The sequence below is a fragment of the Rothia sp. HMSC062H08 genome (assembly GCF_001810775.1).
Lineage (GTDB): Bacteria > Actinomycetota > Actinomycetes > Actinomycetales > Micrococcaceae > Rothia.
Genome location: NZ_KV802651.1, coordinates 76,149 through 126,435 on the forward strand (window position 1 = coordinate 76,149; position 50,287 = coordinate 126,435).

Annotated in this window: 41 protein-coding genes and 1 tRNA gene; 21 read left to right on the forward strand and 21 right to left on the reverse strand. The window is 60.4% G+C overall.

Translation table 11 applies throughout. The features are described from left to right. Nucleotides 1-283: 283 nt before the first annotated feature. Nucleotides 284-1,693, reverse strand: a complete 1,410-nt coding sequence (locus tag HMPREF2765_RS00660; RefSeq protein WP_070604040.1) for a chloride channel protein — start codon at nt 1,691-1,693, stop codon at nt 284-286. A gap of 351 nt (nt 1,694-2,044) precedes the next feature. On the opposite strand from HMPREF2765_RS00660, the gene proC reads away from it, so the two are divergent. After that, on the forward strand, nt 2,045-2,890 hold the full coding sequence (proC, locus tag HMPREF2765_RS00665; protein WP_049327496.1) for a pyrroline-5-carboxylate reductase: 846 nt from the start codon (nt 2,045-2,047) through the stop codon (nt 2,888-2,890). A 228-nt stretch (nt 2,891-3,118) separates the two neighbouring features. Here the strand turns inward: proC and HMPREF2765_RS00670 are convergent, their stop codons facing one another. Then, nucleotides 3,119-3,781, reverse strand: coding sequence for a potassium channel family protein (locus tag HMPREF2765_RS00670; protein WP_005504725.1), 663 nt, complete (start codon nt 3,779-3,781; stop codon nt 3,119-3,121). Further along, on the reverse strand, nt 3,774-5,393 hold the full coding sequence (locus tag HMPREF2765_RS00675) for a TrkH family potassium uptake protein (protein WP_049351891.1): 1,620 nt from the start codon (nt 5,391-5,393) through the stop codon (nt 3,774-3,776). Before HMPREF2765_RS00675 ends, HMPREF2765_RS00670 begins: the two co-directional genes overlap by 8 nt. A gap of 422 nt (nt 5,394-5,815) precedes the next feature. Here HMPREF2765_RS00675 and HMPREF2765_RS00680 point away from each other — a divergent pair, with 422 nt between their 5' ends. The 4 genes from HMPREF2765_RS00680 to HMPREF2765_RS00690 all read left to right on the forward strand — a co-directional run bounded on the left by HMPREF2765_RS00680 (nt 5,816) and on the right by HMPREF2765_RS00690 (nt 10,359). Further along, nucleotides 5,816-7,030 (forward strand): metalloregulator ArsR/SmtB family transcription factor, encoded by a 1,215-nt coding sequence (locus tag HMPREF2765_RS00680; RefSeq protein ID WP_049349139.1) that lies wholly within the window; start codon nt 5,816-5,818, stop codon nt 7,028-7,030. Between the two features lie 90 nt (nt 7,031-7,120). After that, nucleotides 7,121-9,163, forward strand: coding sequence for a FadR/GntR family transcriptional regulator (locus tag HMPREF2765_RS00685; RefSeq protein ID WP_070604041.1), 2,043 nt, complete (start codon nt 7,121-7,123; stop codon nt 9,161-9,163). A gap of 263 nt (nt 9,164-9,426) precedes the next feature. Then, complete coding sequence (locus HMPREF2765_RS09015) at nt 9,427-9,525, forward strand: 30S ribosomal protein bS22 (protein WP_005504750.1); 99 nt, start codon at nt 9,427-9,429, stop codon at nt 9,523-9,525. A 144-nt stretch (nt 9,526-9,669) separates the two neighbouring features. Beyond that, nucleotides 9,670-10,359: a histidine phosphatase family protein gene (locus tag HMPREF2765_RS00690; protein ID WP_070604042.1), complete on the forward strand. Its 690-nt coding sequence runs from the start codon at nt 9,670-9,672 to the stop codon at nt 10,357-10,359. A 133-nt stretch (nt 10,360-10,492) separates the two neighbouring features. Here HMPREF2765_RS00690 and HMPREF2765_RS00695 read toward each other — a convergent pair whose 3' ends face one another. From HMPREF2765_RS00695 to gluQRS, 6 genes are all read right to left on the reverse strand, one after another. Next, nucleotides 10,493-10,906 (reverse strand): PLD nuclease N-terminal domain-containing protein, encoded by a 414-nt coding sequence (locus tag HMPREF2765_RS00695; RefSeq protein ID WP_049341032.1) that lies wholly within the window; start codon nt 10,904-10,906, stop codon nt 10,493-10,495. A gap of 102 nt (nt 10,907-11,008) precedes the next feature. Beyond that, nucleotides 11,009-11,923, reverse strand: coding sequence for a 1,4-dihydroxy-2-naphthoate polyprenyltransferase (locus HMPREF2765_RS00700; protein WP_070604043.1), 915 nt, complete (start codon nt 11,921-11,923; stop codon nt 11,009-11,011). Nucleotides 11,924-12,049: 126 nt separating this feature from the next. Beyond that, the gene (locus HMPREF2765_RS00705; RefSeq protein ID WP_070598960.1) at nt 12,050-13,414 is read right to left on the reverse strand and encodes an AMP-binding protein; all 1,365 of its coding nucleotides are present in this window, start codon (nt 13,412-13,414) and stop codon (nt 12,050-12,052) included. A 170-nt stretch (nt 13,415-13,584) separates the two neighbouring features. Beyond that, nucleotides 13,585-14,538 carry a 1,4-dihydroxy-2-naphthoyl-CoA synthase gene (locus HMPREF2765_RS00710; protein WP_049341035.1) on the reverse strand — a complete coding sequence of 318 codons (954 nt, stop codon included), beginning with the start codon at nt 14,536-14,538 and terminating at the stop codon, nt 13,585-13,587. A gap of 206 nt (nt 14,539-14,744) precedes the next feature. Next, nucleotides 14,745-16,232 (reverse strand): sodium/proline symporter PutP, encoded by a 1,488-nt coding sequence (gene putP, locus HMPREF2765_RS00715; RefSeq protein WP_049341036.1) that lies wholly within the window; start codon nt 16,230-16,232, stop codon nt 14,745-14,747. Between the two features lie 381 nt (nt 16,233-16,613). Beyond that, nucleotides 16,614-17,642 carry a tRNA glutamyl-Q(34) synthetase GluQRS gene (gene gluQRS / locus HMPREF2765_RS00720; protein ID WP_070604044.1) on the reverse strand — a complete coding sequence of 343 codons (1,029 nt, stop codon included), beginning with the start codon at nt 17,640-17,642 and terminating at the stop codon, nt 16,614-16,616. Nucleotides 17,643-17,930: 288 nt separating this feature from the next. Between gluQRS and HMPREF2765_RS00725 the strand changes: the two genes are divergently transcribed. Further along, complete coding sequence (locus HMPREF2765_RS00725; protein ID WP_070604045.1) at nt 17,931-18,839, forward strand: MBL fold metallo-hydrolase; 909 nt, start codon at nt 17,931-17,933, stop codon at nt 18,837-18,839. Nucleotides 18,840-18,958: 119 nt separating this feature from the next. Here HMPREF2765_RS00725 and HMPREF2765_RS00730 read toward each other — a convergent pair whose 3' ends face one another. The 3 genes from HMPREF2765_RS00730 to HMPREF2765_RS00740 all read right to left on the reverse strand — a co-directional run bounded on the left by HMPREF2765_RS00730 (nt 18,959) and on the right by HMPREF2765_RS00740 (nt 23,206). Next, complete coding sequence (locus tag HMPREF2765_RS00730; RefSeq protein ID WP_044150155.1) at nt 18,959-19,978, reverse strand: glycosyltransferase; 1,020 nt, start codon at nt 19,976-19,978, stop codon at nt 18,959-18,961. 277 nt (nt 19,979-20,255) lie between these two features. Next, nucleotides 20,256-22,085, reverse strand: coding sequence for a 2-succinyl-5-enolpyruvyl-6-hydroxy-3-cyclohexene-1-carboxylic-acid synthase (menD, locus tag HMPREF2765_RS00735; protein WP_070604046.1), 1,830 nt, complete (start codon nt 22,083-22,085; stop codon nt 20,256-20,258). A 77-nt stretch (nt 22,086-22,162) separates the two neighbouring features. After that, nucleotides 22,163-23,206, reverse strand: coding sequence for an o-succinylbenzoate synthase (locus HMPREF2765_RS00740; RefSeq protein ID WP_070604047.1), 1,044 nt, complete (start codon nt 23,204-23,206; stop codon nt 22,163-22,165). Between the two features lie 293 nt (nt 23,207-23,499). Here HMPREF2765_RS00740 and HMPREF2765_RS00745 point away from each other — a divergent pair, with 293 nt between their 5' ends. From HMPREF2765_RS00745 to HMPREF2765_RS00755, 3 genes are all read left to right on the forward strand, one after another. Beyond that, the gene (locus HMPREF2765_RS00745) at nt 23,500-25,179 is read left to right on the forward strand and encodes a phosphatase PAP2 family protein (protein WP_070604048.1); all 1,680 of its coding nucleotides are present in this window, start codon (nt 23,500-23,502) and stop codon (nt 25,177-25,179) included. A gap of 167 nt (nt 25,180-25,346) precedes the next feature. Beyond that, a complete protein-coding gene (locus tag HMPREF2765_RS00750; protein ID WP_005504776.1) occupies nt 25,347-25,724 on the forward strand; it encodes a cupin domain-containing protein in 378 nt (125 codons plus the stop codon). Between the two features lie 250 nt (nt 25,725-25,974). Further along, on the forward strand, nt 25,975-26,808 hold the full coding sequence (locus HMPREF2765_RS00755) for an oxidoreductase (protein WP_070604049.1): 834 nt from the start codon (nt 25,975-25,977) through the stop codon (nt 26,806-26,808). A 101-nt stretch (nt 26,809-26,909) separates the two neighbouring features. Here HMPREF2765_RS00755 and HMPREF2765_RS00760 read toward each other — a convergent pair whose 3' ends face one another. The 3 genes from HMPREF2765_RS00760 to HMPREF2765_RS00770 all read right to left on the reverse strand — a co-directional run bounded on the left by HMPREF2765_RS00760 (nt 26,910) and on the right by HMPREF2765_RS00770 (nt 29,513). Then, the gene (locus HMPREF2765_RS00760) at nt 26,910-27,689 is read right to left on the reverse strand and encodes an amino acid ABC transporter ATP-binding protein (protein ID WP_070507027.1); all 780 of its coding nucleotides are present in this window, start codon (nt 27,687-27,689) and stop codon (nt 26,910-26,912) included. Between the two features lie 33 nt (nt 27,690-27,722). Beyond that, complete coding sequence (locus HMPREF2765_RS00765; RefSeq protein WP_005504788.1) at nt 27,723-28,526, reverse strand: amino acid ABC transporter permease; 804 nt, start codon at nt 28,524-28,526, stop codon at nt 27,723-27,725. Nucleotides 28,527-28,673: 147 nt separating this feature from the next. Continuing rightward, on the reverse strand, nt 28,674-29,513 hold the full coding sequence (locus HMPREF2765_RS00770; protein WP_005508313.1) for an ABC transporter substrate-binding protein: 840 nt from the start codon (nt 29,511-29,513) through the stop codon (nt 28,674-28,676). Between the two features lie 278 nt (nt 29,514-29,791). Between HMPREF2765_RS00770 and HMPREF2765_RS00775 the strand changes: the two genes are divergently transcribed. From HMPREF2765_RS00775 to HMPREF2765_RS09020, 4 genes are all read left to right on the forward strand, one after another. Further along, a complete protein-coding gene (locus HMPREF2765_RS00775) occupies nt 29,792-30,523 on the forward strand; it encodes a demethylmenaquinone methyltransferase (RefSeq protein WP_049363297.1) in 732 nt (243 codons plus the stop codon). 72 nt (nt 30,524-30,595) lie between these two features. Continuing rightward, nucleotides 30,596-31,657 (forward strand): polyprenyl synthetase family protein, encoded by a 1,062-nt coding sequence (locus HMPREF2765_RS00780; RefSeq protein ID WP_070604050.1) that lies wholly within the window; start codon nt 30,596-30,598, stop codon nt 31,655-31,657. A gap of 377 nt (nt 31,658-32,034) precedes the next feature. Then, complete coding sequence (locus HMPREF2765_RS00785) at nt 32,035-33,618, forward strand: sodium-dependent transporter (protein WP_070604051.1); 1,584 nt, start codon at nt 32,035-32,037, stop codon at nt 33,616-33,618. Nucleotides 33,619-33,626: 8 nt separating this feature from the next. Beyond that, on the forward strand, nt 33,627-33,767 hold the full coding sequence (locus HMPREF2765_RS09020) for a methionine/alanine import family NSS transporter small subunit (RefSeq protein WP_083303469.1): 141 nt from the start codon (nt 33,627-33,629) through the stop codon (nt 33,765-33,767). Nucleotides 33,768-33,864: 97 nt separating this feature from the next. On the opposite strand, the gene rarD is transcribed toward HMPREF2765_RS09020, so the two are convergent. Both rarD and HMPREF2765_RS00795 read right to left on the reverse strand, forming a co-directional pair. Beyond that, complete coding sequence (gene rarD / locus HMPREF2765_RS00790) at nt 33,865-34,836, reverse strand: EamA family transporter RarD (RefSeq protein WP_070604052.1); 972 nt, start codon at nt 34,834-34,836, stop codon at nt 33,865-33,867. 188 nt (nt 34,837-35,024) lie between these two features. After that, nucleotides 35,025-36,362, reverse strand: coding sequence for a DUF6882 domain-containing protein (locus HMPREF2765_RS00795; protein WP_070604053.1), 1,338 nt, complete (start codon nt 36,360-36,362; stop codon nt 35,025-35,027). Between the two features lie 280 nt (nt 36,363-36,642). On the opposite strand from HMPREF2765_RS00795, the gene HMPREF2765_RS00800 reads away from it, so the two are divergent. Further along, nucleotides 36,643-37,959, forward strand: a complete 1,317-nt coding sequence (locus HMPREF2765_RS00800) for an SseB family protein (RefSeq protein WP_070604054.1) — start codon at nt 36,643-36,645, stop codon at nt 37,957-37,959. A gap of 264 nt (nt 37,960-38,223) precedes the next feature. On the opposite strand, the gene HMPREF2765_RS00805 is transcribed toward HMPREF2765_RS00800, so the two are convergent. After that, nucleotides 38,224-39,714, reverse strand: coding sequence for a catalase (locus tag HMPREF2765_RS00805; protein ID WP_049356300.1), 1,491 nt, complete (start codon nt 39,712-39,714; stop codon nt 38,224-38,226). Between the two features lie 129 nt (nt 39,715-39,843). Then, nucleotides 39,844-40,431, reverse strand: a complete 588-nt coding sequence (locus HMPREF2765_RS00810; RefSeq protein ID WP_070604055.1) for a Fur family transcriptional regulator — start codon at nt 40,429-40,431, stop codon at nt 39,844-39,846. A gap of 194 nt (nt 40,432-40,625) precedes the next feature. Between HMPREF2765_RS00810 and HMPREF2765_RS00815 the strand changes: the two genes are divergently transcribed. Both HMPREF2765_RS00815 and htpX read left to right on the forward strand, forming a co-directional pair. Continuing rightward, the gene (locus HMPREF2765_RS00815; RefSeq protein WP_005504804.1) at nt 40,626-40,889 is read left to right on the forward strand and encodes a hypothetical protein; all 264 of its coding nucleotides are present in this window, start codon (nt 40,626-40,628) and stop codon (nt 40,887-40,889) included. Between the two features lie 139 nt (nt 40,890-41,028). Further along, nucleotides 41,029-41,913 (forward strand): zinc metalloprotease HtpX, encoded by an 885-nt coding sequence (gene htpX, locus HMPREF2765_RS00820; protein ID WP_070604056.1) that lies wholly within the window; start codon nt 41,029-41,031, stop codon nt 41,911-41,913. Between the two features lie 201 nt (nt 41,914-42,114). Here the strand turns inward: htpX and HMPREF2765_RS00825 are convergent, their stop codons facing one another. Next, nucleotides 42,115-42,606 carry a YajQ family cyclic di-GMP-binding protein gene (locus HMPREF2765_RS00825; RefSeq protein WP_049341065.1) on the reverse strand — a complete coding sequence of 164 codons (492 nt, stop codon included), beginning with the start codon at nt 42,604-42,606 and terminating at the stop codon, nt 42,115-42,117. 141 nt (nt 42,607-42,747) lie between these two features. On the opposite strand from HMPREF2765_RS00825, the gene HMPREF2765_RS00830 reads away from it, so the two are divergent. The 3 genes from HMPREF2765_RS00830 (at nt 42,748) to trxA (ending at nt 44,243) form a co-directional block, all read left to right on the forward strand. Beyond that, complete coding sequence (locus HMPREF2765_RS00830) at nt 42,748-43,134, forward strand: hypothetical protein (protein ID WP_012902988.1); 387 nt, start codon at nt 42,748-42,750, stop codon at nt 43,132-43,134. 237 nt (nt 43,135-43,371) lie between these two features. Then, a tRNA-Tyr gene (locus HMPREF2765_RS00835) sits at nt 43,372-43,453 on the forward strand. 412 nt (nt 43,454-43,865) lie between these two features. Next, entirely contained in the window at nt 43,866-44,243 is a 378-nt protein-coding gene (gene trxA, locus HMPREF2765_RS00840) for a thioredoxin (RefSeq protein ID WP_012902990.1), read from the forward strand. A gap of 96 nt (nt 44,244-44,339) precedes the next feature. Here trxA and HMPREF2765_RS00845 read toward each other — a convergent pair whose 3' ends face one another. After that, nucleotides 44,340-45,617 carry a DNA-3-methyladenine glycosylase family protein gene (locus HMPREF2765_RS00845; RefSeq protein WP_231840287.1) on the reverse strand — a complete coding sequence of 426 codons (1,278 nt, stop codon included), beginning with the start codon at nt 45,615-45,617 and terminating at the stop codon, nt 44,340-44,342. Between the two features lie 224 nt (nt 45,618-45,841). Here HMPREF2765_RS00845 and HMPREF2765_RS00850 point away from each other — a divergent pair, with 224 nt between their 5' ends. Beyond that, nucleotides 45,842-47,686 (forward strand): DUF2079 domain-containing protein, encoded by a 1,845-nt coding sequence (locus HMPREF2765_RS00850; RefSeq protein ID WP_070604057.1) that lies wholly within the window; start codon nt 45,842-45,844, stop codon nt 47,684-47,686. A gap of 647 nt (nt 47,687-48,333) precedes the next feature. Then, nucleotides 48,334-50,287, forward strand: a 1,954-nt coding sequence (locus tag HMPREF2765_RS00855) for a DEAD/DEAH box helicase (protein ID WP_246824903.1), incomplete at its 3' end; no start/stop codon positions are given.

Sequence of the window (50,287 nt, forward strand, 5' to 3'; positions counted from 1 at the left end):
AGAATTTGTGCCATGGTTTAGCGTCTTCTGACATGGTTTTTAACTACGACCAAAGACACTAGCCTATGGCACAAATCCGTAACCCATGACCGAATCTCCGGCTGCGCCAGGTAGGCGGGAGCTGATTATGGGTTATGACTTAGCCTTTTCATCGATAGGTTAGTGTCTTCACTGCGGGTTAAAGACCCACGGCGAAGGCACTAACCTATCGAAAACCTCGGTCTAAAAAACAGGGCGGCCCCGGACGCACACATGCATCCGGGGCCGCCCCTATTTCTGAAAGCTACTTCTTAGCGCCGAACACCCGCGTCCACGCCCAGCGGGTCAGCACCGCCGTACCCACCGCAACCGCCATTGGCAGCCACGCACTCGCACCCTGACCCGTAAAACCAATCAACAACGTCAACGCAGACAGCGGCGCATTCATCGAAATACCCAAAAACGCCGCCGTACCCGTCAACGCCGCAGCATACAACACCATCGACGCACCACCCGGCACCCCGCCCAAACCCGGGAACGCCCACAGCACCAGCGCCGCCACACAAAACGCAACCGCCGCACCCAACGCCAAACCCGGCGTCAACGTACCGCCATAAGAACCGAAACGCAGACTCAACACCACCACGGCAGCCTTCGCAACAGCCAACGCCAACACATACACTGCCGCCGATGCGGTCAAACCGCCCGCCGCCGCATCCAGCGACACATTAAACGTGTGCTGAGTCAGCAGACGACCATTACCCAGAATCTCCGGAAGCCACAGCGAAACCACCGCGACCAGCGCAAACGCTACAGGAATACGCCACAGAAGAGAACGATCCTTCGCCTTCAACTTCTCCGCACGCTGCGACAACGCCCTAAAACCCAACGCCAACGGAGTCAACACCACACCCGTCAGCGCCGCCACTGTCAGCGTCGTCGCATCCAACGGAAGCTGCGGCACCGGGTATGTCGGCTCATTGACAATCACCAGATTCGCCGTGACCGTCGCCGTCCACACCGTCACCGCACCCACATACAGCGACCGCAGGCTCAGACCAACAGCCATCGCCTCCACAAGGTACACCAGGCCACCAATCGGCACCTGATACACCGCCGCCAAACCAGACGCCGCACCCGCCGCCACCAGCAGACTGCGCTCACGAACACCCAACAGCGGGGCACCATCAGCGCCCACAAAACCAAGACGCTCCAGCAGATTCGAGGTACGGCCAGCCGCCAAAGCACCCAGCTCACGAGGAGCGACCTCCTTACCCACAGGAGAGCCCGCACCCACCGCAACAATCTGAATCAGCGAATGCGAAATCTGCCGCCACAGCGACGGGGTACGGTCCTCCTCGGTAGCACCGGCAATCTGCGACTTCACGCCAACCACACGCCGCCCACCGGACTGCAGGTAGTACCACACCAGCGCCACAAACGGGCCCAGCGCCGCCAAAACCAGGGCACGACGCGCCGGATCGGCACCGTCAGTGACCATCGGGTGGTGGCCCTCAGAATGGCCGAAAGTTAGCTCCTGCATAAAGTCCAGAACATAATGCAGAGCAATCGCACCCAAGCCGCTGAACACGCCCGTGACCAGCGCGGCAAGGGTCAGCCCCAGCAGGAGGCGAAACGAAAAAGAACGGAAACCCGCAGGGCTCTGCGGGCTATTCGGGGAAGAACTCGAGGAAGAACCAGTATGAGAAGACATAGAAAAAGGGGTTTGTGTGTTGCGTGCTGTGTGGTGTTGGAGGCTTCATGCCCGGCACAAACTGCCGCGGGTGAAGCTGTTTTCATTCTACGCCCGCAGAATTACGCCCTCCCCGGCATGCCAGAACGTGAGAAGCGGAGCCCCGCCCATTGGGTCGCGGAGCATGAGGTGAAGCCGCCGCCCAGAAAACGCGGAAGAAACAGAGCCAGGTCACATGCCCGTAGCCACACCCGCTATGCTGGAAGGGTACGCCTCCACGCGCCCGCCGCGCACCGAACAGTAGCCCCCGGAACACACCGGCGGCACGCCTGCCGGCACCCGGCGCAGGCACCCCATTAGGAAGGATCAACGATGACCGCAACTATTGCTTTTCTCGGCACCGGCTCCATGAACGGCTCCATCGCCGCAGGTCTGCTCGCTGCAGGCCACGACCCCGCCCACATTCGCGCCACCGTGCGTAGCGAAGAATCTCGCGCCGCCCTCGCCCAGCGCCTCGGCGACAAGGTAGAAATCATCACCACCGGCGGCGAAGCTGACGGTAACCACAAAGCAACCGCCCACGCGGACGTTGTGCTGCTCGGCGTGAAGCCCTACGGCATTGTCGAGCTCGCCCGTGATATCGCACCCGCCCTTGCCCCGAACGCTGTTGTGGTGTCCGTTGCTGCTGGCGTGACCCTCGAAACCCTCGCCGAGTGCCTTCCCGCAGGTCAGCCCATTGTTCGCTGCATGCCGAACACCCCCTCCTCCGTGGGCAAGGGCGTGCTCGCCATCTCCACCACCGACACCGTGAAGGACGAGCAGAAGAAGCTCGTCGAAGAGGTCCTGGGCACCGTCGGCTTGGTCGTTGAAGTACGCGAAGACCAGATGGATGCAGTCACCGCCGTCTCCGGTTCCGGCCCGGCATACGCGTTCCTGCTTGCGGAGGCGATGGCAGCCGCCGGTGAGAAGCTCGGCCTGGACGCAGACACCGCCCTCAAGCTTGCCAGCGCAACCGTTGCCGGTGCGGGCTTCCTGCTCGACACCAACCCGGATGCGCCCGCCCTGCGCCGCGCCGTGACCAGCCCGAACGGCACCACCGAGCGTGCGCTGAACACCTTCGTGGACGGTGGCCTCTTCCAGCTGACCGAGGATGCGATGCGCGCCTGTGCGGCACGTTCGGCGGAAATGAGCCAGCTGTACACCGCTGACGAGGACTAATCGGCGGGGACTAATCAGTGGGGACTAGCCAGCGGGGGCTAATACCGTCCGGTAGCATCCCCCTGACTAGCTGAAACTATAGAAAAACAGCCTCCTCCCGGCAGAACGGGAAGAGGCTGTTTTTGCTATGTCTAATCGCGGGCTGCTCAAACGCGGGTTGCTCAAACGCGGGCTCCTCAAAACCAGCAGAGCTGGGAAAGATAACCGCCGCAGCGCGGAAAAACGCGCTTAGGGCCGCGCCGCAAAACGCTCAATCAGGTCCACCTGACCGGACACAATCAGAATGTCACGTGAATGAATGCGGGTGGTTGCATCCGCGTAGGTGAAGTCCTCACCGGGCGACTTAATACCGACCACAGACACACCGTACTTGGAGCGGATATCCGACTCAGCAAGGGTGAAGCCGTGGGTTTCCTTCGGCGGGCGCATCTTCGCAATCGCGAAGTCGTCATCAAACTCAATGTAGTCCAGCAGTCGACCCGAGACCAGGTGCGCAGCGCGGCGACCAGCGTCCGCCTCCGGGTAGACCACGTGGTGCGCACCGATACGCTCCAGAATCTTGCCGTGTGCGGGGGTGATAGCCTTCGCCCAGATGCGCTCCACTCCAATGTCTACGAGGTTCGCGGTAATCAGCACGGACGCCTCCACGGAGGTGCCCACGCCCACCACGGCGGAACCGAAATCGTCCGCACCCAACTGATGCAGGGTGTCGATATCGGTCGCATCGGCGGAGACCACGTGGGTCAGCACGCCGGACCATTTCTGCACCAGCTCGGGGTCCTTCTCGATGGCGAGAACCTCTTTATTCTGCAGGCGCAACTGGGCAGCCACAGCCGAACCGAAGCGTCCCAGGCCGATGACGAGGACGGGGGCGTTATGTGCACTAGCCAATGGTGGGCCTTTCTTCGGGGAACTTGTAGAGGCGGCGGTGTGAACGCATCGCCAGGCCGGTTGCGGCGGTTGTTGTACCCACACGACCAATGAGCATGAGCACACTGAGCACGTACACGCCTGCCGGAGGTAGGCTCGCGGAGAGGCCGTTTGAGAGGCCGCAGGTCGCGAAGGCAGAGATGACCTCGAAGATGACTTCTTTGAGATCTGCGCCGCTAATGATGAGAATCGATGCGGTGCCAACACCTACCACGGTAGCACCCATAACGATCACAGAGATGGCAATGCGCAGAGAGGATTCGGGGATGGTGCGATTGAACGCTACGACCTTCTGGTCACCTCGCGCCTCGGCAAGAATCGATAGGGCAATCACGGCGATGGTGGTGACCTTCACGCCGCCTGCGGTCGAGCCGGAGCCGCCACCAATGAACATGAGCGTATCCGTCAGCAGCGTGGAGACGGGGGTGATGGCGTCCATGTCAACCAGGTTGAACCCGCCCGAACGCATCATGACGGAGGCAAAGATGGCGTTGAGGATTTTATCGCCGGGAGAGTAGGAACCGATGGTTGCGGGGTTATTCCACTCGAAAGCACCCCAGAAGAAGGCACCGAAACCGAAGAAGAAGAGGGTGGTGACTATGGTCAGTTTTGCGGTGAGCTGCCAGTGCGATGGGCGGAAAGGGTTGCGCTGAATCGCAATGAACACGGGGAAGCCGAGCGAGCCGAGGAACACCGCGATGCAGATGGGTACGAGCAGGAAGAGATCGTGGCCGTAGGGTACGATGCCGTCCGAGTGCGGGGTGAATCCGGCGTTGTTGAATGCCGAAACCGAGTAGAAAATGCCGTGCCACAGAGCCTCGTGTGGTGCTTCGCCGAGCGCGAGGAAGCGCGGGGTGAGGAGCATTGCAATGAATGCTTCGATGGAGAAAGACGCGTACGCCACCGCTTTGACGATGCCGCCGACCTCGCCGAGTCGGCTAATATTCAGGTCTTCCTGGGCGATGAGTTTGGTGCGCAGACCCATTTTGCGGCCGATAGCCAGCGCCAGCAGGGAGGTGATGGTCAGCGTGCCCAGGCCACCCACCTGGCAGGCGAGAAGAATCATTGCCTGACCGAAGGTTGACCACTGATCTGCTGTGGAGACGGTGGTCAGACCGGTCACGGTGACCGCGCTGGTTGAGGTGAAGACCGCGTGGTGTAGCGCGACGCGCTGCCCGTCTGCCGAAGAAATCGGCAGGGACAGCATGATGGTGAAGAAGATGATGACTAGAAAGAAGGCACCGATTGCGGTGCGTGAGGGAGACGCCAGAACTGAGGAATCAATGAAGTCGCGGAAGCGTTCGAGAGTCTTCTGGTTGAACTCTAGTGGGGTTCGTTTGCGCTGAGTCTTGGGGTCTTCGTGGTCACGTAGGGTAGGCAGACGGTCAAGATCGATGCCGGGCACGCTGGTGAGGATGCTGAGCTTTTCAGCTTCGAGGCGGTCGCGGCGGCTTCGGCGAACCTGCTGCTTTTGCGGTTCGGAGGTGGCACCGCTGAGGGTGTCCCAGCGGCGGTTGAGCTGGCCCTGGGGGTGGTGGTGTCGGCGCCGGGTGCGGCGGAGTATGCGTCCCATGCGCCTCCTTCAGTGGGTGTCTGGGTGTTGGTGTGTTGATGTGTTGGGCGGCGGTTTGAGCCTGTGTTTAACGCCTTCTAGTGTATCGCGCCGGGTGCCCGCTGAGGGGGTTGGGGGGTCTGGTGGTTCGGGGGTAAATATGTGAGTTCGGAGAAGGCGTACGGCTGGTTTTGTGGGGTGGAGCCACGAAAACTATATATTCTGTATTGGTTATATAAGTATTGAGGGGTTTGCTGGGTCGCATATGCCTAGGATGAGATACAGGAAATCAACATTAGATGTGATAGGCACTTCATGCTTTTCCCCCTTTCAAGGCTCCACGTTAGGTTAATATTCAGGGGTCTTTCAGAATTTTTGAAGGTAATTTCTGTATCAGCCTCATTCTAAGCTTGAGGCGCCACTTTATATGTCATAATCGCTATATGCATTCTGATGTTTTTTCTGTCATCGCGGATCCGACTCGCCGCCGAATTGTGCGTATTCTCGCTGAGCAAACCCACACTGTGGGTGCAGTGGTTGAAAAGCTGGGCATGAGCCAGCCGACCATTTCGAAGCACCTGAAAGTACTTCGCGATGCAGACGTGGTCTCCGTGACCGTGGAGGGGCAACGTCGCCTCTACTCCCTGAACCCGGATGTATTCGCCACCGTGACCGAGTGGATTAACGAGACCGTTCAGATTGCACGTCAGTCCAGCGAAGCACACGTGCCCGTGGCACTGCCCGGTGGCGTGACTGCATCTGCCTCGGATAAGGCGACGGCTGAGCACGCAGCCGAGAAGCCGGCCGAGAAGACCTCTGAAAAGAGCGCTCCGAAGCCCGAAGTTGAAGAACCCGCTCAGAAGCTTGCGCCCGCCGCAACCGCGGAGAAGGCTGATGAGACCGGCTCTGAGACTTTCGTCGTTGAGGCGCCCACCCCCGAGGAAATCGAGCAGGCACGCATTCAGCGCGCCCGCGCCCAGTACCTGACCCCGAGCGCACGTATTTACTCGCGCCCGGCGGAGCAGGCTGCTGAAAGTGCCGCCTCCGAATCGACTGTTGAGAAGACCGCTGCTGAGCCCACCTCGCAGGAAGAGGCAGTGGATAGCACCCCGATGCGCCCCTTCACTCCCGCATCCTACGGTTACGATGCTGGGGTGACCCCCGCGGCGTCGGCAACCCCCGCTCAGCCCACTACCCCTGCGGCACCTGCTGAGGCTAAGCCTGTTGTAGCGCAGAAGCCGGTGGTATTCCCTCAGCCTGCGGCGGCGGTGTCTTATGGTGTCGACCCCGCTGCGGTTGTGGGTGGTTCGATTCAGCCTATCGCAGTGACCCCCGAAGCTCCTGCTGCCGAGGAGCCCGCGGTGGCTGAGAAGACTGTCAACGAACAGCTTGCAGAAAAGGCTGAGGAGAAGCCCCCGGTTGAAGAAACCGTAGTTGCTGAGAAGCCTGCAGTTGAAGAATCTGCCACCGAGAAGGCCGCTGTAGAAGAGTCTGACAAGGCTGAAGGCGCGTCTGAGGCTTCCTCTGAGGAGCCCGAGTATCAGACCATGCCCGCCTACGATTCGGTGTACCGCCCCAGCGCTGAGACGACCAGCGCCGAGGCGAAGGATAACCACCGCGGTGGTCTCTTCGGCTTCCTGCGTGGTCGCCGCCGCTAAAGCGCGCCCTGACGCCGTTCGACCTCCGGCATAACTCTGTATAAAGCACACACACTCTCACTCACCTTATTGACCGAAAGACGCATTCACGTGGCTATTCATCGTAAAATTCTGCGCTGGCTCGAGAACGAATTGTTCGAGGGCAACATTCAGCTGGGTCAGGACCTGCCCAACGATAGCGAAATTGCGCGCGCTATTGGTGTGAGTCGTTCCCGTACCCGCGAGGCTCTGCGCACCCTGGAAGATATGGACCTGGTGCAACTGTACAACGGTCGCGGCAAGGAGATTCTGGTGCACCTGAGCGATGAGCCTGCCGCTGCTGCGAGTGCCGCTCTGCGCCTGCACATGTCCAGCTCGCGTTACCCGACTCGTGACCTGGTGCAGACCCGTATTCTGCTGGAGAGCTGGGCGATTGCGCGTATTGACCCGAAGACGGCATCTTTCGCGGAGATGGACGAGGTCCTGGCGCAGATGGAAGACTTCGACCTGTCGATTCGTGATTTCCTGGAGCTTCTGCTGACGTTCCACCACCAGGTGATGCGTTGCGGTGGTAACGAGCTGCTGGTGGGTCTGCTCGCGTCGGTGCGTCAGCCTAGCTTTGAGTCGATGCTGTCGCTGGTGGGCCGTATGCCGCTGTGGAGTAGCGCTGTGGAGCGTTTGCGTGCTGAGAGTCGCGCTATTGCGGAGGCTCTGAAGGCTGGCGACGCTGCGACTGCGCGTGCCATGGTGATTGGTCAGCTGCGCGGCATGTATTCCGATGCCGGTATTGACCTGGAGCAGGAGGCGACCTCTGCGAATGGTCTGCCGGGTGAGCCGATTGCTTCTGAGTTTGCGCCGGTTGATGTGGATGAGTTTGCCGCTGATGACTTTGATGATTTGATGCAGGATGACCCGTCCTTCGCTGATGTGGGGGCACTTTCTGCCGCGGATGCTCCTGTTGCGGCGCCGGTTGAGCCGGCTCAGGTTCCTGCTCCGGTTTCTGCTGCGGTGTCTGCGCAGTCTGAACCCGAGGTTGCCCACGGTGATGAGGCGGGGTCTGAGATTTCCTTCGGGCCGACTGATACCTCTGCTGATACTACAACTGGTGCGGATATTTCTGCTTCTGACAAGGCAGAACGTACGATTCCCGCTGCGTCTCAGCCCGCACCTGCTGCGGCTTCCGTAGCCACCGCACAGCCTGCCGCTCATTCGGTGAGCGCGGATGTGCCGCTGAGCTTCGGCACCCCGCGCCGTAGCACCTCGGTATCGCAGGTTACCCCGGCTGCTTCTGCGGCACCGGTTGCTTCTGTAGCGGCTAGCTCCCAGACTCTCGCTTCCCAGCCCCTCAGCTCCCAGACCCCCAGCGGTCAGCTGCCGAGCGTCCCTGCCGCGTACGCGCAGGAAGAAGCTGAGGGTCCCGCGAAGGTTCTGCGCGCCTCCACGGCGGCTCCGCGTCGTCGTAGCGGCCAGATTATTTCTCCGGTGCGTGCGACCATCATTAAGCCGGTGGATCGCAGTAAGGTGCTGACTGCGCCTGCTCGTACGGCGCGTCCTGCGGCTGTTGTGACTGCCGCGGCGCCTGCGGAGACTGAGCCGGCTGAGAAGGTTCTGCGTGCCCCTGCGCGCCAGGAGGCGCCCGCTACTGAGCCTGCTGAGCCTACCCGTCTTGAAGCGGCTGCGACCATCCACGATACCTACGAGAAGCTTCCGCATGATGAGCCGGTGCAGGAGCGCGGCGGCATCTTCTCGAAGATGAAGCGTTTCTTCGGCGTGGATGTGTACGAGCCTGAGCATGACGAAGCGCAGGAGAGTGCCGAGAAGGAGCAGGTTCTGAAGGCTGAAACGAAGCCCCAGCCCCAGCCCGCTATTGATCAGGAGGCGCTGGCTCGTGCTGAGGCTGAGCGTGCTGAGCGTTTGAAGGCGTTGCACGCGGCGGCTGAAGAAGAGGTAGCTGAGGAAAACGCCGTTGAAGAGGTTTCGGTGGAAGAGCCGGTTGAAGAACCCTCTGAGGCTTCTGAGCCCGCGCTGGAATCGGTAGAGGCTGCCTCCTCGGCTGAGGAGAGCACTCCTGAGGATGCTGTAGCTTCTTCCGGTTCGGTGCTGTCTTATGGCCGCGCTAAGGGCTCGAAGAAGTCGAAGAAGAAGCGCCGTTAGGGCTACCGAATCCCCGTTTTCGCCCCGAGATACCCCGGATATACCCGCGGGAAAAGCGGAAATTCAGGGAAAAACTCCTGAAAAGCCGCTCTCGAATGGTGAAAATGGGGGTAAACCTAGTACTCTAGGTAGGTAGCGCTCTAAAACGCAAGGGTATTTCTGTGCCTAAAATGCGTTTTGGATCGGTTATACCGGTATAAATATCCCCGGGTAGCTACCGAGTCGAATGGCTCGGCCGGGTACGAGTAAAGTGAGGAAATCCTATGGGTTCCGTTATCAAGAAGCGCCGCAAGCGTATGTCCAAGAAGAAGCACCGCAAGCTGCTTCGTAAGACTCGCCACCAGCGCCGCAACAAGAAGTAAATAGACTTCTTTCGCCCCGCCCTCCGTATGGAGAGGCGGGGTTTTTGCGTTCCTACAGTTTTTGCGGGCCGGGTTTTGCATTTGTAGAGGGTATGTGCGGGTCACCTGTTTGGGGTGCGGCGCGCTATCTGAGAGACTGGGATTATGACTGAAACTTCCACCATTAAAGTTCACCTCATGCGTCACGGCGAGGTGCACAACCCCGAGCGTATTGTGTACGGCCGTCTGCCCGGCTACCGTCTGTCCGATAAGGGCCAGCAGATGGTGCGTCTGAGCGCCGAGGAGTTCGCGGCTCGTGCTGAGCGCGGTGCCCGTTTCGTGCATCTGGTCTGCTCGCCGTTGCAGCGTACCCGTGAGTCTGCCGCCCCGGTTGAGGAACTGCTGGGCCTGACCGCGCAGCCGGATGAGCGCGTCATTGAGGCGGATAACTACTTTGAGGGTCTGCACGTGAACGCGCAGGAGCTGCTGAGGAACCCGCGTCACTGGATGAAGCTGTACAACCCGGCGCGCCCCTCCTGGGGTGAGTCGTACCTGGACCAGATTCGCCGTATGGCGGCGGCTGTTCAGGATGCGGCGCGTACCGCCTATGAGCACGGCGGCGAGGGCGCGGAGGCGATTATTGTGTCGCACCAGCTGCCGATTTGGACTACTCGCCTGGGAGTTGAGGGCCGCATGCTGCAGCATGACCCGCGTGCCCGTGAGTGCAACCTGGCGTCGATTACGACTCTGGCGTTTAGCACCACTGATTTTGAGCATGAGATGCCGCATTTTGTGGGGTATTCGGAGCCTGCCGCGCCGCTGTACGGTGGCGTGATTCAGCTGCCCGGCAGCTAACAAACCCGGTAGCTAGTTCCCCAAGCTGTTTTGAGCATAGAAAGAGGCTGTGAACCCATCCGTTACGGATGTGCTCACAGCCTCTTTCTGTACACCCTGAGGGGCGCACGAGCTGCAAGTCTAGCTGTCCTGACTAGTTATGCCCGTTACCCTGAGTCGGGGTGCCGTCGTCAGGATCCTTAAGATCAGAATCCTGCTTGTTGTTCGATTCTGCCTCGCGGCTGCGGCGTTCGCGTTCTGCTTTTGCTTTGAGCCAGCGCAGGTACTCTTCATCGTCGTCGGGGGAAGATACCGAGGGTGCCGGGGTGTTGCGTCGCTGACCGAAGCCGGGGCGAGGAGCGCCTGCTGCGGGCTGTGCCTTGGGGCGGCCCAGGATAAGCCACATGAGCGGGCCCACCACGGGGAAGAGCAGGGTGACGAGAACCCACAGCCACTTGGGCAGGGTTCGCGCCTCGTGTGCGGGGGTGCGGACGGCGTCCAAGAGGGTGTAGAGGGTCAGCCCCACGATGAGGGCGGCGCCGCCAATAATCAGCATGGCTCGAATCATAAGCACTACTATGACATACCGCCGCGTTATTGCGGAACTGTGAACCGGGTGCCCGCTAGCGGCGTAATGGCGCGGTAATCCGGCGCAGATTTGTACGTCGGCTTAGTAACCGGTGAACACCTGAACCTCGTGGCTAATAATGTCCAGCGAGCCCAGCCACACGGCGAGGGCAAGGATCACGGAGTACACGAGCGCCACAATACCCGCCTGCTTGAGCACGGGAATCAGGTCGCGGCCGCCGCGCGTCCACACGGTCACGCAGGAGTGGATGGTCGGGCCGACAAGCAGGAAGATCAGCAGGAACCAGGGGTTCTCGTCGAGCAGGAGCACGCCCAGGCCCAGTGCCAGCGCCATCTCCACGATGTAGGTGATGCGCGACCAGCGTTCGCCCAGGCGGACCGACATGGTCAGCTTGCCCGCCTCAATGTCGGTGGGAATGTCACGCACGTTATTCGCCATGAGCAGCGCACAGGAAATCAGACCAATGCCGATAGCACCAACCCAGCCGAGCAGGGTCAGGGTGTGTGCCTGCGTGTAGAGGGTGCCCAGGGTCGCAACCAGACCAAAGTAGACGAAGACGAACACGTCGCCCAGGCCCATGTAGCCGTAGGGGTGCTTGCCGCCGGTGTAGCCCCACGCCGCGAAGACGCTGGAGGCGCCAATCGCCAGGAACCACCACTGGTTCGCCAGAGCCACCAGGGCAAGACCGGCAAGCATCGCTAGGCCGAAGCAGGCGAAGGCGGCGTACTTGACGGAGCGGGGGCTTGCCACGCCGGAACCAACGAGGCGTAGCGGACCCACGCGGTCTTCGTCGGTGCCTTTGATGCCGTCGGAGTAGTCGTTGGCGTAGTTCACGCCGACCTGCAGGAAGAACGCGACGAGGAACGCCAAGAACGCGTAGAGCGGCTTGAATTCGTTGATCTCGTAGGCGGCAGCTGAGCCGGCAATAATGGGGGCGACGGCGAGCGGCAGGGTGCGCAGGCGAGCGCCTTCAATCCATTGGGCGGCAGTTGCCACGGGGGTTCCTTCCGGGTCTATGTGCGTATGATGCGTGGGTTTTGTGATGAGACGGGTTGTGACGGTGACGGTCAGGGCATGCGGGCGGGTGCGTGTGCGGGGTGAAAACCCGCGGATGAGCTTGCTTTAGCCCTGACGGTAGTCTCTGTCCAGGATACTGTATATTTCTGCGCGGTCCGGCTTGCCGGTGCTGGTGAGCGGGAAATCCGGCAGGATGCTCAGCTGCTTGGGTGCGGCGGGGGCACCGAGCTTTTCGGCGCAGTGGGCACGCAGTAGGGCGCAGAGTTCTTCGTTCAGGGCGGGGCGATTCTCGGTAGATGTAGCCGCGGCACCGGCAGAAGGTACGAGCGTGACCGCGGCGGCGATGGCTGTGCCCCAGCGGGCATCGGATAGGCCGACTACGCAGGCTTCGCGTACGGAGGGGTGCTCTTCGAGGACGGTCGCTACGGCGCGGGCGGAGATTTTTACGCCTCCGCTAATGAGGACGTCGTCGCTACGTCCGAGCGCTTGCAGGCGTTGCTCGCTACAACTCTTGTTGCTGTTGGGAGCTGCTGCAGAGCTCAGCAGCCCGTAGTCGTCGGTGCGGTACCAGCGGGTGCCGTCGGCGGCGGTGAAGAAGTGCTCGGCGGTGCGGGCGGCGTCGCCAATGTAGCCGCTGGCGAGGTGCGCGCCGCTGATCCAAATACGGCCCACCTGCACAGACTCTTCAATCGCCGACTTCCCCTCAATATCCGGCACGGCGGGCATACCTTCTTCGGGGACGAGTTTAACCTGCACGCCGGGCAGTACGGAGCCGGAGTAGACGCATCCGCCAGCGGTTTCGGCGCTACCGTAGGTGGTCACCGTGTTCAGCCCCAGGGCGGTGGCGGCGGCGAGCAGGTCGGCGCTGGCGGGGGCGCCTCCGAGCAGGATTCCGGTGAAGGAGCTGAGCGCCTCGTGAATATCAGCGCCCAGGTGCGAATCGGCGTCCGCGCTTTCAAGGAGCTTATGTAGCTGGGTCGGTACCAGGGAAATAAACCTGCGTGCCGAGCTCATTCGCTCAACCGCCTGCAGAAAAACCTCGGGGCTAAAGTGCACGGGCTCAATGACGGAGCGGGCGATGACCGGGGCGGTACCGGCGAGTACGGAGCGGGCGAGCACCTGCGCGCCGGCAATATAGTGCGCCGGAAGAGCCAGGAGCCACTGCGATGCTGCATCGGAGTTTGAGCCGAAGAACTGCTCGGTGGCTGCCGCACTGGCGGCAAGAGCTCGCGCGGTCAGTGCGGTGCGTTTGGGGGTTCCGGTGGATCCGGAGGTGCCCACCACCAGCGCGATAGGCTCCGCAGCCGCACCCGCATCCGCCGCGTACCCGCCCAGTAGTTGCTCAAAGGCGCCCAGCATGGCGTGAGGGTCGGCGGGCTGATCGGCACGCACCTGTACCGCCTGCGGATGCAGGGCAACCTCCTGCGGGGCGGGGGAGGGCATGAGCCCGGGTACGGGGGTGTTCATCATGGCTAAATCCTTAGCGGCTGTTTGTAGCGGCTGCGTGCTGTCATGCGCCGGTGTCATATGCCGGTGCGGCATCAAATGCGCCGGAGCCGGATTCTTAGCTGAGGTTCTCAGGGTTGAATCCGGCTCCGAGCCTATGCATCTGAAACTACTTCTGTAGAAGGGGCTGTCTCTTAGAAGTAGTAGGGGTAGTTGGACCAGTCCGGGTCACGCTTCTGCAAGAACGCGTCGCGGCCCTCCACAGCCTCGTCGGTCATGTATGCCATGCGGGTTGCCTCACCAGCGAAGACCTGCTGGCCGAGCATGCCGTCGTCGGGCAGGTTGAAGGCGTACTTGAGCATGCGGATTGCCTGCGGGGACTGGCGAGCAATGTGCGCCGCGTATTCCAGGCCCTTGTTCTCGAGCTCTGCGTGGGGAACGACGTCGTTGACTGCGCCCATTTCGTACATGCGCTGTGCGTCGTATTCCTTGGCGAGGAAGAAGATTTCGCGGGCGAACTTCTGACCCACCTGGCGTGCGAGCAGCGCCGAACCGTAGCCTGCGTCGAAGGAGCCGACGGTTGCGTCGGTCTGCTTGAACTTGCCGTACTCTTCGGAGGCGATGGTCAGGTCAGCAACTACGTGCAGGGAGTGGCCGCCGCCTGCAGCCCAGCCGGAGACCAGGGCGATAACGACCTTGGGCATGGTACGGATGAGGCGCTGCACTTCCAGGATGTGCAGTCGGCCTGCGCGTGCCGGGTCGATGCTTTCTGCGGTGTCGCCGCTGGCGTAGTGGTAGCCGTCGCGACCGCGGATGCGCTGGTCGCCGCCGGAGCAGAATGCCCAGCCACCGTCCTTGGGGGAGGGGCCGTTGCCGGTGAGCAGTACGGTGCCCACGTTAGAGGTCATGCGGGCGTGGTCGAGGGCGCGGTAGAGCTCGTCCACGGTGTGCGGGCGGAATGCGTTGCGCACCTCGGGGCGGTCGAAGGCGATGCGCACGGTAGGCAGATCGCGCAGAATCTCACCGTTTTCGTCGCGCTCAACCTGGCGGTGGTAGGTGATGTCGGTGAAGTCCTCGAAGCCCTCAACGACGCGCCAGTCGGCGGGGTTGAAGATGTCCGAGATCTTTTCGGGAAGTTGTGCAGTCATAGACCCTATTTTACGGTGCCCGCGGTGCGGCTCGTCGAGGCCGGGGAACGAAGCACGCTCGGCATAATATTCCAATAACAGAATATGATGCGCGGGAAGGGCCTCTGTCCTTGCGCTCATACCTGTATCTTGGCAGGTTAAGACCCTATAAACAGACCAAGGCTCGGACCGCGTGTGTGCGGCCCGAGCCTTGGGGAAGAGACTCTTTACTTGACCTTGGCGAGCTCAACCGCGCGGTCGAACTCTTCGTCAATGGCGTCGTTCTTCTTGTAGGTCATGAGCGAAACCACGATGGCGACAAGCAGCGCCGAAGCGAAGCCGGGAACCATTTCGTAGAGCACAGACTTCATGGGGCTCTGGCCCCATGCGAATGCCACAACGGCGCCGGTAATCATGGAGGCCAGTGCACCCTGGGTGGTCAGCTTACGCCAGTAGAGGGAGAGCAGAACGGTCGGGCCGAATGCCGAACCGAAGCCAGCCCAAGCGAATGCGACCAGCTGCAGAATGGAGCTGTTGGGGTTCCATGCCAGGGCACCGGCGACCAGCGCCACGATTGCCACGCCTGCACGGCCGAGCCACAGGGACTTGCCGGCGCTGAGCTTCTTCGAGGAGAAGATGCCGTAGAGGTCCTCCACCAGAGCGGAGGAGCACACAATCAGCTGCGAGGAGAGGGTGGACATAATTGCCGCCAGAACCGCAGCCAGAATTAGGCCCGCAATGAGGGGGTGGAACAGAATCTGGGCGAGGTCCAGGAAGACCGACTCAGCGGTTTCCGGGTTGGTGAGGGACGCCTCGGGGTGGCGTGCAAAGTAGGCGATACCCATGAACGCGCCGCTCAGTGCGCCGAACACGGTCAGAACCATCCAGCTGATGCCGATGCGGCGGCCAGACTTAGCGTCCGCGGGGGTGCGCATTGCCATGAATCGCACAATAATGTGCGGCTGACCGAAGTAGCCCAGACCCCATGCGAGGGATGAAACAATACCGGCGAAGGTGGTACCCGCGAAGATGCTCAGTGCGTCGGGGCGTACCTGGCTGATGGACTCAACCACGGGGCCCACGCCGCCGAGGTCAATGATGGTGACGACCGGAACGGCAATCAGTGCTGCGAGCATGAGCAGACCCTGAACCATGTCGGTGTAGGACGCGCCCATGAAGCCGCCGAAGAAGGTGTAGAACACGGTAATGCCTGCCAACAGGAGCATACCGGTGTGGTATTCCTGACCGAAGGAGGACTTGAAGAACAGACCGCCGGACACCATACCGGAGGAGACGTAGAAGGTGAAGAATACCAGAATCACGACACCGGAGACGATGCGCAGCACGCGCTTGGTGTCATGGAGGCGGTTGCTCAGGAAGACGGGGACGGTCACGGCGTCGCCGGCAACTTCGGTGTAGCTACGCAGTCGCGGTGCCACGAACGTCCAGTTGCACCATGCGCCGATGGTCAGACCGACGGCGAGCCATGCCTGGGAGAGGCCGCTGAGGTAGACGGCGCCGGGCAGACCCATGAGGAGCCAACCGGACATATCGGAGGCGCCTGCTGAGAGTGCGGCGACGGTGGGGGAGAGCTGTCGCCCGCCCAGCACGTAGTCGTCGAGGCTGTTGTTCTTGCTATTTGCCCATAGGCCAATTGCGATCATGGCAACAAAATAAATCGCCAGCGCGATGACCTGGTATGTACTCGCGGCCATAATGTTCCTTCTCTCCTGGTGATAATGCTTGCCTGTGTGTATTTATGCGCTACCCCATAACTTTATGAGTGGCATAGGATACAGTCTAGGCTTTGAAGGACTGAAAATAAAGTCTATTTGACGTTAAAGAGCGCGAGTCTATGGAATAAATATGTATTTTCTGTGTAAAATCCATGGTCGTACACGTGGGCCATTGTGGGAGCGTGTGCGAAAAAGTGCCCGAAAAATCCCTAGAATTCAGGGTTTCGGGCACTTGAGTGAAAGATATGTAGTTGAAAAGCAACGCAAACGCTCAATGGCATATGCATCTAAAACGAATTAAACGAAAAATTTAAAAGCCGTTCGGAGTGTTGAACTGTTACAAAACAATGTCACAGAGGTTTAGAGGTCCCTCACGACCCACGGCTCAGAAGCCATACGAGCCGGGTCAAAACGCTCCAAAATCGCCGCCGCATTGGGCACCGGAACATCCGCCGAATGGGCAGAACCATCAACGTTATACACCGGAATGGAGGCGGCAATCCACCCCAAAATCGTCGGGATTTCAACGCCCGCCTCACGCAGCTGCGGCAGGGTCACCGCACCATCACGCTTCGCCAAGCGCTTACCCTCCTCGTTGAGCGCCAGCGGCACGTGAGCGTAACGTGGCTGTGCCAAACCCAAAAGCTGTGCCAAATACGACTGGCGAGGCGCCGAAGGGAGTAGATCATCACCGCGCACAATCTGCTCAACACCCACAAAGGCGTCATCCACCACGGAGGTTAGGTTATAGGCGTACGTGCCGTCATTGCGCACCAGCACAAAATCATCCACCAGACCGGTGTATGCGCCGTAAAAATCATCCTGCACGGTGTAGCTCGTGCACTCGGCGCGCAGGCGCAGAGCCGGCGGACGCTGGGCGCGGCGCTCCTCCCGCTGCACCTCCGTCAGCTCGCGGCAAGTACCCGGGTAGGCACCCGGTGCACCGTGCGGGGCGCTCGACGCCTCCTGAATTTCGCGGCGAGTACAGAAACACTCGTAGACGAGTCCCGCCTCGCGCAGCTGCGCAACCGCCTGCTCATAGGCGGCAAGGCGCGTGCTCTGGTACAGCACCCCTGCCTCCTTACCCTCGGTGCTCTCGGCTCCCTCAATACGCTCCGTCGAGGCGCCGGGGCTCGCGTCCCAATCCAGGCCCAAAGTCGCCAAGTCAGCAATCTGGCGTTCCGCCGCGCCCGGGCGCACACGGTCCAAATCCTCCACGCGCAGGTAGAAGGGCTTGCCGCCGCGGCGCGCCATAGCCCACGCCAAAATAGCGGTACGCAAATTACCCAGGTGCAAGTCCCCCGAGGGGGAGGGGGCGTAGCGTCCGGTGCCGCTGGGGAATGGCTGAGTTACAGGCTGAGCAGAGGATAGGCTAGAGGAAGAAGTCATACTCCTATCCTATAGGGCGCGAATTTCTGGTTCCTGCTCAGATTCCCACGGGCTCCTCACTGACTGCTCACTGGCTCCTAACCGGCGCTGGACTAGCTGGGGGAACGCGCCACCCGGCTAATCAATCTGTGGAGGTTGTCAAGCATCACGTATTAGCTGTCCGTAGAGGCTGAATTATGCAGAATGATGCACTTTCATCCCCTTAGAAGCGTGCAATAGTGCAAAAATATGTTCTCCAGAAGCCCGAATAGCCCCTCAGTCGCCAAAAATTACAGTAGGGTTGTATCTATGGCTCGTACTATTGAACTCGCAGACGGCGTGTACCGTATTGCGACCGACAACTACCGACTGAACACCGGACTGGTCCTCGGACTGGAACGGGCACTTGTCGTGGATACCGGCGCAGGTCCCCGTCAGGCAACCGAAATCTATGATGAGGTTCGCCGTCTCACGCGCCTTCCTATCACCGTCGTAAACACTCACGGTCACTATGAGCGTTTCTTCGGTAACGATGTTTTCGCGGCAATGGGTGCCGAAGAATTCTGGGCGCATCCTCGCGCCGCGCGTGCAATTCGTAAATACGGTGAGGCGCAGCGTCCCTACGTCGAGACGCTCGAACCGGAAATGGCGCACCACCAGGGTGCAGCCACCGATATTATTGTCCCCAACCGCCTGGTCGCCAATAGCGGTGACGGTATTACCTTTACCCCCATTGACCTGGGTGAGCGTAGCGCAACCCTCATGTACATGGGTCCCGGCCACACCGATGGTGACATTCTGGTCGGTATTGAAGACGTGCTCTTCATGGGTGGTCTGATTGAAGAGGGTACCGACCCCTACTTCGAGGATTCCTTCCCCGACCGTTGGATTGACACTCTCGGTGCCGTGCTCGAATTTGACCGTTACCGCGTGTATGTGCCCGGTAACGGTGAGCCGGTGGACCGCACCTTTGTGGAGCGTGAGCGTAACACCATGGTGACCGCTATTGAGTCGATTCGTTCCTCCACTCTGGACCGTGAGGATGAAGCAACTACCGCGGCAATGTATAAGCTGCCGTATGCGCCGGGTGCGACTCGCTTCCTGCTGGATCGATTGGCTCAGCTGGAGAACGCACCGGTGGCGGCGTACCTCGATTCGGAGCACCCGGATACCAGTGGTTTCACGGGTCCGATTACTCTGGGTCAGGCATCGTACTAAACCCCGTATGCAATATGCCTCATGGGGTATAAATACAGGTGAGGGCTGGTTTCTGTGATAGAAACCAGCCCTCACCTTTTATATAGCCTCAGCTGTTTACCTTCAGCGAGGTGACGTTTTTAGTGCTGAACGTACTGGGCGCGCATTGCCTCGCAATCAGCCTTCAGGGAGGCAGGGACCTCACCCATTGCCTCGCACAGCTGAACGAAACGGTGACGCCAATCCAGGCGCTGCAGCGCCTGACGAATCTGCTGCTCACCCTGTGCCGGAGTCCAGCGGGAGGCAGCCTCGGCAACCTGCGCGAGGCCCGCACGAGCATCCGCGTGGTCAATGTCGATGGTCGCGCCGTCCCAGAGAATCTCGCGTACGGTGGTCGTGTTCGGAACCTTGCCGACCACGGTCACGCCCGAAGCCAGCGCATCGGTCCAGCGGCCGGTAATGTACTCCTTGGTCGGGTGAGTGTACGGCGCCGGGCTGACCGAGGTGGAGAACGCCAGCAGGAACTTCGCGCGGTTCAGCGAATCCTGCAGGTGCTGAGCCGACTCGCGGTCGTTCGCGCCGAAGGGCGGGCGGCCCTCAAAGCTCAGACCCAGCTCGCCGGCGAGGGCGGCGGTCGCCTCGTCATCTTCGTAGGCGGCGGGCTGACGGCCCACGCGCAGCAGGTCGGTGCTCTTCGACTCCAGCGCAGCCAGACGGTCGCTGAACTTGCTCCAAACATCCGCACCCCAGGGCAGAACGCCGGGGGCCTTCACGCCCGCAGCGGTCCAGGGCTGAACGTCGTCAACGTCCGCAACGAAAATACGGTCGTAGGTGGAGGACTTAGCCACCGCGGGAATACGGTCATCCCAGAAACTATCAATCACCCAGCCGTAAATCGCGCCGTAGCGGCGGAACGCGAAGGAACGCTGCGAAATGGCGTACAGCTGACCGGGGTCAGAAGCAATCACCAGGCAACGCTTAGAGCCGCCCTTGAGGCGGGGCAGGCGCGCCAGAAGCTTGGTCTCCTTGCTGAGGGATGCGCCCACATCCACGGTGTGCACGGTGCCGCCGGTGTAGCGGGCGAGAAGCTCCGCCATGGCGTGTACGGGAACCCAACCGGCTCCGGAGGGGACAGCAACAATAATATCGAGTGAGCTCATGAGAATCCTTGGGAGCGACGTCTGCCGCATGCGCCGGGCTCGCCGGGGTAAAACCTCGGGTTGCGGGCGGTGTGCATCAGCGGCAAGAGCGTGAAGGTCAATAAATGATAGATAGGGTGCCTTACGTCAGCAGGCGCGCAAAAAACGCGAATGCAGCGGCGAGTGAAACCGCTACGACCGGCTAGCGTTCAGCCACGGAAGGCTATGGCACAGGTAGTTTTCAGTATATCGGTCAACCCTGCGCAGGGGGCTTAGCCTGCAACCTTTAGAAACGGCTTTAGGGTGTGTGAATGCGCACCTCAACGCCCGATTCGGTCCCAAACCCAGCAGCCATGCGCGCCAAATCAGTATTCGGGGCGGCAACCACCGTGAAGAAACGATCCACAGCGGCGGTGAACTGCTCCTGACGAGCCATATCACCGTGTTCAAGGGTCGTGAAAATACCGCCGCCGGCATCGTCAAAGACCTCAACGCGCAGCTCGGGCAGAAGCTCAGTATTCGGCAGGTTCAGCGAGGAAACATCGTGCTGGAAGGTCAAATCACCGCACAGCAGGGTCACCGGCAGGGCGGTACCACCAATGACCGGGCGGGAGTTCTCATCCACACCGGCAGGGTAGTAGCCAGACAGAGACACGCCAATAGCGGTCGCAATTGTGCCGTCAATACCGGCAAGACCGCGATTAGCAAACACGCGCGCGGGGGCGGGCTCGCCCAGGGCGGGGGCTGCCGCATCCAAATCACGCACCAGGTTTGAGGATCCCAGTACGAGCAGGCGGCGCTGAGCCACCGCATCCTGCCAGACGCGGCGGGCGTAGGAGCGGCCAGCGGTGCGGTTGCGGTAATCGGTGTAGTCAACCGTGCTCTCAGCACCGGGATGTTCGTAGGCGGCAATGGCGCGCAGGCACTCATCCTGCAGCTCGCGGGCGGGCTCAACCCACTGCTCTAGCCAGCTCAGCTCGTCCACCAGCTCATCAGCGGCAGCAGAGGATGCGCACGCAAACTCGGTGAGCTCGTGCGGGGTCGACAGCTCCACGAAGGAGCGAGCGCCCGGCTCGTACCAGCTGGCGCGGCGCGGGGCGTAGAACGCGCACTGAATATCTTCGCGTTCCAGCAGCGCCGTAATCGGGCGCGAAAGCGTCGGGTGGCCGAAGAGCACCACACGCTCAATCTGCGCGGCGGGCTTGAAGGACGCATCGCCGAGCAGCTGCGGGTAGTGAGGAATGGAGGTTACGCCGTGGCGCGCCTCGGAGGAAGGCTCCGCAAACAGCGGCAGGTTCAGCACGCGCGCGAACTCCGCCGCAAACTCGCCGGCACCGTCAGCGGCAACCACCACGGTGCGGTGCGCCGGGGTGAACTCCGCCAGGTCCGCCTGCGCCTCCAGGGAATCCAGAAGCCAACGCTGCTCAGCACTGGAGAGCCCGGAACCTTCAGCGCGGGCGGCGCGGGCACGGCCCTCAGCCTGCGGGTCGTAATCCTCCAGCAGGCTCTGCGCCCACTGCGGCAGCATCTGCGCAAAACGGCCAGAGGGAGTCAGCGGCGTATCGAAACAAATGTTCAGGTGCACCGGGCCAATCGGCTCCGCCGACTGCTTGCGCCAGTGTTCGGCGCTACGACCGGTCAGCGCATTCAGGCAGACGGCAAAGGCCTGAGTCTGCTCGCCCTCCACCTGCTCGGGGTAGGAGGTCAGATCGGCTTCAGCACGCACAAAAGGATGGAAGAAACTCGCCTGACGGGTCGTCTGATTCACGCCGCTACCGCGCAGACGCTCCGGGCGGTCAGCGCTCAGCACCGCCAGCGGCACACCGGCGTGGTATGCCTCCATGACGGCGGGCATGTACTCGCCCAGAGCCGTACCGGAGGTGCACACCAGGCCCACCGGCTGACCGGACGCCTTGGCAATGCCGAGGGCGGTAAAGGCTGCACTTCGCTCGTCCACGCGCACGTGCGCAATCAGGGCGCCGGCTTCAGCGGCGGCGGCAATAGCGTACGCAAGAGGTGCGCTACGGGATCCCGGAGACACGACAACATGCCGCATACCGGCACGAATCAGCGAATCGAGCACGGATACTGCGGTGAGCATGGCGGGGGTTGAGCGGTTTTCAGTCACCGTACCATTCTAATGCCGCGGGCTTTTTCCTTCAGTTTTGGTTACCCTTCACGACCTCATCGTTACAGCGCTAACCGTTACAGATCAGCGGTGCGTTCCAGAACGCGGTAGCAGGCGGTGACGCGTTCCACCCACCATTGGTGGGTCTGCTCATCGGTGGCAAGACGCGCCAGGCGCTGCGGGCTGGGGGTGATGGCGCGCAGGTCCATGAACCCGTCGCGGGCGATGAGCGGCTCGTCGGTGACGTCTTCAGCCATGAGGGAGACCGTGCCCAGACCGCACCCGTACCTCAGGGTCGGCAGGGAAGCCGCCAGGGATGCACCGGTGGCGATGCCCACCGAAGACTCCAGCGCAGAAGAAACCACCGCCGGTAGCTGCGCCTGCTCCACCAGCGCGAGCGCACGGCGTACACCGCCCAGAGGCGCCGCCTTAATAACCATCAGATCAGCGGCGTTCGCGCGCGCCACCTTGAGCGGGTCTTCCGCCTTGCGGATCGACTCGTCCGCGGCAATGCGGGCGGGCAGACCCTCCTTGGCGATAGCAAAGCGGAGCGCAGCCATATCTTCAATGGTTGCCACCGGCTGCTCGGCGTAGATAATGCCGTACTCGCAGAGCTTGCGCAGCGCCTCAAGGGCACCGTCGAGGGTGTAGCCCATGTTCGCGTCCACCTTCAGGCGTGCATTCGGGAGTGCATCTCGTGCCGCCGCCACGCGCGCAACGTCATCGGCGAGGCTCTGGCCCTTCTCAGCCACCTTGATTTTGAGTTCCTGAATCTCACCCTCATACTTGGCGAGCACCTCCGGCACACGCTCGGCGGGCACCGCGGGCAGGGTCGCGTTCAGCGGGATGCGCGTACGCACCGGCTCCGGGGTGGGCAGCCACGCCGCCTCCAGCGCGCAGGCAAGCCACGCCGCAGACTCCTGCGGACCGTACTCGAGGAAGGGCGCGAACTCGCCCCAGCCGTACGGGCCGCAAATCAGCGCGCTCTGGCGGCTATTGACCCCACGGAAGGTGACCGTCATCGGAATTTCGACCGTGAAAAGGTTCTCCAGAACCTCCTGCAGTGGCGGCAGGGGAGTGTTCGTGAGGTGAAAACCGTAGCCGAGAGGCGGCACGCTCATACTGGTGTTCAAGGTATCTGCCCTTCTTCGATGCGCTATGAGCTCACCATAACATTCCGGGGGCGGGGGGGTGCGCTCGCACCCTGTCACGCATTCTCTGGAAACTCTCAGGTTGTGGTCGAAAAAACTTTAGTTTTTCATAGCTTAACCTGGGATAGTAGGTAGTTATTCGCCCGAGAACTCGGACGGTGCTTCGCATAAAACGGCAGCTTGGGGGCTACTGTTTTGAGGGGCTGGCATCGGCGGGCTCGGGTATGGCTAACAGACATGAGGGCGAGAAGGTACGAAGGGTTATGAAGAAGACACCGCAAGCGAATACATCAGGTTCGGGAAACTCCGGTTGGGAGAGCTCCGAAAACCTCGACGCTACCAGTGTGCTTCACCCCGATGACGTGCGTGCAGCCGCTGCCGATAACGCGCCCACTACGGTGTTTTCCTCTGATGAGACTGCGGTTCTCTCCGATTATCAGGACCCGACTGCGGTGCTTTCTGATTATCAGGACGCTACCCAGGTGCTCGCCTCCCACGAAACGGCTACCCATGCCGCTGCGCACAGTGATGACCGTACGAAAGTTTTGACGGATTACGGTTCGTCGCCGGCTCACGAAGCTGCGCCTGTAGGTTCTGCAAACGTGGGTTCCGTAAACGCGGGTTTCGTGAACGCTGAATCGGCGAATACCGAAGTTATTTCTTCGCACCCCGACACCTCAGAGGTTATTGGTGCGACCCGTCCTTTGCCGCGCGTTTACCGTGCCCCCATTAAGATTCCTGAGACGATTCCCTCGCCGCAGGAACGCGCCTCTCAGGGGAACTACAGCGCGGATGAGCCGATGCAGGCTACGCGCCGCCTCGATCCGCCGAAGCCTCCGGTGAGCGGTTTCCCGCTGAACAATCAGATGGGTGCCTCCCCAATGGGTGCGCCTCAGATGGGCGCGCAGCAGCCTCTTCCCACGCGTGCGATGCCTCCGCAGGCACCTCCGCAGCCGGTGGCTTATCCTCCCGAGGCGTATCCTGCCGCCGCCTACCCGAACGGTGCGTATGTTCAGACCGGTCAGGTTCCCGTGGATGCTTCGGGCCGCCCGGTGAATCGTCCCGGCGAAGAGCAGGGGCACCATCTTCCGAGTACCGGTATTTTGATGCGTCACGTGATGGCGTTGCTGTTCTTGGGTCTGTCTCTCTACGGTGCGTTTGTGTTCTTCATTTACACGGCGACCGGCCAGCAGGTTGATGAGCAGGCGTACACCGAGTATGCGCATCAGTTCAAGAGTTACCGCGGTCCGACCCTGACTGCGCTGGATTCTTTGCCCACGATTGTTGGTGTGATTGCGGTGCTGGGTCTGATTGCGGTGCTGATTTGGAAGCACCGGTTCCTGCCCTCGCTGATTGGCGTGCTAGTTGGGGCTGCGGCGGTGACGAGCACGTACCTGCTCAAGCACTACCTGATCGTGAAGCCCGACCTGGGTGTTCAGGAGGCGCTGAGCAACTCGGCGCCCAGTGGCCACACGACCTTCGCGGCGGCGGCTGGCGCGGCGCTCTTCCTAGCGGCGCCTCGTTTCTTGCGGCCCACGGTGGCTCTCTGCGCGGCGGTGGCGACCTGCCTGACGGGTGCCTCCACGATTATTAACGGTTGGCACCGCCCGGCGGATGTGGTGACCGCTATTCTGGTCACCGCCATCTGGACGGTCGTGGGTATGGGCGTGTTGCGTTATGTGCGTCCGGCAGATTTTGCGGTGCCGGCGCGTGGCGGTTTGGTGCTGGTGCCGTTGATGACGATTGCGACGCTGTTCCTGTCGTTCTGCGCGGTCATCCTGTATCTGATTGCGATTTTTGCGCCGATTCCCGGTGGTGCGTTTACCGCGGCGACCTGCATGATTATTGCGGTGAGCTTTGGTACGACGGCGTTGATGGTGAACCTGTTGCGTCCGCGTAATAGTAATCGCTCCGCCTATTCGAAGGTGTGGAGCTACCAGTAAGTATTGTTCCCCTCTCTGCGCGGGATGTTTCAGCTTGATGTGAGCTGAGATATTGTCCGGGTGCGGGGAGGGGAATACAATATAAGAAATTTAGTATTTTTAATACCAATATTAGAGAGGGGGTGTGTGCCCCCTTTCACTCACCCCTGAAGAGAAAGGTGCGTACCATGGCAGGTACCCATGAAGGCCGCGTCCTCGTATTCCCCCAGCTCACCGAAGCGCTGACCCCCTTTGAAGATAAGCCCCAGGCCCGCAAGATCGTTGATGCCGACGGCGGCAACCTGACCCTCATGGAACTGGCTGCAGGCCAGTCCTGGCACGAGCACCACAGCGTCCACCCCGTCTTCGTGCAGGTGCTCAAGGGTGAAGTTATCTTCCACGTGAAGGACCGCGATATTACCCTGGTACCCGGCAAGCCGATTCACGTGACCGCCAAGCTGCTGCACTCCCTGCGCGCCGTGAAGGACTCCACCCTGCTAGTGACCATGCTGACCGGCGAATCGCACCCCGAACCCAAGGTTAACATCGACGTCGAAGAGGTCTAAACCCCGGCCTCTAAACCCCTGACCCCAAAACCTTAGCTCGCCGCCGCATCTGCACAGGATGCCGCGGCGAGCTTTTTCTCTGTCTTCCTGCCCTCACATATGCCGGTGAGAATACCCTCACGCTACGCCCTGAGCTTTCTGCACGCCGGTTCACCCCGCGTGAGCGTACCCTGAAAGTACCCGCCCGCTAATATGCCCGCTACCACTGCAGGGAACAACCCGAAAGGGGAGCAACCCGAAAGGATACGCAATGCCCAAGTCACTGCAACGCCCCGTTGTTCTTCTCACCGGCGCCAGCTCCGGTATCGGCTACGACGTGGCGCCGCTACTGGTGCGCTACGGCTACACCGTCTACGGTGCTGCCCGCCGCGTTGAGAAGATTGAAGAGCTCGCCTCCGAGGGCGTGAAAGCGCTGAGCATGGACGTTACCGATGAGGCATCCATGGAAGCCGCCGTACAGCAGGTCATTGACGCAGAAGGCCGCATTGACGTGCTCATCAACAACGCTGGCTACGGATTCTACGGCGCTATTGAAGATGTCCCCATCGACGAGGCGCGCCGCCAGTTCGAGGTGAACCTTTTCGGCCTGGCACGCCTCACCCAGCTGGTGCTGCCGCATATGCGCGCACAGGGTCGCGGGCGCATCCTGAACATCTCCTCGATGGCGGGGCGCATTACCATGCCCCTGGGAGCCTGGTACCACGCCACCAAGTACGCCCTCGAGGCGTTCAGCGATGCTCTGCGCATGGAAGTTGAAGAGTTCGGCATTGACGTGGTCATTATCGAGCCCGGCGGCATTAAGACCCCCTGGGGACTCATCGCGGCAGACCACCTGGAGGAATCCTCCCGAAACGGTGTCTACGCTGAGCAGGCGCAGCGTGTTGCGGCAAATATGCGTAGGCTCTACTCGCCATCCTCCAACCTCTCAGAGCCCAAAGTAATCTCTAGGACCATTCTGCGAGCCCTGGAGGCGCGCCGCCCCAAGACCCGCTACCTGGTAGGTTTCGGTGCTAAGCCCTCCGTGTTCCTGCATACCGTGCTGCCCGACCGTCTCTTTGACAAGGTTGCGCGCCGTATCTTCTAGAACCGAAATAGCCGCGAACTAGAGCATTAAAAAGCGGGCGGTGCTGCGCGAAACAGAATGTTTCGTACAGCACCGCCCGCTACGTTTTTCAAGAGCTAGTACTAGTCTACTACGGCGTGGGTCGGATCGAGCACGCGCGCCAAGAAAGCCTGAGTACGTTCGTGCTGGGGGTTGCCAATCACCTGATCGGCGGGACCCTCCTCCACGACCACGCCATCGGCCATGAAGACGACCTTATCGGCGACCTCGCGGGCGAACGCCATCTCGTGAGTCACCACGATCATGGTCATGCCCTCGTCAGCAAGGTTGCGCATAATGCTCAGAACCTCGCCGACCATCTCCGGGTCGAGTGCACTGGTCGGCTCATCGAAGAGCATCAGGTCCGGGTGCATGGACAGTGCACGCGCAATAGCCACACGCTGCTGCTGACCACCGGACAGCTGAGCCGGGAAGCGGTCTTCCTTGCCCTCCAGACCAACCTTGGCGAGCTGCTCGCGGGCAACCGCCTCCGCCTCCGCCTTGGAACGGCCCAGAACCTTAATCTGAGCAATCGTGCAGTTATCCAGGATGTTCAGGTGACCGAACAGGTTGAACTGCTGGAACACCATACCCATGTGGGTACGCACGCGGTTAATGTCTACGTCCGGGTCGGTGACCTCGGTATCGCCCACCATGATGGTGCCGTCGTTCGGCTCCTCCAGCAGGTTCACGCAACGCAGCAGGGTGGACTTACCGGAACCCGAAGGGCCGATAAGGCACACGACCTCGCCCGGCTTGACCTGCATGTCAATGCCCTTGAGAACCTGAACCTTGCCGTAGGACTTGTGCAGGTTAGAAATGCGCACCGAGGAGGCGGCCATGGATGAAGTTGAAACAGTCATAGTATCTTCCGTAATCCGTATCTGTCGTTGCGCTTACTTGCGGCCCGCAAGCTGGGTGCGGCGCTCAAAGTATGCGGAGAGCTGGCCCAGCGGAACAGTGATAATCAGGTAGCACAGGCCCGCAACCACCAGGGGAGTCAGACCCGCATTAGCGGCGGTCAGGCCCTCACGGCCGAACTTCGCCAGCTCGTACTGAGAAACCGTCACGCCCAGCAGGTACACGAGGGAGGAGTCCTTGGTCAGCAGGATAACCTCGTTGGTCAGCGGGGGCAGAACCACGCGGAACGCCTGGGGAATAATGATCGAAATCATCGCGCGAGTGTGGGACATACCCAGGGAGCGTGCCGCCTCCATCTGGCCCTTCGGGATCGCCTGCAGGCCCGCACGCAGAACCTCACTAATGTAAGCAGCCGAAACCATACCCAGGGACAGGGTCACCGGAATCAGATTATCCACGAAGCGAATCTTGAACGCCAGGGGAATACCGTAACCGAACGCGAAGAAAACCAGCAGCGCCGGGATACCGCGGAAAAGCTCCACGTACAGGGTCGCAATCCAACGGTAGGGGGCGATAGAGGAAATACGCATGAGCGCCAGCAGCAGACCGCCGGAGAGGCCCACGATGAAGCCCAAGGTGGTGTACAGCAGGGTGTTCTTCAATGCCACGGTGATGACGTCGGGGAACTGCTGAGCCGCAACGTCCAGGTTGAATACCTGCTGGCTGAGGGTCTTCCAGTCAGCCAGAAGAATGGCTGCCAGAGCAATAACGGCCAGAAGGGCGTACTGTGCGTAGCGGAAGAGCTTCTGCTTCTGACGGGGTGAGAGTTTAGAGGACATGCGCTTTCTTATCCGTGTGCTGTTTATCCGTGTGCTGTTCGGTTAGGAGCGTTCTGCACGCTCACAAGGGTAGAGGCCGGAGAATCCCCCAACCCAAAAGTAATAAGGGTACTCCTGAATTGGGGGAGAGGCTAACCGGCTAGATGCTTAGGAAGCGGAGGAAGAGGCGCTCGCGGAGGTGGAGGAAGTGGCACCAACCCACTTGGCCTTCATCTTGTCGAGTTCGCCGTTTTCCTTGAGCTTGGCGATGGTGGCGTTTGCCTTGGTCAGCAGTGCCTTGTTGTTGGAGGAAACTGCTGCGGCAATCTGCTCGGTGTTCTCGGAATCCTGGTACGCAATCTTGAAGGAGTCCGGGTCATTGGTCAGTGCCTCGGACACCACGGAGAGGTTCGCTGCGACTGCCTTGACCTGACCGGTCTTCAGAGCGGAGAACATGAGGGAGGTGTCTTCGTACTGGATGACCTCTGCACCGTTTTCCTTGGCGTAGGTTTCACCGCTGGTTGCCTGCTGTGCACCAACGCTGACACCCTTCAGGTCTGCGGCGGAGGTGATGGAGGAACCCTTGGGGACCAGGATTGCCAGGTTGTCGTCGAAGTAGACGGTGGTGAATTCCATCTTGCTCTTACGTTCATCGGTCACGCCGATACCTGCCAGGGCGATATCGCACTGGCCGGTGGCCAGGCCGGTGCCGGAGTCTAGGCCCTCGAAGCTGATGGAGGTCAGCTGAGCCTTCACGCCCAGGTCGGAGGCGATAGCGTTGGCGATGTCTGCGTCCAGGCCGACGATGGTGCCGTTTTCTTCGTATTCGAAGGGCTTGTAGGGGGTGTTGGTGCAGACGCTGAGGGTGCCGGACTTGACGAGGCTGACCTCGCCGTTGGCGTCGGAGTTCTCGTTGGCGGTGGAGACGCAGCCGGTCAGTGCCAGGGGTAGCACTGCCAGTAGTGCGAGGGGCTTGAGGGATGCCTTCTTGAGGGATGCGGTGTTCATTGGGATGCTCCTGTGTATGGGGGTGCGTTCACTCGTTGAGTGGTGCGTTCTATGAAATCTAGAGTCTATTGTGCGCGCCTATGTTAAAAAATGCAAGCATATACATAAATATTCATAAATTTTTGCTGAATATGAATAATTTACACCCCCAAAAACTGAATAAAACCCCGAATTAGCGACTCGAAAACCACTTCAGAACGCACCTTAACGCACCGTGCGACACTACTACGGTTTACCCAACTATCGAATCTAGTAACCTCCATGCCACAATTGAGAGCGTGAACGCAGAGAAGAACACCCGCGCAACCCGCGCAACCCTAGACAAGAAAACCGGCGATATTGCCGCCATGTTTGATACCGTCGCTGAACGCTACGACCTCATGAACGGCATCCTCTCTCTCGGCCAGCACATCTACTGGCGTAAGCAGGCAGTCGCCGCCGTAGACGCGCACCCCGGCCAGAAAGTACTGGACGTAGCCGCAGGTACCGGCGTCTCCTCCGAACCCTTCGCCGACGCCGGCGTAGACGTTATCGCTGCAGACCTCTCCGAAGGTATGCTCGACGTGGGCCGCCGCCGCCGCCCCGACATGACCTTCGTGCAGGCAGACGTCACCGCCCTACCCTTTGACGACGAAACCTTCGACGCAGTGACCATGTCCTACGGTCTGCGCAACGTCGCCAACTACCCCAAGGCACTGAGTGAAATCTACCGCGTGCTCAAGCCCGGCGGACGCATCGTCGTCCTGGAGTTCTCCACCCCGACCTTCGCCCCCTTCGGCGCGGTCTACAAGAACTACATCATGAAGGCGATCCCGCCGATTGCCCGCGCGATTTCCTCCAACCCCGAATCCTACGAATACCTCGCCGAGTCCATCATCACCTGGCCTAACCAGCAGGAACTGGCGCAGAAGTTCAAGGAGGCGGGCTTCACCTCCGTGCAGTACCGCAACCTCACCGGCGGCATCGTCGCCATTCACCGCGGTTTCAAGCCTGAAGCACATAACGCATAGACACCGCGTTCACACACCACCGAAGACACTAACACCACTGAAGACACCAACACCAAGAAGATAGAAGACACCGTGAGCAACGCAGAGCAGCCCATTGCCGCAACCGACCTGCTGGGAGACCTCGACCTGAAACTGCCCGCAGGCTTTGAACTCATCGCCGCTGACCCCAAGCTGGGTCCGCAGATTCTCTCCTCTCTCGCACGTATTGAGGAGCGCCTGGCAGAAGCCATCGCACAGACTGACCACCTGGCGGACGTCGCATCCCGTCACCTGCTCTCCGCGGGCGGCAAGCGTGTGCGCCCCCTGCTGGCGCTGCTCTGCGCAGCCGTAGACGGCGAAATCAACGATGACGTCATTGAAGCTGCCGTGGTCGTTGAACTGACCCACCTGGCAACCCTCTACCACGACGACGTGATGGATGATGCTCCCAAGCGCCGCGGCGTGGACAGCGCCCAGATGATTTGGGGCAATTCCGTCGCGATTCTGACTGGCGACCTGATCTTCTCCCGAGCATCCCTGTTGGTGTCCGAGCTGGGTACCCGCCCCATGAAGATTCAGTCCCAGACCTTCGAGCGTCTGGTGCTCGGCCAGCTCTTCGAAACCACCGGCCCCCGCGAGGGTCAGGACCTGCTCGACCACTACATTGCCGTCATTGAGGGCAAGACCGGCTCCCTGATTGCAGCTGCTGGCGAGTACGGCTCCCTGCTTTCGGGCGCTTCCGAAGAGGTCATCTCCATGGTCAAGGCGTATGGCGAGCTGGTCGGCGTGGCATTCCAGCTGGCTGACGACGTGATCGACATCGTTAGCGACGGCAAGACCAGCGGTAAGACCCGCGGCACCGACCTGCGCGAGGGTGTGCCCACCCTGCCGACCATCCTGCTGGACCGTGCGGTAGCTGCCGGCGACGAATCCGCTGTTACTGTTCGCGCCCTGCTGGATGCCGACCTGAGCTCCGACGAGGCACTGGATGCAGCCGTGGAGGCGCTCGCCGCCCACCCGGTCACCCAGGAAGCATGGCAGATCGCCTACGATTGGGCGGACCGTGCAATTGCCGCGATTGCTCCGCTGCCCGAGTCCACCGCGAAGGCTGCGCTGGAGTCTTTCGCTCACGCTGTGGTTCACCGCGAAGGCTAAAACCCGCTGTGTAGCGTGTGCGCTGGCGTAAGTGCTGATGCGTCTCATACTTCAAACCCCCGCTGAATCTGACTGGATTCGGCGGGGGTTTTCTGCATTATGGCTAGTCAACGCCGGCTTTCAGGGTGGGTGTGAGCGAGTGCCCTGTCCCGCATAGTTCCGTATGCTGGGGTCTCCTTGACCGCTATATGCCTTTAAGGTAATCCTTATAGGCATGCCTGAGGCGCACATCCACCCTTCAGACGTTTGACGGCTCCCACGCCCACTCCGTGTTTGGAGAGCCGTTTACTATTTCTGGACGCGAGCTGAGCCCACCACCCCGACGGGTTATTCTCGCACCAACCATCCGCGTCCCCACACATTCGAGGTTTACAACTATGGGAGCATCTACCCCTAAGGCGCCCACGAAGCGCGAAGGCTTCTCTAGCCGTCGCGTCTTTATCTTTGCCGCCATCGGTTCTGCTGTTGGTCTGGGCAATATTTGGCGTTTCCCCTACATCGCATTTGATAACGGCGGCGGCGCCTTCATGATTCCCTACATTGTCGCCCTGCTGACCGCTGGTCTGACCTTCCTTTTCTTTGACTACGCTATCGGTCACCGTGCGCGTGCGTCTTCCCCGCTAGCTTTCCGCCGTCTGAACCGTAAGACCGAGTTCATCGGCTGGTGGCACATGGGTATTAACTTCGTCATCGCTATCTACTATGCCGCTATTGTGGCGTGGTCGCTGCGTTACATGGTTTTCTCCTTCACCAATGAGTGGGGCGATAACCCGAAGGCGTTCTTCAATGGCGAGTTCCTGAAGGTTGCAGACACCCCCGGTGTCTCCCTGGACTTCAACATGAACGTCCTGATCCCCATGGTTCTCGTGTGGGGCGTCCTGCTTGCTGTGATGGCTCTGGGCGTTCAGAAGGGTGTGGGCGCTGCCAACATCGTCTTTATCCCGCTGCTGCTGGTCATGTTTGTTGGTCTGGTGATTTACTCGCTGACCCTGCCCGGTGCGGCCGATGGTCTGAATGCTCTGTTCACCCCTAGCTGGGACTCCCTGGCTAACCCGGATGTGTGGGTTGCTGCCTACGGTCAGATTTTCTACTCCCTGTCCATTGGCTTCGGTATTATGATTACCTACTCCTCCTACCTGAAGCCTAAGACTGACCTGACCGGTTCCGGTGCTGTGGTTGGTTTCGCGAACTCCGGCTTCGAGCTCCTTGCTGGTATTGGTGTGTTCGCTGCTCTGGGCTTCATGGCTCAGGCCGCTGGCACCCAGGTGAGCGAGGTTGCGACCAGCGGTATTGGTCTGGCGTTCATCGCGTTCCCGACCATTATTTCTCAGGCGCCCGGCGGCGTGCTGATTGGTATCCTCTTCTTCGGCTCCCTGCTCTTTGCTGGTTTCACCTCCCTGATTTCGATTCTTGAGGTGATTATCGCCGGTATTCAGGACAAGTTCGCGACTTCCCGTCTGGCGTCCACCATTCTGGTGATTGTTCCGATGGCTCTGATTTCGCTGCTGCTGATGCCGACCACTACCGGCCTGTATGTGCTGGATATTCTCGATAACTTCGTGAACCTCTTCGGTATTCTGGCTGCCGGCCTGTGCGCCATTATCGTGGTTGCATACGTGGTGCGTGCACTGCCGGCTCTGGCTGAGCACCTGAACCGCTACTCCTCCATCAAGGCTGGCAAGATCTGGATGATTCTGCTGGCTGTCGTGACCCCGCTGGTTCTGGGCTACTCCCTGATTCAGAGCGTTATTAAGCTTGTGGTAACCCCCTATGAGGGTTACCCGGCAGATATGCTGGCTATTTTCGGTTGGGGTATGAGCGCACTCCTGCTGGTTGGCGCAATTGTTGTTTCTCTCTTGCCCTGGTCGAAGAAGTCTCGTGCGGCTGAAGAGCCTCCGGCGCCTCCGGTGATTGCCGGTCAGGTGGAGCACGGCCACGTTGATTCGACCATTACCCGTTAGGAGCCCTCATGTCTTTCTCCGCAATTGTGATGCTCATTGTGGCAATCCTGATCATTTGGGGTGGCCTGGGTTTGGCTCTGCTGAACCTGCACCGTCATCCGGATTTGGATGCTCTCGATGCTGCTGAAGCTCAGGATTCTGAGCTTTAGAGTGTGAACGCGATATAAAGTGATGCCCCGCAGGCGTTAGCCTGCGGGGCATCACTGTGTTTTATGCGGGACTGTGTTTTGTTCGGGTTGGGGAGATCTACTTGCTCTGTACGTCTTCAGCCTGCACGAGCGGGATCATGCCGGTTTCCGGGTCGGACAGCGCGGAGGCGCGGTAGGCGCGGGAGGCACGCAACGCATCCACGGTGAAGATGATGAGAGCGACCCAGATGAGGCTCAGACCCAGCACCTTATCGGCGCTCATCTGCTCGTGCAGAACGGTCAGCGCCAGAATAAACTGGATGGTCGGGCCCAGGTACTGCACCATGCCAATGACTGACAGCGGTAGCGCCTTGGTAGCCGCCGCAAAGAGCATGAGGGGCACAACGGTGACCACGCCGGTGGATGCGAGAAGCCAGAAGTGCCCGGCACCTTCGCTGAAGAGGGTCATTTGTCCCTGATCATTGAGCACAAAGAGGGCGGCAATGCCGAAGGGCGCCAGAATCAGAGTTTCGAGAGAGAGTGAAACGATGGGGCTCACGTCGTGGGCTACGCGTGCCTTGAGCAGGCCGTAGATGCCGAAGGAGAACGCCAGGCCCAGACCCGTCCAGGGCACCTGACCGTAGATGAGGCTCATCATCAGCACCGCGATACATGAAATTGCGACGGATACCCACTGCGCGGCGCGCAGGCGCTCCTGCAGGAAAATCACGCCCAGCACCACGGAGACCAGCGGGTTAATGAAATATCCCAGGGACGCATCAATCGTGTGACCGCTGGTTGTTGCCATCACGTAGATAAGCCAGTTCGCGCAGATGAGGAACGATGCCGCCGTCAGTACCAGCATGATGCGGCGGTCCTTGAGGGCGCGGCGGAAGTCCGCGGTTGCCCGCACAATCGGTAGTAGCAGGGCGCAGAAAATGAGGGAGAAGACCACTCGCGCCACCACAATCTCAATCGGTCCTGCCGGCGCCATCAGCACAAAATACAGGGGGAGCAGACCCCAAATGATGTAGGTGCCGATGATGGTGATAAACCCGTTACGGGTGGTGTGCTTCTGCGTTTCTGACATGGTTTCGTCTGACCTGATTCTTCGGTTACGTTCTTCTAAGCTATTCATCGGGATGCGCCGGCTGGGTATCCACACAGGTTTCGATGCGCGCACACTACTGTACCCGATACGGGGTGTTGCATACGCTAGGGACGCCACAGGCGCGGTACCACGAGGATACCGCGCCTGAGGAATGCTGCGTATTCGGTTTAGAGGCCGAAGAAGCGGGAGAAGAAGCCCTTCTTCTTGGGCTGCTCTGCCTCGCGGCGTGCAGTTTCTTCCTGCTCGCGGCGGGCTGCCTCTTCGTGCTCTGCCTGCAGGTCGGGAGCTGCGCCAGCGTTGCGGATGGGCTCCACGTGCTGCTCCTCGTACTCTGCTGCATCCTGCTCAACCTCGACGGGCTGCTCAGCTGCAGTCTCAGCGGCGACCGGCTCCTCAGCGTACTCTGCGGAAGCCTCAACGGTCTCGTACTCGGGCTGCTCGGCGCCGATGGACTCGTCGGTGTAGACGCGAGCCTGTTCGGTCTCTTCTGCCTCGTACTCGCCGGGCAGGGTCTCCACGGTGACCAGGCCGGGCTCTGCGTACTCTGCCGGCTCCTGATCGAAGGGAGCCTCGTCGGCGGGGTAGAGGTTCTCGGTGCTCTCGACGCCGGGTACCTCGGTGTCTGCGACCGGTGCGTGCTCGGCGATCTCGACGGCGCGCTCTGCATCAGCCTCGGCACGTGCGGCGGCGCGTTCTGCTGCCTCCTGCTCGCGCTGTGCGTTCTGAGCGGCTGCCTCTGCGGCTGCCACGCGCTCAATCTCGGTGCGCAGTGCGGCGAGGGATTCGCGACGCTGTGCGGCAGCGGCTGCGCACTGCTCCAGTACCTCGGGGCCAACCTGAGGCTCAGCCTGCTCGATGCCGCTGATGCGGCCCTCGTCGAACCACAGGCGCAGGGCACCGTCGGTTGCGGTCAGCACGGCGGTTGCCTCGGTGTCCCAGGCGATGTGGAAGCCGCGCTGCTGAGCGTAGGAGTCCACCGCCAGAACCTGGTTGTGTACCTCTTCGCTCTGCAGGGTCTTAGCAATGACGCGGCCAATACCCTTGTAAGTCGGTGCCTCGAGGGTCAGCTCGGCACCTTCCAGCAGGGTCCATGCGCGCACGCCAGCGCCCGCGGGCAGCGGGTAGTGTGCGTACAGGCCGCTAATGGTCTTGGTTGCCAGGGTCAGGCGGCGTGCCAGGGACTCGGAGAGGGGCAGCTCGTCGGTGGTCAGTTCGGCCAGGCCGTCACGCTCACCGGTTTCGCGCGCCTGAATAGCGGCGGAAACAACGGAGTCGGGGAAGTAGCCCAGCTGCTGCCAAGACCAAATCCAAGTACCGCGGTTCTCGGATTCGGTGCCCAGCAGGTGCGGCTTGAGCGAAAGCGGGGGAGTGGTCTCAAAATCCAGAGACTGGGAGGTGAAATCCACGTTCCACTCGGAGGTACCCACGAGCTCAGCGAGTCGAGCCTGGTACTCGGTGGAGATAAAGATCGATGCGTCGATAAGGTCCTGCAGAGAATTCGTCATGCTTCAAGATTATCAACCTTTTAGCGTTCACTATGCCGTGTATCCCCGGTTTTGGGGTGCGCTTTAGGCGTATTGGGCTCTAAGGCGCCTGTTTGAGCCGTATCCAAGAGCTCTGAGGGAGAGGTAGAGCATATATCTTTCGGCGTAAACTATCTGCGTTGAGTGCCTGTGTTCGTTAGAATCGAAGAGACGGCTTCTTCCGGCACCCTGTAAGCCGATACTACGACCGAACACGGATGCCTCCAGCCGCGCCGTATTCACACTCAAGGATGTATGAACTATGACTGAACCCCGCCTCGCCGAGACGAGTAGCCGCGCCGCGCGCATCCAGGATGCGCTAAACAACATTGGAAGCTGGCTGCTGGATGTCGTTAGTGTTGACCCCGGCTGGAGCGAAATGGTGCTGGACGTCAAACCTCTGGCTGGTCAGATTTTCGTGCGTGTGCGTGAATTCCGCGACGGTGAAGAGTTCATTGGCACTATCGGCCCGCTCAAGGACGGCTCGCCCATTATTGCTGAGGTTCGCAAGTTGCAGCGTGCCGCCTACGACGGTAACCGCGGCACCTGGTTCACCGCCTCCATTGTGGTGGCGGCAACCGGCTGGCCGAACCCGCAGTTCAGCGTGGGTGCCTCCTACAACCGTGACGATGAGCCCGCCAGCTGGAAGAATGAAGGCACCCTGACCGCGACCGACGTGCGTGAGCACCTGACTGAGTTCCCGCGTGACGCGTCGCGTATCCCTCAGTGGGCTCGTGAACGTATGGAGGGCCGCGCCCGCCACTCTGCCGCCGCGGCGCTGTCTTCGAACGAGCACGAGATCCCGAACCCGTACCTGGTCGCTGCCTTGGAGACCTTCCGTAACGATGTGCAGGAGCGAACCCTCATTAACGTGGTCCGCACGATGCTCGGTGGTGACGTTCTGCTCGATGCGACCGGCTCCCTGCTGATTCCGTCTGAGACCGACCCGATGGGCCCCGAGTCGGTGCTGACCCACCAGGTCATTCGTATGCCCGAGACCGGTATGCAGGCGCTGTGCGTGTTCTCCTCCTCCGAGCACATTGGCAAGAGCTACGTGCGTCAGGAGTCCGAGGGCGACGAGTTGATTCTGCGCGAACCGGCGATGAAGGTCTTTATCGATTTCCTCGGCAACGAGGCGCTGGACCTGATTGTGGTTGACCCCGGCACCGACCACGAGTGCTACATTGAGCGCGCTCAGGTGCAGTGGATTGTCACTTCGCCCCGTAACGACGGCGCGAAGATGGCGCTGACCCAGGACAACATGCAGATGCTACTCGGCTCGCTGGTGTCCCCGGCGTCCGTGCTGCTGGTGGGTGTTGACCCGGCTGACCCGTCCGGTACCTCTTTCGTCTTTGACCCGGATGAGAACGGCAACCCGCAGAGTCTGCTGGTGTTCACTTCGCCCATTGAGATTGCGGCACTGGATCCGCATATTGAGGTGCGTTCGGCGAACGCCCTGGATATTCTGCGTTACGCCCTGGATATTGGTGCGCCGAGCGTGAAGGTGAATGCGATTAACCCCTCCACCGTGCTGAGCGCGGCGCAGATCCGCGAGCTCCTCGATATTGTGGGTGAATAGGAAGCGGTCTTCGGCGCTTCTCCCGCTGGTGCTAGTGCATCCGCATAGTTCGTAAAACCCGTCACGTAAAATCGCCCGGAAGAGACACCCACACGGTGTTGTCTCTTCCGGGCGATTTTTGTGTTTGGAGAGGGTTGTAATCCTGCAAACGGGTTTAAAATATGGGGCCGGTGACTCCACCTTACTGAAAGTCACCGACCCCATAGTAGTAGCCAGCTGTGCGTCATGTTCTCGAATCTACAGGAGAACAGACGCTGCCGTATCTTATGAACCAGATGCGGCGGCTGCCACGGCCTCGCGAACGCGAGAACCGAGCTCAGGGTGAACGCTATCCCAGTATTGGAACGCGCGTTCACGAATCTCGTCGGAACGAACAGCGCCTACGTGACCGGAGATGTTGCTGATCAGGCGCTCGCGTTCTTCGTCGTTCATGGTTACCTCGTAGAGGGTGCGAGCCTGCGAGAAATCATCATCATCCGGGCGCAGGGTGTAGGCGGTGCGTACCAGCTCGCCATCAGACTCCCAGCTACCTTCGCCAGCGCGTTCCGCATCCGCATGCGGTCCACCCAGACTATTCGGCGCGTAGGTCGGAACGGAGGGGTCGTTGAAGTTATAACGCATCGAACCGTCATGCGAATAGTTGTTCACCGGCGCTGCGTGTGGTGCGTTCACGGGCAGCTGTGCGAAGTTGGTGCCGATGCGGTAGCGATGCGCATCCGGGTAGGAGAAGATACGACCGAGCAGCATCTTATCGGGCGAAGCCGCGATACCGGGCACAAAATTCGAGGGGGAGAAGGCTGCCTGCTCGATTTCGGCGAAGAAATTCTGCGGGTTGCGATCCAGCACCATGCGGCCCACCTTGATCAGCGGGTAATCCGAGTGCGGCCACACCTTCGTCAGATCGAAGGGGTTAATACGGTAGGTCTTCGCGTCCTCATAGGGCATGATCTGCACATAGAGCGTCCAGGCGGGGTAGTCGCCACGCTCGATAGCCTCGCGCAGGTCGCGGCGGTGGAAGTCAGCATCCTTACCCGCCATTTCATCGGCCTGAGCCTGGGTGAAGAACTCGTTGCCCTGCTCGGTCTTGAAGTGGTACTTAACCCAGAAGCGCTCGCCCTCGGCGTTAATCCACTGGTAGGTGTGAGAGCCGAAGCCGTCCATGTGGCGCAGGGTGCGGGGCAGGCCGCGGTCGCCCATCAGCCAGGTTACCTGGTGCGCCGATGCCGGATTGAGGGTCCAGAAATCCCACTGCATATCGTGATCGCGCAGACCCGAACCGGGCATACGCTTCTGCGAGTGGATGAAGTCGGGGAACTTAATGGCATCGCGAATGAAGAAGATAGGAGTGTTGTTGCCTACCAGGTCGTAGTTGCCTTCGGTGGTGTAGAATTTCACCGCGAAACCGCGTGGGTCACGCCAGGTATCGGGGGAGCCGGATTCGCCCGCCACGGTTGAGAAACGAATCAGCAGCTCGGTTTTAACGCCGGGCTGAAAGAGCGCCGCACGGGTGTACTGCGAAACGTCTTCGGTGGTTTCAAAGTAGCCGTATGCGCCGGTTCCCTTCGCGTGCACCACACGCTCGGGCACACGCTCACGGTTGAACTGAGCGAGCTTTTCAACAGTGTAAGCATCGTGCAGAACGATGGGACCATCGGCGCCCACGGTGAGCGAATGATCATCTGAAGCCACCGGCGTGCCAGTGCTCGTGGTGGTGTAAGAACCGGGCTGAATGGGGTTCTGCGGGGTCTGATACATATTTGCTTCTCCTTGTGTTTTTGGTGATGCTATGTGGTTTTCGACGAGCATTCTTCCTGTTTTAGGGTGCAGCTAACGAACACTGAGGCGCTGTTTCACGCCCGGAGTAAGGTGTGGGAATGTGGTTCGTTAGTGCTGAACGCTCGCTGCGGCTTGCACCTGGCTCTTCGCCAGTTCTGCTTCTGCCTCAGTTTGACAGTCTACGCACACGCCCTGATAGAGCACGTCTGCGCTGAAGAGTGCCATGCCGTGAAAATCGCTGGGGGTCAGGCAGGGCGCGGAGCCGACCGCGCAGTCCATGTCTTCGACCTTGCCGCAACGTACGCAGAAGGCGTGGTGGTGGTTGTCGCCCGTGCGGGTTTCGTAGAGGGCGGGGGTTCCCGGCGGCTCAAACTTACGCAGCAGGTCGATGTCGGTCAGGTCGGCAAGAATCACGTAGACCGACTGAACCGTAATGGCGGGGATACGCTCGCGGACTGCCTGCACGATGGTGTCGGCGGTGGAGTGCGGGTGTTCCTGCACTGCGTGGAGTACGGCGAGGCGCTGCTTGGTGACGCGGCGGCCCCTGGCGCGCAGTCCGGTGGTCCATGCTTCTTCGAGCTGTTCGGGGCTCATTGCGGAGAGCAGGGGTAGGCCGGTGGTGTGGGCGCAACCGGTGTTGTGATGGTCTGGGCTTTGAGCCTTCTTCGTGTCGGAGGTTGTCTTTGCGTCGGTCATAGGTTTAAGTCTACACGTTATTATGAGAAATTCATCATTATTTTATGAAAATCTCATAATAAGCCGGCAAGGCGTCCCTTTCATCCACTCTGTGGCGCCCCTCCTCGCCCCGGCCTCGGGTGTGAAGAGATGCCGTACAATCAAAGAACCTAGAGTAACCCGTACCGGCGATCACCATCAAGGAGGATAGGGTCATGGTGTACGACTTCACAAACCCCATCTACATTCTGCTGATGATTCTGCTCTTCGGTGTGCCCATCGTGACCCCGGTGATTTACGGCCAGTACCGCAGTACTACCACTGGTTTTGATCTGGAGGGTCAGCTGATGCTCGGTCTGCTCTTCATCCTTTTTCTGGGCGCGTACGGCACGATTCTGCTGCTGGGTATTTTCCCCACTGCTACGGCGCAGGTGCTGGAGCAGGTGCCCCTGGTGAATATTCCGGGCGCTATTCCCTAATCCCTTTTGAGCTTTCGGCGCATGGGTGACGCTCTGGGTGAATCCGCGTGCCATAAGGTGCGCCCGCGGGTGCTTGCACGTATTCTATAGAGTCAAGTACATGCTGTACGCACTGACCTAATTGTTCAGGAGGATACCCATGCACAGCCATAACAACGGACTGAAAACTGCCCTGTTGATGGGCTCCATGGTGGGCATGATGCTGCTCATCGGTGGCCTGCTTTCGGCGACTTTCCGCACCTCCATTTTCATCTGGGTTATGGGCCTGTTTAGCTTGGGTTCGGTCGCGTACACCTACTGGAACTCCGATAAGCTTGCTCTGAGTTCCATGAATGCTTACCCGGTCAGCCGCGAAGAGGTTCCGGTGCTTTACGACATTGTGGAGGAGCTGTCCTCCCGCGCGGGTCAGCCCATGCCCGCCCTTTACGTGGCACCGACCATGACCCCGAATGCGTTTGCAACCGGTCGTAACCCGCAGAACGCGGCGGTGTGTTGCACCGAGGGTATTTTGCAGTTGCTGGATGAGCGCGAGATGCGCGGCGTGCTCGGCCACGAGCTGATGCACGTGTACAACCGCGATATCCTCACCTCTTCGGTAGCGGCGGGTATCGCCTCCATTATCGGTACGATTGCGCAGATTCTTTCGTTTGGCGCGATGTTCGGTGGATCCAACCGCGATGGTGAACGTTCCAACCCCCTCGCCATGTTCGTGGTTGCTATGCTGGCTCCCATTGCTACTCAGGTCATCCAGATGGCTATTAGCCGCACCCGTGAATTTGATGCCGACGAGGACGGCGCACGTCTGACCGGCGACCCGCTGGCTCTGGCTTCGGCACTGCACAAGCTGGAGAGCGGCGTGTCCATGTACCCGATGGACCCGAACAACCGTAGCACTGAGGCGGCGAGCGCCATGATGATTGCGAATCCCTTCGGTTCGCTGAAGAGCATGCTCTCTACTCACCCGCCGATGGATCAGCGTATTGCGCGTCTGCAGCAGCAGGCTCGTGAGATGGGTCAGTACTAAGTCTTTTTGTCGCCCTCATCTCTGGGCGTGAATATGACCCGGGGTGACGATTGTGACCCGCGATGACGGGTTGGCAGACAAAAAATCCTCGGGGTGGCTACTGTGGAAGTAGCCACCCCGAGGATTTTTACGTTTCGGCTTCTAGTCCTCTATCCTCACCCATCGCTGGGCGGGGATAGAGGGTGAGAGCCTCGCCTGAGCTTAGCGGTAGTTGACGAACTGCAGGTCAATCTCAAGATCAGCGGACTTGAGCATTGCAATGACTTCCTGCAGGTCATCGCGGGACTTGGAGGAGACGCGCAGCTCGTCGCCCTGGATGTTCGCCTTTACGCCCTTGGGGCCCTCTTCGCGGATCATCTTGGAGATCTTCTTTGCCTGATCCTGCGCGATGCCTTCCTTGATGGAGCATTCGATGCGGATTTCCTTGCCGGATGCGTAGGGCTTGCCGGAGTCCAGGGACTTCAGGGAGATGCCGCGCTTGACCAGCTTGGACTGGAAAACGTCCAGCACTGCCAGTGCGCGCTCTTCGGCGTTTGCCTTGATGAGGATCTTGTCGCCGGAGTAGTCGATTTCTGCGCCAACGCCACGGAAGTCGTAACGCTGGGAGATTTCCTTCTGCGCCTGGTGCAGTGCGTTAGAAACTTCCTGCTTGTCCACCTTGGACACAATGTCGAATGAGGATTCGCTAGCCATGGGTTTTCCTTTCGTGAATGAGGTGCTACTGGCACCGGTTAGTACTAGCCTACCGGGTTGGGGCTCTTGTTCACAGCTAACTAACAGAAATACGGGCCTGTTTTACAGGCGTTACCAACCTAAAAAGAGGACAATAGAGATATGACCATTCATAACCTGTCTGCAACGGACGCACACACGAGCGAGGAAGCTCACGACCTGCAAACCCTGCTCTTCATTGACTTGCATACCTCTCTGGGCGCTGAGCCCGAAGATATTCCTGAGGCTGAGCGCCTCAGCGAGCCTGACCACCACGATATTCACCTTGACCTGCACGAGGAAGATGCTGAGCCTTCTCTCTTTGACGGTATCGGTATCACCCTGACGGAACCTTCGCTGGTGGCACGTTTCCGTGGCGTTCGCCGTGACCTGGAGCGTGAGATTGCCGGTGACATGTGCACCGTGGAGCAGGCGCGCCGCTATCTGGAGCACCTGGAGATTGTGCTTCTGCTTGAGCAGGATGGCGATACTCCTTCCCGCTCCTTCTAAAACTGCTGTAGGCGGTGGCTTTATTCGCGGCTTTATTCATAAGGTGAGAGCGTGGGCGCTGCGATAGATATGGGCGCGCGGTGAGCGTGCGCTGACGCTCTTGTGTGACGAAAAGACGATAAATACAACCAGATATATAACCTTCGTCACAAAACCCTATGTGAAGTGTACAAGTCCCTAAAACTGCTGTAGAGTAGTCTCTGTTCGCTTGAGCGAGCAACTAGCACCTAGCTAGGCGGCAGGTTACCCGAGCGGCCAAAGGGGGCTGACTGTAAATCAGCTGGCACTGCCTACGGGGGTTCGAATCCCTCACCTGCCACAAATAGCCCGGTTACGAAAGTAACCGGGCTTTTGTGTATCTAAAACCAGTTTTATAGCGGATTTCGCAGCCGCTTTCCAACCCAGCTGCTTTCCACCGCGGTAATCTTCCACCACAGTGGTCTTCCACAGCAACGGTCTTTCATGGTTGCGCCCGTATTTTCTGGGTGCCCGCATTGGGTGCTTTCCTCAGGATGCTGTAGGGGACGACCACGGGGCTTCGCCCGCCGGGTCGGGCGCCTCCATCATTCGGCTACAGGGACATTCGCCAGAGTATTCGCGACACGCCCGTAAACCGGCTGAAACAGCCGCAAAAAGTATTTACTATGACCGCAATTTGTCATATCTTTCACATGTTTGAATCCCAGAGCGAACAATTAGCGATTGGGGTCTTGAGGGTGTAGCTTTATCTCATGGCTACTAATGAAATTACTCAGCAGAACCTGACTGCTACCGTCGAGAGCAACGATATTGTCTTCCTGGACTTCTGGGCAGATTGGTGCGGTCCCTGCAAGCAGTTCTCCCCCGTCTACGAGGCGGCTTCGGAGAAGCACAGCGACATTGTTTTCGGCAAGGTCGACACCGAGGACCAGGGCCAGCTCGCTCAGGCAGCAGGCATCACTTCCATCCCCACCATCATGGGCTTCCGTGACGGTATCCTGGTATACCAGCAGGCTGGCGCACTGCGCGAAGACCAGCTGGAGACCGTAATCGGTTCGATCCGCGAGCTCGACATGGACAAGGTCCGTGCAGAGATCGCAGCAGCAGAGGGCTCTGCAGAGAAGAAGTAAGCTCACCACCACAAAAGAGCTTGAACGGGGCGCACCCGCCGGCACAACCGGCAGGGGCGCCCCGCCCCCTTTTAACCTCGTGAGGGTGCAGGAGCGTTAGCGGTCGCGGTGATCCTCAATGGTCATGCGCGCCCCGTAGCGCTGCTTCGAAAAGCCCGAAGCATGCATGAGCCGCACCAGACGCTGCCGATGCGGGCTAAAGGGCGCCAGCAGGGAGAGCATTCCCGCATCATCGGTGCGCTGACCTATGAACAGCTCACCGACCGCGTGCGCCAGATGGTAGTCGCCCACGCTGATGGCATCCGGGTGCCCGCACACACGCTGCAGGGCCTCGGAAATACTCCACGGGCCCACGCCGCGCACAGCGTGCAGGCTCCGCGCCAGAAGTGCGACGTCGCCTTCTGCCGCAATGTTTTTTAGAGACTCTGCGGAACGAGCGTAAGCGTACACGGCATCGTAGCGGCTTTTATCAACGCCAGCCCGATGCCAATCCCAGGTAGGAATCGTCGCCAGGGTCCGGGCGCTTGGATAGACGCGCATCCCCTCCGGCTGATTCCCCAACCCGGTCGAAGGGGCGGGGGAGCCGTACTTTCGCAGAACCCAGCCTAAGGTCCTGAACGCTTCGGTCTGGGTGATGCGCTGCTCCACAATGGCGTTGAGCATCTGCCGGTCCAGCTGCCCCGAAGCGCTGAGGCGGAGCCCCGGATTCTGCCGCCACGCCTGCTGAACACGCGGCGGAAGAGACTCAAAAGAAGACAGAGCACCGAACTGTTCGGCGGGGTCGTGCAACCCCAGCCAGTACGTCATTTCCTGCGCTAGCGCCTGAAGGTCGGCTCGCGCCTGCATCTGCTGATCAGCGGCACTATAAGAAACCCAGATACGAATACGCACCGGGCGCATCAGCAGGCGATGCAGGGAGGGGAGAGTCTCGGGAAGCGTGGCTGTCTCCGCAACTCGTTCAACGTACAGCACCGCTGGGAACTCGTGAAACGGCGTGCGAGCCGTCAACCAGATTCTCTCAGCACCATCCGCGCGGCTCAGCGCACGATACGAAAAATCCTGAGCGCCGCGACGTAGCGACCCCAACGTCTGCGCCAACTGCACCGGAACATGCGGCTCAATCACAACCTCGCACACCTCAGGAGCCAGGACACCCGGAAGGGGCGAAGCGGCGGAGGAGAGAGTACGAACCTGAACGCGCGGCTGGTGAAGAACGGTAGGCTCCTGAAGAACATCCGCAAGCGCTGGCGCATAGGGCACACCAGCTGCCGCCAAAGGATGCCGGATGCGCCGAGCACCCGCTACCGGGTGGCTGTCAAGGGCCGCACAGTTAGGGGTGACACCGCCGGGGGTTGAGGAAGGAAACGTACTCACCACACCAGTCTATGCGCCCAAACCGGGCCCTAGCATCCGGGGCAGATATTTGAGGGACAAGATACAAAAAGCGCAGGAAGGGCAGGCACAGCGCTAATGCGATACCCTAAAGGGTAGAGTGAGAACGAACGCAAACTCCGCCACCGGCAACGACAAAGGCGACGCGTTCCACCCGTTCTGTGGGCGCCTGTAGCCCGGACACACACCCCGAGAGAAGGACGCCTATGGCAGCGGAAGCACACGAAGCATCCTCGAATACTGACGCACCTGAACAGAAGAACAGCACCGCCACCAGCGCGGACCGTACTCAGCGCGCCAAAAAACAGCCGCGTCAGTCCCTCACCGAGCGCGTCAAAAGCATCCGCCCCCTCGAACTACTACCCGGCCTGCTGCTTGCCGCCGCCGTCATGGCGTTGTACACCTACTACTCGCTGCAACAGATGAAGCACTGGATTACCCCCTCCTGGGACCTGGCGATTTTCACCCAGATGGCGCAGGCGTACTCGCACTTCTCCGTGCCCATCGTGCCCATTAAGGGGCCCGACTTTAACCTCTGGGGTGACCACTTCCACCCGATTCTGGTGCTCCTGGGACCCATCTACGCGCTGTTCCCCTCACCGACCACGCTACTGGTCGTGCAGAACGCCCTGGTCGCCTTCGCAAGCTTCGCCATTGTGCGCTTCACTCAGCGTGCCTTCGCGCTCGCCCAAAAAACTGAAGATGCGCAGAAGAGTGAACCCGCGCAGAACGCTCAATCCGCAAAACTTCAGGGCATTATCCCGACCATCACCGGTCTGCTACTCGGCGCCGGATTCGCCCTCAGCTTCGGCGTTCAGCAAGCTATCGCCGCCCAATTCCACGAAGTAGCCTTCGCCGTGCCGCTACTGGCCATGAGCCTCGGCTACCTGGTGCTCGCCTCACGAGTGAGCGGCACCGAACGCGCACGCTACCTCGCCTACGCCTGCTGGTGGGCTCTACCCATTGCCTTCGTTAAAGAAGATATGGGCATTACTGTCGCAGCCATCGGCCTCATCATCTTTATCCGCACCGGCTGGCTGAGCACCGCCGTAGACATTCTGATGCCGCGCCTCTCCGCGGGCACCCCCGCCCCCATGCGAATCCGCGTGCATCAGCTCTACTCCTCCTGGGCGCGCACCCCCGCCGTCGCCGAATCCACCATGGTCATGATTTGGGGCGTATTCTGGTCCGCCGTCGCCATCTACGTGATTCTGCCCTACTTCAATAGCGGCGGAAACTTCGACTATGCCGACAAGGTGAACTTATCTGCGGCTCTGGGCGACCCCTTCGGCTCGGCACTGCAGATGCTCAGCAACAACACCAAGCTGGCAACCCTCGGCCTGCTGCTCATTACCGGAGCAGTCCTCTGGGTGATTTCTCCGCTCGCGGCAATTGCCCTGCCGACCCTTGCCTGGCGTCTACTCTCCACCATGGAATCCTACTGGGCAAGCACCTGGCACTACTCGCTCGTGCTCATGCCCGTCGTCTTCTTCGCCCTGCTCGACGCTGTCATGCGGATACGCTACGGAGTGGTTCCCGCTGCGATTCCGGCGCGTTTGGGCGCGCGCGCAGCCGATAGCGCCTCCGCGCAGGAACCTCAGACCAATACCGAGCCCGGCCGCCTGACCGCCACGGCGCGCCGCATGCCCGTGTGGGTTCTGCCTGCCGTGGCGCTCTTTCTAGCCGCGTCCCCGATTTTCGTGCCCGGATCCCAGCAGCCCCTCGCGTCCCTGGGTAATGCGCAGTTCACCGCCTCCGCGCTGACTACGACTGACCAGATGAAGCAGGACGCCGTCCAGAAGGTACCTGAAGGGGTATCGGTCGCATCTGACCTGTCGATTCTGACCCAGCTGATTCCCGGTCGTACCGTCTACTGGATTGGACACACCGGTAAGCCAGCGCCCGACTACGTGGTCATCGACCGCATGAGCAACTCCTGGGGCGGCAACCCGCCAACCAACGCCGCACAGTATGCGGCTGACCGCTACGGCAGCTCCTACGCTAAGTATGCGACCGTCGGCACGATTGATATTGTGCGACGCGTCGACTAGCCCCTCGGCTCAGCAACTGAAAGAGCGTCCACCCCGCACGCAGCGGGGTGGGCGCTCGCGTTTAAGAGATGAGGTTTTAAGCACCTTTTTATAGCCCGGGAGGGGACCCTGCGGTACACTAGGTAGAACACGGGAACCCCCGATGAAGGTCTTGTGCGCACCCGGCACCCAAGGTGGTGCTGGAATTGTAGGTGCGCCGTACTCACCATCACCGATTGATACGCCCCATAAATTTGCGGTTTACACCGTACACGCGGGCTTCTCTTAACGATCTCTGGTCCAGCGTCTTTGCTGCGTCTGCTGTAACAGACACACCACCGCCGTAGAGCGGGAAGGCGAACCACCAGGAATACGTGACATTGCATGTGAGCATTACCCACCCTGTACACCCTGATTCACAGGAACTACTGTGCGTCGAGCGTAGAGTACGAACAAGCGTGCGGATAATGTGCCGAGAAATTCAAGACCACCCCCAGCAAAGAGCCGCTACCCGTAGCATCCGCAGAACACCTCTGCAGAATGTGCCGGTAACGGAGGACCCCTGGACGCTCTACTCCCCAGGGGATGATGTGTGGCTGGGCCGTGAAGGGGACACCCGGTAAGCGCCGAAAAGCGTGCGCTTCCACCCCTACCGTATAGAGGAAAAATTGACTGAGAATACTGCTACCCCGGCCGAACTGAACGCCGAGGCAGAGACCGTTGTGACCACTGAGAACATCACCGAGAACATCGTTGAGAGCCCTGCTGTAGAAGCAGAAGAAACCACCGCAGAAGCTACTGCAGAAGCACCCGCCGCAGAAGAAACCACCGAAAAGGCTGAAGAAGAAGGCGTACGCTTCACCGACCTGGGCCTGGACCCCCGCGTCCTGGCAGCCCTGGAAGAGGTAGGCTACGAGAAGCCGTCCCCCATTCAGGAACAGACCATCCCCCTGTTGCTTGAGGGCCACGACGTGGTTGGTCTGGCACAGACCGGTACCGGTAAGACCGCAGCATTCGCGCTGCCGGCACTGTCCCGCATGGCTGAACTCGCCGACATCAACGGCGTCTCCCGCGACACCCAGGTTCTGGTCCTGGCACCCACCCGCGAGCTGGCTCTGCAGGTTGCAGAAGCCTTCTCCTCCTACGCAACCCACATGGATGACTTCACCGTCCTGCCCATCTACGGTGGCTCCCCCTACGGCCCGCAGCTGGCTGGTCTGCGCCGCGGTGCGCAGGTCGTCGTCGGTACCCCCGGCCGCGTGATTGACCACCTGGAAAAGGGCTCCCTGGACCTGTCCAACCTGCAGTACCTGGTGCTGGATGAAGCAGACGAAATGCTGCGCATGGGCTTCGCCGAAGACGTGGAAAAGATCCTCGAAGGCACCCCCGACACCAAGCAGGTCGCGCTCTTCTCCGCAACCATGCCCAACTCGATCCGCAAGATCGCTCAGCAGTACCTGAACGACCCCCGCGAGGTTCGCGTCAAGGCTAAGACCACCACCAGCGCAAACATTACTCAGCGCTACATGCAGGTCATGCACTCCCACAAGCTGGACGCAATGACCCGCGTGCTCGAGGTCGAAAACTATGACGGCATCATTGTCTTCGTGCGCACCAAGAAGGAAACCGAGGAAGTCGCCGACAAGCTGAAGGCACGCGGTTTCGCGGCAGCAGCGATTAACGGTGACATCCCCCAGCAGCTGCGTGAGCGCACCGTTGACGCCCTGCGTGACGGTCGCATCGACATCCTCGTGGCAACCGACGTGGCGGCACGCGGCCTGGACGTTGAGCGCATCTCCCTGGTTGTTAACTACGACATCCCCCACGACACCGAGTCCTACGTGCACCGCATCGGTCGTACCGGCCGTGCAGGTCGCGAAGGTGCCGCAATCCTCTTCGTCACCCCGCGTGAGAAGTACATGCTGCGTCAAATCGAGAAGGCAACCCGCCAGAAGGTCGAGCCGATGCACATGCCCACCGCAGAGGCAGTGAACGAGACCCGTAAGCAGCGCTTCGCACAGCAGATTACCGAGACCATCGAGTCTGAGGACCTGAGCTTCTTCCGCCAGATTATCGAGGACTACGAGAACGAGCACGACACCACCGCTGAGGACATTGCGGCTGCACTGGCTGTTATCGCCCAGCAGGGTCGCCCGTTCTTCCTGGATGAGGAAGAGGACATCGCGCGCAACTCCCGCCCCTTCTCCGACGACGATTCGGACCGCGGCGGCCGCAAGGCTAAGCGCGCGCACAACGACGAGGGCATGGTCAACTACAAGCTGAACGTTGGCCGTTCCTCCCGTGTGACTGCAGGCGCTATCGTGGGTGCGCTGGCTAACGAGGGTGGCATTAAGGGCTCCCAGATTGGCTCCATCGACATTCGCCAGCACTTCACCATTGTTGGCCTGCCCGAGGACCTGCCCCGCGACTTCTTCGATCGCCTGCGCGACACCAAGATCGCTGGCGAGTTCATCAACATCCGCAAGGACAACGGTCCCAAGGGTGGCGGCGGTGGCCGCAGCTTCGGTGGTGGCCGTCGTGAGGGCGGTTTCCGCGACTTCGATCGCCGCGAGGGTGGTCGTCGTGAAGGTAGCTACCGCGGTAACCGTGACGGTGGCCGTG

What these genes read in the sequence shown, in the direction of transcription:
- HMPREF2765_RS00660 (WP_070604040.1), bottom strand. Translation starts at nt 1,693, where the DNA reads ATGTCTTCTCATACTGGTTCTTCCTCGAGTTCTTCCCCGAATAGCCCG.
- proC (WP_049327496.1), top strand. Translation starts at nt 2,045, where the DNA reads ATGACCGCAACTATTGCTTTTCTCGGCACCGGCTCCATGAACGGCTCC.
- HMPREF2765_RS00675 (WP_049351891.1), bottom strand. Translation starts at nt 5,393, where the DNA reads ATGGGACGCATACTCCGCCGCACCCGGCGCCGACACCACCACCCCCAG.
- HMPREF2765_RS00680 (WP_049349139.1), top strand. Translation starts at nt 5,816, where the DNA reads ATGCATTCTGATGTTTTTTCTGTCATCGCGGATCCGACTCGCCGCCGA.
- HMPREF2765_RS09015 (WP_005504750.1), top strand. Translation starts at nt 9,427, where the DNA reads ATGGGTTCCGTTATCAAGAAGCGCCGCAAGCGTATGTCCAAGAAGAAG.
- HMPREF2765_RS00690 (WP_070604042.1), top strand. Translation starts at nt 9,670, where the DNA reads ATGACTGAAACTTCCACCATTAAAGTTCACCTCATGCGTCACGGCGAG.
- HMPREF2765_RS00695 (WP_049341032.1), bottom strand. Translation starts at nt 10,906, where the DNA reads ATGATTCGAGCCATGCTGATTATTGGCGGCGCCGCCCTCATCGTGGGG.
- HMPREF2765_RS00705 (WP_070598960.1), bottom strand. Translation starts at nt 13,414, where the DNA reads ATGATGAACACCCCCGTACCCGGGCTCATGCCCTCCCCCGCCCCGCAG.
- HMPREF2765_RS00710 (WP_049341035.1), bottom strand. Translation starts at nt 14,538, where the DNA reads ATGACTGCACAACTTCCCGAAAAGATCTCGGACATCTTCAACCCCGCC.
- putP (WP_049341036.1), bottom strand. Translation starts at nt 16,232, where the DNA reads ATGGCCGCGAGTACATACCAGGTCATCGCGCTGGCGATTTATTTTGTT.
- gluQRS (WP_070604044.1), bottom strand. Translation starts at nt 17,642, where the DNA reads ATGACTTCTTCCTCTAGCCTATCCTCTGCTCAGCCTGTAACTCAGCCA.
- HMPREF2765_RS00725 (WP_070604045.1), top strand. Translation starts at nt 17,931, where the DNA reads ATGGCTCGTACTATTGAACTCGCAGACGGCGTGTACCGTATTGCGACC.
- HMPREF2765_RS00730 (WP_044150155.1), bottom strand. Translation starts at nt 19,978, where the DNA reads ATGAGCTCACTCGATATTATTGTTGCTGTCCCCTCCGGAGCCGGTTGG.
- HMPREF2765_RS00740 (WP_070604047.1), bottom strand. Translation starts at nt 23,206, where the DNA reads ATGAGCGTGCCGCCTCTCGGCTACGGTTTTCACCTCACGAACACTCCC.
- HMPREF2765_RS00745 (WP_070604048.1), top strand. Translation starts at nt 23,500, where the DNA reads ATGAAGAAGACACCGCAAGCGAATACATCAGGTTCGGGAAACTCCGGT.
- HMPREF2765_RS00750 (WP_005504776.1), top strand. Translation starts at nt 25,347, where the DNA reads ATGGCAGGTACCCATGAAGGCCGCGTCCTCGTATTCCCCCAGCTCACC.
- HMPREF2765_RS00755 (WP_070604049.1), top strand. Translation starts at nt 25,975, where the DNA reads ATGCCCAAGTCACTGCAACGCCCCGTTGTTCTTCTCACCGGCGCCAGC.
- HMPREF2765_RS00760 (WP_070507027.1), bottom strand. Translation starts at nt 27,689, where the DNA reads ATGACTGTTTCAACTTCATCCATGGCCGCCTCCTCGGTGCGCATTTCT.
- HMPREF2765_RS00765 (WP_005504788.1), bottom strand. Translation starts at nt 28,526, where the DNA reads ATGTCCTCTAAACTCTCACCCCGTCAGAAGCAGAAGCTCTTCCGCTAC.
- HMPREF2765_RS00770 (WP_005508313.1), bottom strand. Translation starts at nt 29,513, where the DNA reads ATGAACACCGCATCCCTCAAGAAGGCATCCCTCAAGCCCCTCGCACTA.
- HMPREF2765_RS00785 (WP_070604051.1), top strand. Translation starts at nt 32,035, where the DNA reads ATGGGAGCATCTACCCCTAAGGCGCCCACGAAGCGCGAAGGCTTCTCT.
- HMPREF2765_RS09020 (WP_083303469.1), top strand. Translation starts at nt 33,627, where the DNA reads ATGTCTTTCTCCGCAATTGTGATGCTCATTGTGGCAATCCTGATCATT.
- rarD (WP_070604052.1), bottom strand. Translation starts at nt 34,836, where the DNA reads ATGTCAGAAACGCAGAAGCACACCACCCGTAACGGGTTTATCACCATC.
- HMPREF2765_RS00795 (WP_070604053.1), bottom strand. Translation starts at nt 36,362, where the DNA reads ATGACGAATTCTCTGCAGGACCTTATCGACGCATCGATCTTTATCTCC.
- HMPREF2765_RS00800 (WP_070604054.1), top strand. Translation starts at nt 36,643, where the DNA reads ATGACTGAACCCCGCCTCGCCGAGACGAGTAGCCGCGCCGCGCGCATC.
- HMPREF2765_RS00805 (WP_049356300.1), bottom strand. Translation starts at nt 39,714, where the DNA reads ATGTATCAGACCCCGCAGAACCCCATTCAGCCCGGTTCTTACACCACC.
- HMPREF2765_RS00810 (WP_070604055.1), bottom strand. Translation starts at nt 40,431, where the DNA reads ATGACCGACGCAAAGACAACCTCCGACACGAAGAAGGCTCAAAGCCCA.
- HMPREF2765_RS00815 (WP_005504804.1), top strand. Translation starts at nt 40,626, where the DNA reads ATGGTGTACGACTTCACAAACCCCATCTACATTCTGCTGATGATTCTG.
- htpX (WP_070604056.1), top strand. Translation starts at nt 41,029, where the DNA reads ATGCACAGCCATAACAACGGACTGAAAACTGCCCTGTTGATGGGCTCC.
- HMPREF2765_RS00825 (WP_049341065.1), bottom strand. Translation starts at nt 42,606, where the DNA reads ATGGCTAGCGAATCCTCATTCGACATTGTGTCCAAGGTGGACAAGCAG.
- HMPREF2765_RS00830 (WP_012902988.1), top strand. Translation starts at nt 42,748, where the DNA reads ATGACCATTCATAACCTGTCTGCAACGGACGCACACACGAGCGAGGAA.
- trxA (WP_012902990.1), top strand. Translation starts at nt 43,866, where the DNA reads ATGGCTACTAATGAAATTACTCAGCAGAACCTGACTGCTACCGTCGAG.
- HMPREF2765_RS00850 (WP_070604057.1), top strand. Translation starts at nt 45,842, where the DNA reads ATGGCAGCGGAAGCACACGAAGCATCCTCGAATACTGACGCACCTGAA.